Annotated in this window: 35 protein-coding genes (1 of these 35 running past the window's edge); 20 read left to right on the top strand and 15 right to left on the bottom strand. The window is 71.7% G+C overall.

The features are described 5' to 3' along the window. The 6 genes in view from ACZ4UU_RS36915 to ACZ4UU_RS36890 are tightly spaced (at most 50 nt apart) and all read right to left on the bottom strand, a layout consistent with a single transcriptional unit that may run on beyond the window. Positions 1-688 carry the 5' portion of an amino acid adenylation domain-containing protein gene (locus ACZ4UU_RS36915; RefSeq protein WP_471907782.1) on the bottom strand. The gene continues 6,272 nt to the left of window position 1, outside the view, so the window shows 688 of its 6,960 coding nt (coding positions 1-688); the start codon lies at positions 686-688; its stop codon lies beyond the left edge, outside the window. Positions 689-701: 13 nt separating this feature from the next. Then, positions 702-3,965, bottom strand: a complete 3,264-nt coding sequence (locus tag ACZ4UU_RS36910; protein WP_471907781.1) for a non-ribosomal peptide synthetase — start codon at positions 3,963-3,965, stop codon at positions 702-704. A 50-nt stretch (positions 3,966-4,015) separates the two neighbouring features. After that, positions 4,016-4,267 (bottom strand): MbtH family protein, encoded by a 252-nt coding sequence (locus ACZ4UU_RS36905; protein WP_471907780.1) that lies wholly within the window; start codon positions 4,265-4,267, stop codon positions 4,016-4,018. Next, positions 4,264-5,562: an MFS transporter gene (locus tag ACZ4UU_RS36900; RefSeq protein WP_471907779.1), complete on the bottom strand. Its 1,299-nt coding sequence runs from the start codon at positions 5,560-5,562 to the stop codon at positions 4,264-4,266. Before ACZ4UU_RS36900 ends, ACZ4UU_RS36905 begins: the two co-directional genes overlap by 4 nt. A 23-nt stretch (positions 5,563-5,585) precedes the next feature. Next, entirely contained in the window at positions 5,586-6,527 is a 942-nt protein-coding gene (locus ACZ4UU_RS36895; RefSeq protein WP_471907778.1) for a TauD/TfdA family dioxygenase, read from the bottom strand. Then, positions 6,524-8,443 carry a RiPP maturation radical SAM C-methyltransferase gene (locus ACZ4UU_RS36890; RefSeq protein ID WP_471907894.1) on the bottom strand — a complete coding sequence of 640 codons (1,920 nt, stop codon included), beginning with the start codon at positions 8,441-8,443 and terminating at the stop codon, positions 6,524-6,526. Before ACZ4UU_RS36890 ends, ACZ4UU_RS36895 begins: the two co-directional genes overlap by 4 nt. A 699-nt stretch (positions 8,444-9,142) precedes the next feature. Here ACZ4UU_RS36890 and ACZ4UU_RS36885 point away from each other — a divergent pair. The 3 genes from ACZ4UU_RS36885 to ACZ4UU_RS36875 all read left to right on the top strand — a co-directional run bounded on the left by ACZ4UU_RS36885 (position 9,143) and on the right by ACZ4UU_RS36875 (position 13,142). After that, on the top strand, positions 9,143-10,477 hold the full coding sequence (locus tag ACZ4UU_RS36885; protein ID WP_471907777.1) for a cation:proton antiporter: 1,335 nt from the start codon (positions 9,143-9,145) through the stop codon (positions 10,475-10,477). Between the two features lie 65 nt (positions 10,478-10,542). After that, a complete protein-coding gene (gene rfbH, locus ACZ4UU_RS36880) occupies positions 10,543-11,877 on the top strand; it encodes a lipopolysaccharide biosynthesis protein RfbH (RefSeq protein ID WP_471907776.1) in 1,335 nt (444 codons plus the stop codon). Positions 11,878-11,915: 38 nt separating this feature from the next. Then, on the top strand, positions 11,916-13,142 hold the full coding sequence (locus ACZ4UU_RS36875; protein ID WP_471907775.1) for a cytochrome P450 family protein: 1,227 nt from the start codon (positions 11,916-11,918) through the stop codon (positions 13,140-13,142). Positions 13,143-13,223: 81 nt separating this feature from the next. Here ACZ4UU_RS36875 and ACZ4UU_RS36870 read toward each other — a convergent pair whose 3' ends face one another. The 3 genes from ACZ4UU_RS36870 to ACZ4UU_RS36860 all read right to left on the bottom strand — a co-directional run bounded on the left by ACZ4UU_RS36870 (position 13,224) and on the right by ACZ4UU_RS36860 (position 17,578). Next, entirely contained in the window at positions 13,224-16,088 is a 2,865-nt protein-coding gene (locus ACZ4UU_RS36870) for a helix-turn-helix transcriptional regulator (protein ID WP_471907774.1), read from the bottom strand. A gap of 165 nt (positions 16,089-16,253) precedes the next feature. Continuing rightward, the gene (locus ACZ4UU_RS36865) at positions 16,254-16,577 is read right to left on the bottom strand and encodes a hypothetical protein (RefSeq protein WP_471907773.1); all 324 of its coding nucleotides are present in this window, start codon (positions 16,575-16,577) and stop codon (positions 16,254-16,256) included. 179 nt (positions 16,578-16,756) lie between these two features. After that, entirely contained in the window at positions 16,757-17,578 is an 822-nt protein-coding gene (locus ACZ4UU_RS36860; RefSeq protein ID WP_471907772.1) for a hypothetical protein, read from the bottom strand. Between the two features lie 260 nt (positions 17,579-17,838). Here ACZ4UU_RS36860 and ACZ4UU_RS36855 point away from each other — a divergent pair, with 260 nt between their 5' ends. Further along, positions 17,839-20,961, top strand: a complete 3,123-nt coding sequence (locus ACZ4UU_RS36855) for a non-ribosomal peptide synthetase (RefSeq protein WP_471907771.1) — start codon at positions 17,839-17,841, stop codon at positions 20,959-20,961. 112 nt (positions 20,962-21,073) lie between these two features. On the opposite strand, the gene ACZ4UU_RS36850 is transcribed toward ACZ4UU_RS36855, so the two are convergent. Together ACZ4UU_RS36850 and ccrA are read right to left on the bottom strand one after the other, a co-directional pair. Then, positions 21,074-21,844 (bottom strand): thioesterase II family protein, encoded by a 771-nt coding sequence (locus tag ACZ4UU_RS36850; RefSeq protein ID WP_471907770.1) that lies wholly within the window; start codon positions 21,842-21,844, stop codon positions 21,074-21,076. Then, on the bottom strand, positions 21,841-23,217 hold the full coding sequence (ccrA, locus tag ACZ4UU_RS36845) for a crotonyl-CoA carboxylase/reductase (protein WP_471907769.1): 1,377 nt from the start codon (positions 23,215-23,217) through the stop codon (positions 21,841-21,843). Before ccrA ends, ACZ4UU_RS36850 begins: the two co-directional genes overlap by 4 nt. 197 nt (positions 23,218-23,414) lie before the next feature. On the opposite strand from ccrA, the gene ACZ4UU_RS36840 reads away from it, so the two are divergent. Beyond that, complete coding sequence (locus tag ACZ4UU_RS36840) at positions 23,415-24,242, top strand: NAD-dependent epimerase/dehydratase family protein (protein ID WP_471907768.1); 828 nt, start codon at positions 23,415-23,417, stop codon at positions 24,240-24,242. Here ACZ4UU_RS36840 and ACZ4UU_RS36835 read toward each other — a convergent pair. Beyond that, positions 24,162-25,283 (bottom strand): DegT/DnrJ/EryC1/StrS family aminotransferase, encoded by a 1,122-nt coding sequence (locus tag ACZ4UU_RS36835; protein ID WP_471907767.1) that lies wholly within the window; start codon positions 25,281-25,283, stop codon positions 24,162-24,164. The genes ACZ4UU_RS36840 and ACZ4UU_RS36835 overlap by 81 nt on opposite strands. A 240-nt stretch (positions 25,284-25,523) precedes the next feature. Between ACZ4UU_RS36835 and ACZ4UU_RS36830 the strand changes: the two genes are divergently transcribed. Both ACZ4UU_RS36830 and rffA read left to right on the top strand, forming a co-directional pair. Beyond that, positions 25,524-26,735, top strand: a complete 1,212-nt coding sequence (locus ACZ4UU_RS36830) for a nucleotide disphospho-sugar-binding domain-containing protein (protein WP_471907893.1) — start codon at positions 25,524-25,526, stop codon at positions 26,733-26,735. After that, the gene (rffA, locus tag ACZ4UU_RS36825; RefSeq protein ID WP_471907766.1) at positions 26,732-27,925 is read left to right on the top strand and encodes a dTDP-4-amino-4,6-dideoxygalactose transaminase; all 1,194 of its coding nucleotides are present in this window, start codon (positions 26,732-26,734) and stop codon (positions 27,923-27,925) included. Before ACZ4UU_RS36830 ends, rffA begins: the two co-directional genes overlap by 4 nt. Before the next feature lie 41 nt (positions 27,926-27,966). Here rffA and ACZ4UU_RS36820 read toward each other — a convergent pair whose 3' ends face one another. Further along, positions 27,967-28,623 carry a TetR/AcrR family transcriptional regulator gene (locus ACZ4UU_RS36820; protein WP_471907765.1) on the bottom strand — a complete coding sequence of 219 codons (657 nt, stop codon included), beginning with the start codon at positions 28,621-28,623 and terminating at the stop codon, positions 27,967-27,969. A gap of 78 nt (positions 28,624-28,701) precedes the next feature. On the opposite strand from ACZ4UU_RS36820, the gene ACZ4UU_RS36815 reads away from it, so the two are divergent. From ACZ4UU_RS36815 to ACZ4UU_RS36775, 9 genes are all read left to right on the top strand, one after another. Beyond that, positions 28,702-30,255: an MFS transporter gene (locus ACZ4UU_RS36815; RefSeq protein WP_471907764.1), complete on the top strand. Its 1,554-nt coding sequence runs from the start codon at positions 28,702-28,704 to the stop codon at positions 30,253-30,255. Positions 30,256-30,394: 139 nt separating this feature from the next. Further along, the gene (locus tag ACZ4UU_RS36810; protein WP_471907763.1) at positions 30,395-31,024 is read left to right on the top strand and encodes a hypothetical protein; all 630 of its coding nucleotides are present in this window, start codon (positions 30,395-30,397) and stop codon (positions 31,022-31,024) included. Beyond that, positions 31,021-32,703, top strand: a complete 1,683-nt coding sequence (locus ACZ4UU_RS36805; protein ID WP_471907762.1) for a GH3 family acyl-acid amido synthetase — start codon at positions 31,021-31,023, stop codon at positions 32,701-32,703. Before ACZ4UU_RS36810 ends, ACZ4UU_RS36805 begins: the two co-directional genes overlap by 4 nt. Before the next feature lie 38 nt (positions 32,704-32,741). After that, entirely contained in the window at positions 32,742-33,599 is an 858-nt protein-coding gene (locus ACZ4UU_RS36800) for an SAM-dependent methyltransferase (RefSeq protein ID WP_471907761.1), read from the top strand. After that, complete coding sequence (locus ACZ4UU_RS36795; RefSeq protein WP_471907760.1) at positions 33,596-35,044, top strand: FAD-dependent monooxygenase; 1,449 nt, start codon at positions 33,596-33,598, stop codon at positions 35,042-35,044. Before ACZ4UU_RS36800 ends, ACZ4UU_RS36795 begins: the two co-directional genes overlap by 4 nt. Continuing rightward, on the top strand, positions 35,044-36,174 hold the full coding sequence (locus ACZ4UU_RS36790) for a hypothetical protein (protein WP_471907759.1): 1,131 nt from the start codon (positions 35,044-35,046) through the stop codon (positions 36,172-36,174). The genes ACZ4UU_RS36795 and ACZ4UU_RS36790 overlap by 1 nt, the downstream gene beginning before the upstream one ends. After that, a complete protein-coding gene (locus tag ACZ4UU_RS36785) occupies positions 36,171-36,908 on the top strand; it encodes a DUF6182 family protein (RefSeq protein WP_471907758.1) in 738 nt (245 codons plus the stop codon). Before ACZ4UU_RS36790 ends, ACZ4UU_RS36785 begins: the two co-directional genes overlap by 4 nt. A gap of 1 nt (position 36,909) precedes the next feature. Continuing rightward, on the top strand, positions 36,910-37,554 hold the full coding sequence (locus ACZ4UU_RS36780) for a LysR family transcriptional regulator substrate-binding protein (protein ID WP_471907757.1): 645 nt from the start codon (positions 36,910-36,912) through the stop codon (positions 37,552-37,554). A 48-nt stretch (positions 37,555-37,602) separates the two neighbouring features. After that, a complete protein-coding gene (locus tag ACZ4UU_RS36775) occupies positions 37,603-38,382 on the top strand; it encodes an alpha/beta fold hydrolase (RefSeq protein ID WP_471907756.1) in 780 nt (259 codons plus the stop codon). 2 nt (positions 38,383-38,384) lie between these two features. Here ACZ4UU_RS36775 and ACZ4UU_RS36770 read toward each other — a convergent pair whose 3' ends face one another. Then, the gene (locus tag ACZ4UU_RS36770; protein WP_471907755.1) at positions 38,385-40,139 is read right to left on the bottom strand and encodes a 3-hydroxyacyl-CoA dehydrogenase family protein; all 1,755 of its coding nucleotides are present in this window, start codon (positions 40,137-40,139) and stop codon (positions 38,385-38,387) included. A gap of 104 nt (positions 40,140-40,243) precedes the next feature. Continuing rightward, entirely contained in the window at positions 40,244-41,260 is a 1,017-nt protein-coding gene (locus ACZ4UU_RS36765; RefSeq protein WP_471907754.1) for a threonine ammonia-lyase, read from the bottom strand. 315 nt (positions 41,261-41,575) lie between these two features. Between ACZ4UU_RS36765 and ACZ4UU_RS36760 the strand changes: the two genes are divergently transcribed. The 4 genes from ACZ4UU_RS36760 to ACZ4UU_RS36745 form a co-directional block, all read left to right on the top strand. Beyond that, complete coding sequence (locus tag ACZ4UU_RS36760) at positions 41,576-42,718, top strand: acyl-CoA dehydrogenase family protein (protein ID WP_471907753.1); 1,143 nt, start codon at positions 41,576-41,578, stop codon at positions 42,716-42,718. Further along, entirely contained in the window at positions 42,715-44,241 is a 1,527-nt protein-coding gene (locus ACZ4UU_RS36755; RefSeq protein WP_471907752.1) for an amino acid adenylation domain-containing protein, read from the top strand. Before ACZ4UU_RS36760 ends, ACZ4UU_RS36755 begins: the two co-directional genes overlap by 4 nt. Next, positions 44,238-44,510, top strand: coding sequence for an acyl carrier protein (locus ACZ4UU_RS36750; RefSeq protein WP_471907751.1), 273 nt, complete (start codon positions 44,238-44,240; stop codon positions 44,508-44,510). Before ACZ4UU_RS36755 ends, ACZ4UU_RS36750 begins: the two co-directional genes overlap by 4 nt. Positions 44,511-44,586: 76 nt before the next feature. After that, positions 44,587-57,671 (top strand): type I polyketide synthase (locus ACZ4UU_RS36745; RefSeq protein ID WP_471907750.1); only part of this gene is annotated, 13,085 nt, incomplete at its 3' end.

Genomic DNA, 57,671 nt, shown 5'->3' with positions numbered 1-57,671 from the left:
GCTGCCAGCGGGCGTATTCGGCGTACTCGACCGTGGGGGCGGGCAGTTCGGGCGCCCGGCCGTCGAGGCGGGCGCCGTAGGCGGTGCCCAGGTCGCTCAGGAAGACGCCGAGCGACCAGCCGTCGATGACCGCATGGTGGAAGACGAGCACCAGGATCGCGTCGTCCGCGGCGAGGCGCAGCAGGGAGAACCGCACCAGTGGCCCCGTTGCCAGGTCGAACCGTTTCCCGGCGTCCGCCAGGGCGAGGCGTTCGGCCTCCGGGAGGCGGTCCCCCTCGGGAAGTGCGGTCAGGTCGACGACGGGCAGTGCCCGGTGCCGGTGCGGCAGGACCCGCTGGACGGTGCGGTCCTTGCTGACCGGGAGGACCGTGCGCAGGATCGCGTGGTGTCGCAGGAGGTCGTTGAGGGCGTCTTCGAGGGCCGTGTCGTCCAGCGGTCCGGTGAGCCGGTGGACGACGGGGCTGTGGTAGGCGGGACTGTCCGGGTCCAGCCCGGACAGGAACGCCATCCGGCGCTGGGTGAAGGACGCGGGGGCCTCGCCGTTCTCGTCCAGGGCCGGCAGGCCGGTGGCGGCGCCCTTCTCCCACATGCGCTGGCGCAGCAGGGCACGCTGGTCGGCGGGGAGTCGTTCGATCCTGTCCCGCAGGTCGGTGTCTGTCGTGCCGGCCGTCTTCGTCGTGTACGTCATGCGGCTCCCCCGCTCATCCCTCGGCGCGCCGGGTCTCGGCGAGCCGCTCCAGTTCGGCCACCAGGCCGTCGAGTCGATCCGAGTCGTCGGCCGCTGCGGCCCGGGTCCGTACGGCCGCCGCCTCGCCGCCGACGCGTTCGACCTCGGTGGCCAGTGCCGCGATGGTGGGCAGGTCGAACAGGGTCGGCAGCGGCAGGGCGACGCCGAGCCGCTCGCGGACCGCGGTGCGCACCACGGAGGCGAGCAGCGAGTGACCGCCGATCAGGAAGAAGCTGTCGTGCACCCCGAAGCCCCGTACGTTCAGGGAATCGGCCCAGATGTCCCACAGGGCGCGTTCCGTCGCGGTTCTGGGTGGCGCGGTGTCCGCGTCCGGCGGGTCGGCGCCGTCCTCGGTGATGCCGGGCAGGGCCCGCGTGTCGGTCTTTCCGCTGGCCGTCGTGGGCAGGGCGTCGAGCAGGACGGCATGGCCGGGCACCATGTGGGACGGCAGCCGGTCCCGCAGCCCGCCCAGCAGTCCGGCCGGGGTCGGCAGGCGCCCGGGCGCCGGTACGACGTAGGCGACGAGCCGCCGGTCCCCGGCGACGTCGACCGCTCGAACCACACATTCGCGCACGTCACCGCGGTCCAGCAGCGCCGCCTCGATCTCGCCCGGCTCGATCCGGTAGCCGCGGATCTTCACCTGCTGGTCGGCCCGGCCGAGGAAGTCCAGCACCCCGTCCGGCAGCCACCGCACCAGGTCGCCGGTGCGGTACATCAACGCCCCCGGCCGGGAGGCGAAGGGGTCGGGCAGGAAACGTTCCGCCGTGAGGTCCGGGCGGCGCAGATAGCCGCGGGCGACTCCCAGTCCGCCGACGTGGAGTTCGCCGGCCACCCCGAGCGGCACAGGGCGCAGATCCTGGTCCAGCACGTGCAGGGTGGTGTTGGTGACGGCGGTGCCGATGGGCACGCTCACCGCGTCGTCGGGCAGCCGGTCCACGAGGTGGGTCGTGGAGAACGTGGCGTTCTCGCTGGGGCCGTAGCCGTTGTGGAGGTGCGCGGGCGGTGCGCCACCGCGCAGCACCGCGCGGGTGCGGCGGACGTCCATCACCTCTCCGACGACGAACAGGTGGCGCAGCCCGCCGAAGGCCCGTGGGTCGATGTCGGCGACGCGGTTGAAGAGAGTGCCGGTGAGGGAGACGATCGTGGGCCGCAGTTCGCGCAGTGCGGCCAGCACCTCGTCGGGTCCGAGCGGCTCGTCGCCGGGCAGTACGGCGACCCGGGCGCCGTTGCAGAGCGCGCCCCATACCTCGAAGGCGGTGATGTCGAAGGCGGGATCGCCCAGGTGCAGCAGGACGTCGTCGGGGCCGATGGTCACGTAGTCGGTCGCGGTGATCAGCCGGACGACGGCGCGGTGGGGTATCCCGAGGCCCTTGGGGCGACCGGTCGAGCCGGAGGTGTGGACGACGGTGGCGAGGCTGTCGGGGTGGCTGCGCGCCGGCGGCAGGGTCTTGTCCGGACCGTTCTCGGCGTCGGCCAGCCGGAGCACGGGCACGCCCAGGTCGCGCAGCCAGGCGGGCGGGTCGGCGCTGCTCAGCACGGCCGAGACCCCGGCGTCGTCGGCCATGAACCGCAACCGCTCGACAGGGTGGCCGGGGTCGAGTACGAGATGGGCGCCGCCGGCCAGAAGGGCTCCCAGCATGCCCGCGACGAGGTCGGCGGAGCGCACCATGTGCAGGGCGACGGGGCTGTCGGTGGTGACGCCCGCCTCGATGAGTGAGCGTGCGATGCCGGCGGCCCGACGGGCGAGCGCGGCGTACGTCCAGCTGCCGGTGGGGTCCGTGAGGGCGACGGCCCGCGGGTCGTGGGCCGCGCACGCCCGGAAGAGCCCGTCCACGGTGGCGGGTTCGGGCAGGGGCCGGTCGGTGGCGTTCCTGGCGTCGAGCAGGGCCCGGTCCTCGGGTGGCAGCAGGGGGATGTCGCCGATTCGGCGGTCCGGGGTGTCGGCCAGGGCCCTCAGCAGCGTGCGGAAGGCCGACGCCATGCGGTCCGCCGATCGCGGCAGCCACAGGTCGGACGAAAAGCGCAGTTCCACACCGAGGCCGCCGCGCCCTTCGGCATCCTCGGCGACCGTGCAGAGCACGTCGTACGGGGCGGTGTCGTCGTCCAGTTCGAGCGGGGAGGTGGTGCATCCCGCCGCGGTGAAGCCCGTTCGAGGCGGCCCGGTGGTGCGGAAGACGGCCTGGCAGAGCGGATGACGGCTCAGGTCCCGCTCCGGGTCGAGGAGGGTGACGAGTCGTCCGAAGGGTATGTCGGCGTGCTGGTGCGCCTGGTCCCGCGTCCGTCCTACGCGGCGCACCGCCTCCCGGAGGGAGGGGCGGCCGGTCAGATCGGTTCGCAGGACGATCAGGTCCTCGTACGGACCGAACGCGGTCCGCGCGTCCGTCGGCGTGCGGCGGTCCACGGGGCTGCCGAAGGTCACGTCGGACCGGCCCGTCCAGCACGCGAGCAGGAGGGCGAAGGCGGCCGCCGGCACGGTGTCGGCGGCGACTCCTTCCTCATGGGCCAGTCGTCGCAGGCGCTGTGCGTGCCGGGCCTCGACCCGCAGTCGGCGGCCGGTGCCCCGGTGGGTCGCGGTCCTCGGCCGGGGCCGGTCGGTCGGCAGGTCGAGCGGCTGGAGTTCCCGCAGCCGCCGCTGCCAGTACGGCAGGCAGTCGTCCCCGTCCTTCCGCTCCCGGGCCGCTCGGTCCGCGTACACGGGCGGAGTCTTCGCCCGTGCCGCACCCGGCTCGGCGTAAAGGTGAGCGAGTTCGCTCTCCAGCAGGGTGAGCGAGGTCCGGTCGGCGATGATCCGGTGTGCCGTGAGCAGCAGGACGGACCGCTCCTCGCCGGCGCGCACCAGGACGGCGCGCAGCGCGGGTGCGGCGTCCAGAGCGAAGGGGCGGGCGCTCTCCTCGGTGAGGGCGCGGCGCAGCACCGCCTCCGGCACGGGTCCGGGACCCAGGTCCACCTGGCGCAGCGGCAGTTCGGGGCTGGGGTGGACGATGCCGTACGGGCCGTCCTCCCGGGTGCCGAAGGTGCTGCGGAGGAGGTCGTGGCGGGCTGCGCAGATCCGCAGGGCCGATGCCAGGCGCTCGGCGTCGAGGGCGCCTTCGACGAGGGTGGCGGAGGAGAGGAGGTGGACGGGGTGGCCGACGGTGATCTGCTCCAGGTACCACAGTCGTTCCTGTCCGTGGGAGAGCTGCTGGTGGGCCCTTTCCCCCGGCAGAGCCACCGGTTGTGTTTCCGGGTCGTCGTGCACGAGTGCCTTCCCTGGTTCGCGGTGCGGCGATGCGGTGACGGACCGAGGACTCAGCCCGGGCGGTCGGTGTCCCGGGCCGTCCGTCCGGCCTGTTCGCCCGCGTCCAGGCGGCGGCGCAGGCTCAGTGGGCGCATGTCGGTCCACACGTCCTTGATGTGGGCGAGGCAGTCACTCTTCGGGCCGGTCCTGCCCGCGTCCGACCAACCGGCCGGGTTGTCCCGGTCGGCGGGCCAGATGGAGTACTGCTCCTCGTGGTTGACCACGACCTTGTACAGCCGGTCGTCGTCGGGCTTCGGCGTCATCCCCGTGACTCCTCTCTCGGTGGTGTCGGCTCGGTTCGTGGCGGGTGCGCGGGCTGTGCGGCGGTGCGCTCGGGGCTGCGCTGCCGGATGGGCGTGAAGGCGGCTACGACGGCCACGGCCAGGAAGACCAGGGCCACGCCGGTCAGCGGGCCGCGCGTGCCCAGCCACCCGACCAGGGCGGTCAGCAGGGCCGCGCCGAGGGGCGCCAGGCTGCCGTGGATCGTCCAGAACGCGGAGGTGACGCGCCCGAGCAGGTGGTCGGGGGTGACCTCCTGCCGCAAGGACATCGAGCAGACGCCGGCCAGCGCCATGCCGAAGGAGTACAGGAAGATCGTCACGGCTGCCACGGACACCTGCCCGAAGGTGCCGAGGGCCAGGGTCGCCACCGAGCACAGGGCCATCGAGCCGAGCCAGCAGCGGCCGAACCCCCAGGAACGGCGCAGCCGGGCGGTGGCGGCGGCGGCCACGCAGGTGCCCACGCCGGCCAGGGCCAGGACGTAGCCGACCGTGCGTTCGTCCTGCCCCAGGCCGTGCCGCAGGTGGTAGATGAACACGTCGGTCATGCCCAGGCTGAGGAACGTGGTGATCGTCAGCAGCACGGTCAGCGCCCGCAGCACCGGTGTGCGCCACAGGAAGGCGGCGCCGGTGCGAAAGCCGGTGCGCAGATCGTGGGCGGGCTTCGTGACACCGGCCGGATCGTCGTCCGAGGGCCGCTCGGTGGGCCTGAGCCTGATGAGGACCAGCCCGAGGAGGGAGATCCCGAAGCTGCCCGCGTTGATCGACACCGCGGCCGTGGGCCCGAAGAACCCGGACACCACGCCGGCCAGGGCGGGCCCGGCGATGTACGCGATCGCGTTGGTGGCCTCCAGGCGGCCGTTCGCCGCGACGATCTGGTCCTTGTCGACGAGATTCGCCACTGCGGTGACGTACGTGATCTTGAACAGCATCTCGAAGACCGAGGCCAGGCCCATGACCACGTACAGCAGCCAGATCTGCGGGCTCAGCGCCCAGCAGACCGGGATCGCCCCGTAGAGCACCAGACGGGCCGCGTCGCACAGCATCAGCAGCCGCCGCCGGTCGAAACGGTCGGCCCAGGCGCCGCCCACGAGACCGGTGAGCAGCGCCGCGGCGCCGGCCACGGCGGTCAGCAGCCCCATCTGCGCCGCCGAGCCGGTGGTGTGCAGCACCAGGAGCGGAACGGCCACCAACGAGAAGGCGTTGCCGACCTCGGACAACGCCTGTACCGCCCAGAAGACGGAGAAGTCCCGGTTGGACCGGAGCGAACGCGCGGGCATGGGAGGGTCTTCCGGCCGGGGGTTCATCGATGTGCTGTGTACGGCTCCGCCATGGCGACCGCTATCCGGCGGGGCCCGGTGAACGGCTCGCGGCCGTGGGAGACCAGCATGTTGTCGATCACCAGGACGTCGTCCGCACGGTAGTCGAAGCGGGTCGAGGCAGCTCGGTAGCACGCCCGCAGATGGTCCATGACGTCGGCCGGGACCGCCTCGCCGTCGCCGTAGTACGTCTGGCTGGGCAGGTTCTCCTCGCCCAGCATCTCCAGCAGTCCCAGTCTGGCGCTCTCCGGCAGGGTGCTGACGTGGAAGACGGTCGCGTGGTTGAACCACACGGGCTCGCCCGTCATCGGATGCCGGTGCACGACGTCCCGCACCGCCCGGGTGCGCAGCCCTCCGCCGGGCAGCCACTGCGCCTCGATGCCCTGCTCACGGCAGTATCGCTCGACCTCGGCGGGGTCGGTGGTGTTGAACGCTTCCTGCCAGGGCAGGCCGACCATGTCGCCGTAGTTGCGGACGACCATCCAGCCGCGCCGCGTGAACTCCCGGCGCACCTCCTCGTCGATGCCGTCGAGTACCCGACGGGTGTCGGCCAGCGGGGTGGCGCCCCCGGTCAGCGGCGGCCGGACACAGTGGAAGAACAGCGTCAGCGGCCAACTCGCCTGGTACGAGTTCTCGTTGTGCAGGAAGATCTCCTCGCCGGGCGGATAGTCGGTGGACGTGTAGACGTTTCCCTTGATCACACTGCGCGGTGAGGAGCGCTCGGTGTACGGCAGCGGCTCGCCGGACAGCGCGCGGACGATGTCGGCGAAGCCGTCGGGGCCCTTGACGTCGAACCCGCGCAGCAGCAGCGCGCCCCGTTCGCGCAGCGCTGTGCGCAGTTCCTCCCGGTCGGCACGCAGCCGTTCGGCGGCCGGAACACCGTCCGACTCGACGAGGAGCGGGAGCAGCGGGGTTTCTGCGGTCATCGCGGCGCCTCCGACAGCAGCGGAAGCAGGGGCCGTGCCCCGGCCGCGGTGGGCTCCTGCCGGGGCGGCTCCTCCGGTTCGCCGTCAGCTCCGGTCAGCACCAGGCTCAGCACGCGGCCGTTCTCCTTGAACAGGAACCGCTGTTCGGTGAGGCGGTCGAGGCGCCGCCGCAGGTCGTCCGGGCCTTCCGGCCAGTCCCGGGCCAGTTGGTCGGGTTTGGCCGGGGACGACAGGCGGCGCAGCAGCCGAGCGGTCGCGGCGTCGACCGGATGCGTCTGGAGGGCACCGGAGCGGGAGTCGCGGACGGCGAGGCCGCCGTCATCGGTGGTGACCAGGCGCAGCTCGCGACGGGGCACCTCGGGCTCGCCGTACCAGGCGGCGCGCCACTCGGCGACCAGTCGGCTCAGCTCGTCGTGCCACTCGACCGCGTTGAGCGTGTAAGGGGCGAGGTTCTGGTCGGCGAAGAAGTACGCGAGGTCGGCCAACGCGTCCACGTCGAAGGGATAGGTGAGCGCGTAGTAGTCCACCGGTGTGAGGTCGAGGCCGAAATCCTCGCTCCGCTTGAAGTAGGGGCTGAAGCGGTCGAAGCGCACCATGTACACGCCGTGTGGTGGTTCCAGATGGACGAAATCACGTAGTTCCTCTACGTACTTGCGGTAGACGGCCGGGTCTTCACCGGGGAAACCGATCAGCAGGTTCCACTCGGGCTTGATGCCGAACTCGTCGCAGTGCTTGAGGAACTGCAGGTTCTGGAAGGCGGTGGTGCCCTTGCCCATGAGCTTGAGCGTGGAGGACGCCAGCGCCTCGATGCCGGGCTGGACGACGGTCACACCGGCGTCCGTCATCGCCTGCAGGACCTGGCGGCTCAGGGGCAGCTTGACCTCGTAGAAGATGGAGGTGCCGGCCGGCGGGTCGAGCCGTGGAAAGACCTCGCGCGGGTAATTGCGCGGCATGACATTGTCGGTGCAGAACAACGAGGTGTATTCGGGCGCGAACTCGAAAAGCCAGTTGAACTGCCGGACGGCGAGGTCGGGCGCCATGGCACGGAAGGCCATGCTTTCGCCGTTCAGCCCGCAGAAGGTGCAGTGCGAACGCTGCCCCCACCAACAGCCACGGGATGTCTCGAAGAAGAGCATCGGCTCGCTGGTGCCGGTGCGGCGCAGTTCCGGATGGTTGTCCAGGGCGGCGAAGAAGCTGGCGTAGTCGGGCAGGATGAAATCGTCGATGTCCCGCTCCGTGCCGATTGCCTTGCGGAATCGGGGATCCCGGCAGTTGCGGCGGGAGAGGATTCCGGGGATGGTGTCGCCGCGTTCCGGTTCGCCGTCCAGCACGCACTGGATGAATTCCCCGAAGGTGTTCAGCGCGGGCCCGGAGAAGACGAAGTCGACCACCGGGACGTGCTCGGCGACCACCGCGCCCATGGGCGCCTCGCAGTTCGCGCCGCCGAGTACGACGAGGGTCTGCGGGCTGCGCTCCTTGATCAGCCGGGCCAGCGCCATGCTGGGCACATGTTGGGCGAACATGGAGCTGAAGCCCACGATGTCGGCCTCGTCGAGCCGGTACCGGTCGATCAGCTCCTCGCAGAACCGCCGCAGCCCGTCGCGGGCCCGCAGGATCTCGGCACGGAAGTCCTCCCAGCGGGCGCCCCGGTAATATCGCTGAAAGTATTCCGTGGCGGTGTCGGGCGCGCCCGGAAAGGCGATGTGCCGGAACAGCCAGTCCCCGATGCCCGTGTCAACGTGGTCGTGGCTCACCGACAGGGATTCATAGAGACGTGTTCCGAAGTACTCGGCCATGTCCTGGTTGAGATAGCACACGTGCGCTCTCGCCCGGCCGTTGAACTCTCGGTGTACGAGAGTCGACAACTGCCCCAAGGCGAATGATGGACGGTTCCAGTCGGCAAAAGGCATGTTCACCAGTGCGACACGCAACAACAACGACCTCCCGCGATCATTCACTGAAGCCTAAACCGAAATCCGCGCGGTCGGCAGAGGAGTTCTGGCCAACGGGAAATCATGGCTCGGCATGCATGAGGTCTGGTCCCGTCGGCGTTCCCGCTCGCTCCCGCGGCAGGCGTTCGCCGTGGTCGGCCGAGCCTTCACGGGAGATTCCGGGCCCCTCCTCCGGGCCGCGCGGCCGGCGTCGGCCCACTCGGCCCGGCCCACCGGGCCACGCTTCCCAGCCACACCGGTTGCCGTGACCACGGGGTCCGCACAGCCGCGCGGACCGTAGGGGTGACGACCCCTATCTGGTCGGTTCCGGGCGGTCACCCGAGGCGACGGCGATGTCGGCGTCATGGGGGTCCGGCAGGGGCCGGACAGGGGTTGTTCGGCCAATTTGCCGCTGCCACTCTCGATCCGCTCGCGCAGGTCTCACCGGAAGGGAACGCTGTTCTGCCTCGTGCGACCCGCATGTCCACCGCGCGGAGTCACGACGCGCCGTCGAACGGATCCGGCCGCGGCACGCAGGCCTGGCCCGCCTCGGCCGAACCACCGGACGCGGAACCCGGGCGGTGGTGAGCGCTTGGCGGACATCACGTCGGCTGGGCGGCCCTTCTTCCGCTGCCGGACGTGCCATGCCCGCACACGCCACCCGACCCAGGGAGTTCATCCGCGATGGAACCGCACGTCGTACTGAGCGCCGGATCTGCCGCATCGGTCACCGCGAGTGTGCTGATCGCCCTGGCGGTTCTCATCCCGACGGCCGGCCTGTTCGCCTGGGCCTCCCGGAAGGTGGGCCAGCCGAGCGTGATGGGCGAGATCGTCGCCGGGATCGCGCTCGGCCCCAGTCTTCTCGGGCTGCTCCCGGGGGATCTTCCCGCTGTGCTGTTCCCGGCGGAGGTCAGACCGTATCTACAGGTGCTGGCCCAACTGGGCCTGGTGCTGTTCATGTTCGGCGTCGGATATCACCTGGACATCGGTCAGCTGCGCAGGAGCGGCCGGCAGGTGACCGTGGTCTCCCTCGGCTCGGTGGCACTGCCCTTCGCCATGGGCACCGCGCTCGCCATGGCGCTCCAGCCCTGGGTCGACCGGTCGGAGCTGAAGACCGCGGAGGGGCTCGGTCCCGCGTTGTTCCTGGGCGCGGCCATGTCCATCACCGCGTTTCCGGTGCTGGCGCGCATCATCACCGAACGAGGTCTGGCGAAAAGACGTGTCGGCACGCTGGCACTCGCCTGCGCGGCGCTGGAGGACCTCCTCGCCTGGTGCATCCTGGCGGGTGTCGTGGTCGTCGTGCACTCCAACGGCTCCGGCTATCTGGTGCGGATGGCGCTGGAGTCCGTGGTGTTCCTCCTGGTCCTGGTGTTCGTCGTACGGCCGGGGCTGCACAGGCTGCTGGCGCCTGAGCGGCACTGGGGCGGGAGCGCGCATCTGACCCATGTGGTGCTGATCACGGGTCTGCTGCTGAGCGCGTGGGCGACGCACGCCATTGGCCTGCACACGGTCTTCGGTGCCTTCGCGTTCGGTCTCGCCGTGCCGCGCCGGCACATCGACGCGCAGACGCCGGAGGTGCCCGAGCGCATCGAACAGGCCAGCCTGCTGCTGCTCCCGGTGTTCTTCACGGTGACGGGGTTGTCGGTGCACATCCAGGGGCTGGGCACCCAGGGTGTGCTGATGGTGATCGCGGTGCTCCTGGTGGCGTGCGTGAGCAAGTTCGCCGGGGCGGCAGGCGCGGCCCGGCTGACGGGGGCGCCCGGGCGGGAGGCGGCGACTCTCGGTGTGCTGATCAACACTCGGGGGCTGACGGAGCTGGTGATCCTCAACGTGGGTCTCGCGTTGGGAGTCATCGACACCAGGCTGTTCACCGCCATGGTGATCATGGCGCTGGTCACCACGCTGATGACGGGGCCGCTGCTCTCCCGTATCGAGCGGGGCCAGGACGCCGCGACCGGCCCCAAGCGGCGGGACGCCGGGAGCCGGGAGCCCGCCCACGACCGGGTTACGCGCCCTTAAGAGGGCCTTGAGCCGACGTGGTTAGCGTGGCGCGCGGACTTGCACAGGCCGGTGAAAGGACGACTGTGAGCGAACTGAAGAACCTGGTGCTGGACCAGATCCGCAAGTACCACCAGGAACAATCGGCCGTCCAGCCCTTCGTTCCAGGCGTCACGCCGCTGCTGTCGGCCGGGGCCGTGCTCGACGAGGACGACCGGGTGGCCGTGGTCGAGGCGGCCATGGATCTGAACCTGACGGCGGGCGCGGCGTCCCGCAGGTTCGAGAGCGCCATGGCCCGCTACCTCGGGCTGCGCAAGGCGCATCTGACGAATTCGGGTTCCTCGGCGAACCTGCTCGCGTTGAGCTCGCTCACCTCCGGCCTGCTGCAGGACCGGAGGCTGCGCCCGGGCGACGAGGTCATCACCGTGGCGGCCGGTTTCCCGACGACGGTCAATCCGATCCTGCAGAACGGCCTGGTTCCCGTCTTCGTCGACATCGAACTCGGTACCTACAACACGACCGTCGAGCGGATCGAGTCGGCGATCGGGCCGAAGACCAAAGCCATCATGATCGCGCACGCGCTGGGCAACCCGTACCCGGTCGAGGAGGTCGCCCGGCTGGCCGAGGAGCGCGAGCTGTTCCACGTCGAGGACAACTGCGACGCGGTGGGGTCGACGTACAACGGACAGCTCACCGGCACGTTCGGGGATCTGAGCACCATCAGCTTCTATCCCGCGCATCACATCACGACGGGTGAGGGTGGCTGCGTCCTCACCAACAACCTCGCACTGGCCCGCATCGTGGAATCGCTGCGCGACTGGGGCCGGGACTGCTGGTGCGAGCCGGGCGAGGACAACAAGTGCCGTAAGCGCTTCGGGTACCAGATGGGGACACTGCCGTACGGCTACGACCACAAGTACATCTTCTCCCACGTCGGCTACAACCTGAAGTCGACCGACCTGCAGGCCTCGCTGGGGCTGACGCAGCTGACCAAGGTGGACGACTTCGGCCGGGCCCGGCGGCGGAACTGGCGGCAGCTGCGCGACGCGATCGAGGACCTGCCGGGTCTGCTCATGCCGCGTCCGACCGCGCACAGCGACCCCAGCTGGTTCGGTTTCGTCCTGACCGTCGCACACGACGCCCCGTTCACCCGCGACGAGCTGGTGGCATTCCTGGAGGGGCGGAACATCGGGACCCGTCGCCTCTTCGGCGGCAACCTCACGCGCCATCCGGCCTTCCAGGACCGGCCGCACCGCATCGCGGGCGATCTGACGAACAGCGACATCATCACCGACCGGACCTTCTGGATCGGCGTCCACCCCCGGCTCACCGCCGAAATGGTCGACTACATGGCCGACTCGGTCCGCGAGTTCGTCACGGCCGCCCATCGGCGCCGCGGGAGCGGCGCCGTACCGGCCTGACCCGCGCGCCATCCACTTCACCGAGGAGAGACGCTGTCATGACTGAACGGGATCCACGACACGACGCCGCCGGGGACGCGGGTGGCGACCCCTACCCGTACTACGCGGGCCTGCGGCGGGAGTGCCCGGTGGCCAAGGTCCGCCAGGGCAACGGGATGGAGATGTACCTCGTCACGCGGTACGAGGACGCCAGGGCGGCGCTGAACGACGCCCGGCTCGGGAAGAATCCCAAGCACGGGGCGGCGATGCTGGCCGCCAGCGGCGCTCCGCTGCCCAAGGAGAGCGGCTCCAACCTGGCCGGTCACATGCTCGCCAGCGATCCACCCGAGCACACCCGGCTCCGCGGGTTGCTCGCCCGGGAGTTCACCGCAAGGCGGGTCGAGGTGATGCGTGAGCGCGTTCAGCGGACGGCGGACGAACTCGTCGACGGCATCGCGGACCGGCTGTCCGACGGGCAGGGCGTGGTGGACCTGCTCACGGAGTTCGCCTTCCCGCTGCCCATGACCGTCATCGCCGATCTGCTGGGCATTCCGCTGGCCGACAAGGACAAGTTCCGGGCGTGGTCGCAGGCCGTGCTACTGCCGCTGGGTACGCCGGGCAAGGCGGAGGGGGTACAGGAGTTCAGCGCCTATCTGGCCGACTTGATGCAGGCCAAGAAGGCCGCCCCCGGTGACGACCTGTTCAGCGCGCTGGCCGCGGCCGAGGGCGACGACAAGCTGTCCCCGCAGGAACTGATCGGCACCGCGATCCTTATGATCATCGCCGGTCACGACACCACGGTGAACCTCATCGCCAACGGGACGCTTGCTCTGCTGCGTCACCCCGAACAGCTGAAGCTGCTGCGGGACTCCCCCGAGCTGCTGCCGGACGCGATCGAGGAGTTCCTGAGGTACGACGCCCCGCTGGAGCGCGCCACCGCCCGCTGGGCCGTGGAGGACATGGAGATCGCCGGCACGCCCGTGCCGAAGGGGAGTTTCGTCAACGTCGTCCTCGGTTCCGCCAACCGGGACGAGGCTGCGTTCCCCGACGCCGACCGGTTGGACATCACACGCCGCGGCGGCAACCGCCACATCGCGTTCGGCCGGGGCATCCACCACTGCATCGGCGCTCCACTGGCGCGGCTGGAGGGCGAGCTGGCCATCGGCACGCTGCTGCGCCGCTTCGGCACCCTCGAACTGGACGTGGCTCCGGAGGAGTTGCGCTATCGGCAGAGCATCGTCATGCGGAGTCTGACGGCCCTTCCGGTGCGGGTCGCCCTCGGCTGAGCGACGCCCGCGACGCATTCGCGCCTCGCGCCGCAGGCCCCGCAGCCCGGTGTGGAACCGGGTGCCGGGCCTGCGGAGCTGTCACGCCGTGGCCGTGTCCGGGCCCGTGGGAGGCAGCTCATTCCCGCCCGTGACGAGGACGCTTTGGAGCTCGGCGGACAGATCGGTGCGCCGCTTGGCATTGAGCTTGCGGTACACACTGGTCAGATGCTGTTCGACCGTGCTGATGGTGATGAACAGCTTTGCGGCGATCTGCCGGTTCGACTTCCCCCGCGCGGCCAGCACGGCGACCCTCAGCTCCGCGTCGGTCAGCTGCGAACGCCGGTCGGTACCCACGGGCAGCCCATCGGGAGGGCCCGAACGTCGTGGTTCGGTCTCTCCGGGCGTCCTCCGGCGACAGGGAACGCCGACCAGCTCGACGCCCGTCTCCTCGGTCAGGCCGCGGGCCATCCGGGTCAGCTCGCGGGCCTCGTCGCCGTGTCCACGGGCGTCGTGCGCGCGGGCGAGCTCCACCAGGCCCAGGGCCAGTTCGAAGAGGTCGCCGGATTCGCGGAGGTTCTCCACGGCCTCGCTGAGGAACGCCGTGGAGTCCTCCGCCCCGTCGACCGACCCGAGGATGCGCAGCGATACGCCACGGGTGCGGTAGTCGTCGGCCGACGCCCTGGCCAGTTGTTCGGTGAGCAGATCCCGCACCTGGTTGGTGTGGCCGAGCGCCGCCGACGCCTGTGCGGCGTCCGTCCGCCACGCGACGAGGCGGGGGTCGTCGAGGTCCCACTTCATCATCAGGTCGCCACAGGCCTGGAAGTCCGACAGTGCGGCGTGCGGACAGTCCATGGCGAGGTGGTAGCGGCCGCGGGCCTGCAGGTAGTGCAGTGCGCCCATGGTGTCGAACATGGCCTCCGGCACCGGGATGCTCAGATAGGCCGCGGCGCTGTCGAGCTTGCCCAGGGCCGTGGCCGCGAGCACCATGTTGGCGATCGGCGATCCCACGGCGACGCCCCAGCTCTTGGGCGAGACGAGGGTCAGTGCGTCCCGGGCGAACCGCTCGGCCGTGGCCATCCGCCCCCGGCGTATGTCGATGAACGCGCGCAGGTTGGCCAGGAGGGCCTGCCACATCGAGGCCCGCCGCTGCGCCGCCTGCCGCAGCAGGGAGTCGCCCCAGTGCACGGCCCGGTCGAGCTGGTTGAGGTGGATGAGCGACACCAGGGCCGCGGAGAGCGTCGGCAGGCTGTGGTCGTCCAGCCTGGCCCCGAGCAGGGTCTGCTCGGCGGCGCCCAGCGCGTCGTCCCCGGCGCTCTGCGGGAGCACGGGGCTCACGTACAACGCGTTGCCGGTGGAGATCCGGGCCGCCGGGGCGTGCGCCTCGACGAGCCCGGAGCTGACGTGGCCCACCTGGTGGCGGGGGAAGAGGCCGGGAAACGCCCAGCCGAGCCCCATGCGGATCGGGTCGAGTTCCTTGGTGGGACCGCTGCCGTGCCGCTGCATGGCCTGGAGGACGTCGAGGACCTGCTCGGTATGGCCGAACCAGAGCAGGTGCCCGACCAGCGCGACGGCGTCACGGAACTCCAGCCGGTTGTCGAGTGCGGCGGCGCTCAGGCCCGGCATGTAGGGCAGGGCCGCCTCCGGGCTGCCGCGCCACTTGGCGCGGACGAGTGCCGCGGTGATGGCGGCGTGCTCGCGTTCGTCGGTCGAGGCACGGCCGGCCATCCGCAACCAGGCGATGGCGGAGTCGGCGTCGTTCGCGGCGAGCGCCTCGTCGGCGGCCTCCCGCAGCACGGATATGGTCCAGTCGCCGTCGGCTCGTCCGGCGCTGGCCAGGTGCTGCGCCACCACGGTGGCCGACGCCCCGTGCTCGTGGAGTACGCGGGCGGCCTCGCCGTGCAGGTCGGAACGGTCCGCGCCGTCCGGGGACCACAGAACCGCTTCGCGGGCGGCGTCTTGGCGGAACCGCCCGCCACGCAGCAGTCCGAGGCCGTGCAGGGCGCTGATGGCCCGGGCGAGCGACTCGGGGTCGGAGCCCAGGATGTCGGTGAGCACGGGCAGGGTCGCGTGCTTGCCCATGACCGCGATCGCCCGCGCCACGTTCAGGGTCAGCGGAGCCCCGCGGTAGAGGCAGGCCGAAACCGCGCGCGAGAAGGCGTCACCGGGCGTCAGCTCGGCTCCCGCCGCCCGAGCCTCGGCATGGTGGTCCTCCAGCATGGCGTGGACCAGGAGGGGGTTGCCGCCGGTCACGTCGTGGCACGAGGCCGCGACACGGCGCGAGGCGCGTATGCCCAGATCCTCGGCGAGGATCTCCGCGACACCGTCCCTGGACAGCAGTTTGAGCCGGATCTGGTGACAGTGCCGGTGACGCAGGAGCTCCGCGTCGAACCGGGGATGACTGAATTCCGGCTCGTCACACTGGTTGAGGATCAGAAGCACCCGTGCGGGGCGCAGACTGGCCCGCCGTATGAGATAGAGGAGTGCCTCGAGCGACGGCACGTCCGCATAGTGGACGTCGTCGACTCCTATCACCACCGGTGCGCGACTACTGAGGGCGTAGAGCGCCTGGCTCACCACGGACGGCGCACGGACATCGAATTCACCGGTCACATCCGTTTGCGATTCCCACAGCGACCGAGGCCCTTTTACCTCTGCGGTGGAAATGCTGTGTGCCGCGTCCTCCATGAGACGCCGGACGTTGTCATCATTTTCCGTATAAGGCGCGGAACTCGCTATGATCTGGCCGATCACTCCGAGCGGTAAGGCCCGTTCCGTCCGCGAGCCGGTCGCCTGAAGAAATACAGCGCCCTCACCGACGACTTCTCGGGCAAAGGCGTGCAGTAGAGCGGACTTGCCGCTGGCCACGGCCCCCGATACGACCGCCAGCTGAACAGTTCCCTTCTTCCCTTCGGTGAACAACCGCCGTAGGGTTTTGAGTTCTCTTTCCCTTCCAGCTAAGTGCATACTTCCCCCGCATCTCACAACGACGCGTACAGCCCGGGGCCGGACACCCCTGACGACTTGACCAAGACTTTGCGAGTCTGCCATACGGGTAGGACCGCGGCAGCGAGTGATCCGCTGTTGGCGCGAGTTTTCCCGCCGGCCGAATAAGCGGGGGACGGGATTCCGTTACTCGGGGATCACCGTGGGCGCGGGGCTCACCCGCCTGCCGCCGAACGAGCGGGTGCCGAACGCACCCATGCGGAACTCGCCCGCGATCCTGTCACCGTCGACGGTCGCCCGGCCGGAGAACCTCAGGACCTGCGGCTTGCGCAGCGTGGACTTCCACGTCAGCTGGTTTCCGTCGACCGCGCCCTCTTCGAGGGCGACCTTGCTCTCGACCATGTCGAGCGTTCCGGTGAAAGCGTCGGCCGTCTCGACGATGGACAGCACCCACTCGAAGTCGCCCTTCGGCGTGTGCGCCGTGATCTGCCAGTCCCCCGCGATGCTCATCGTGCCCCCTGCCCGCGCCACATGACACTCATGCGGCGCTCGTCCGTACGAGTAGTGGTGTGCTCGATCGACTTCAGGCTAGGAAGCGGGCATTGTCTCCCTCTAAAGCCGCAAGGGGCGCCCACGGCCGTCAAGGCCCCGGGCGCCCCTGCCCCCAGGGGGGCCGGACGGCGTACCGCCTACTCGCTCAGCAACTCGGAGACGGTGGCTGCCAGCGCCTGATCGGCGAGCATGCCGCCGTGGTCCACGTCGCACCTGATCTCGCGGGCCACCGCCACCTCCGTACCCGCCGATCGCATCGCGTTCAGGCCACTCAGCGGCGTGTTGGAACTGAACGCGACGGCGGAGCGCCAGCGCTCGCGCGGGTCGATGTCGCCGGCTGCGGCAAGGTAGTTCAGGAAGGTGCCGAAGACCTCGAAGAGCTCCGCCCGGCGCCGTTCGTCCAGCCCGGCTTTGGCGAGCGCCGGTTCACCGAAGTCCCACATCAGGGAGATCAGCGCGTCTTTCAGGTCACCGAGATCCTCGGTCTCCTCGTAGGCACGCCGGCCGATCTCCCTGGCCTCGGCGATGTCCTGCGCCGGCAGAACGGAGTTCATGAACCCGGTGACCTTCTGGAACTGCCACATCAGCGTCTGCGCCGTTGACAGTTCGGGGTCGAACAACACGAGGAGTGGCTCGGTCGTCTGCCACTGGGCGATGCGCTCCGCCAACGCGGCGGCATACACGGACCCGGCACAGAACCCCAACAGCGCCTTCACATGCGGACGTTCCTCCGCCGGCTTGCGCGCCCACCGATCGATGTAACCGGCGCCCGTGGCGGCGAACGGGCTGCCCGCGACCGGCGGAACGGTCTCCCAGACGGTCGCGGCGACCTTGAGATGGGCCACCAGGTCGGTGAACCGCGCCTCGGGCCGCCCGGTGGTGTCGAAGTCCACCGCCAGGACCACGGACCCCGACGGGTCGCTGTCGGTCAAAATCTTCCACGCCGCTGTTTCCGTCATCGTCATCCCTTGTTCGCAGACGGCTGGAGCGACGACGAGTGTAGAACCCACCGGATAACTCCGGACAGCCCCTACTGCCCCTATACGGATTCCCGCAACAGGTAGGGGTATCCGTGCTTAGCGCGACTCTCCTATCTTGCTTTTGAAAGGCTACGCCTGACAGCACCCCGCGCGCCGCGCCGACCGTGCGACCCCGCAGGAGAGGACCCCACGTGGAACCCGCAGCGAAGCCCACCGCCCGATCCGCCAGCGCATTTTCCGTGGCCACGCGCAAGGAAGAGGCCATGTGGCTGCTGGAGCGGCTCGTTCCCGAAAGCGCGGCGAACAATCTGGCGCTGGCATTCCAGGTCGACGGCAAGCTGGACGCTCCGGCTCTGCACAATGCCGTCACGATCCTGTGCAACCGCTATGAGGTTCTCCGTACCGTCTATTTCGCGACCGGTGCCGAGCTGGTGAAGAGCGTCGTGGCGGCCGACGAGTTCTCCGTCGGAATATCCGAGTTCGACGATTTCTCCGCGGCGCCCGAGGAGATGGACCGGGCGCTGCGGCCGTTCGTCACCCGGCGTTTCGTCCTCGACGGGCGCCCGCTGGTCCGCGCGGGCCTCTTCCACCACCCCGACGGCGATGTCGTCTGCCTGGCGTTCCACCATCTCGTCTACGACATCATCTCCGGGACCGTGCTCCTGGAGGAACTGCTGGCGGCATACGAGTCGGCCGTGGCCGGCCGGCCCCCGACCGGGGAACTGCTGACCGAGGTCCCGGCCTTCCACGAGCCGGAGCCTTCGTCGGCGAGCCTCGACTTCTGGCGCGGCCGGATGGCGGACTTCGACCCGTCCTCCCTCGACCTGTGGTGCACCGCGCCGGACTCGGCGGACCCGACGCTGAAGGGCGATCAGGTCACCCACTCCCTGTCCCCCGAGGCGGTGGCCGTCGTCAAACGGCTGCCCCTGGAGGTGCGGGCGCCGGAGGCCGTCGTGCTGCTCGCCGCGTTCGATCTGCTCCTGGCGGCACACGGGGCCGGACCCGACATCACCGTCGGCTCTCCGGTGAGCGTGCGCCCCAGGGAGGCGCCCCGCACCGTCGGTCACCACACCAACGTCCTGCCCCTGCGGGTCCTCGTCGACCCAGCGGACAGCTTCCGGACGCTCGTGCGCAAGGCCCGCGACACCTACTTCGCCGCGCTGTCCCACGCGGACGTGCCGGTCGACAGCGTTTCCGAGCTGGTCCCGCGAGCCGGGGCGTCCTGGCGGAACAGGCTCTGCCGTCATCTGTTCAACTACTTCCCGCAGCTGACCGAGGCGGAGTTCGAGGTGTCCGGCCAACGGGTGCGGCCGGTGGTCGTCGAGAGTGGCTACAGCAAGTTCGACCTGGAGTTCTTCGTCGCCTCCTCGGCCGACGCCATCCGGATCACCGCCCGCTACGCCACGGAGAAACTGGACGAGGACGGCGTACGGGCGCTGCTGCTGCGCTACGAGGCACTGCTGCTGTCCTTCGGCGAGGACGTGGACCGGCCGACCGGTGGACTGCGGATCTGGAACGACCAGGACCGGGCGGTCATCGAGGCCGCGAACGACACCGCCCGCGCCTTCGATCCTCCGAACGTCGTGGAGGCCGTACGCCGACACGCCCTCGACACCCCGGACGCGGTGGCCGTTCGGCAGGGCGACGCCTCCGTGACGTACGCCGGGTTGTGGCGCTCGGCCGTGCGCGTGCGCGACCTGCTGGTCACCTCCGAAGTCGGCCCGGGGGACGTCGTCGCACTCGCCGCCGCACGGAGCGCGTCGCTGACCGCCGCCGTGCTCGGCACCTGGCTGGCGGGGGCCGCGTATCTGCCGGTGGACCCGGAGCATCCCGCGCACCGCGTGGCGTACCTGCTCTCGGATTCCGGGGCGAAGGTCGTGCTGACCGACCGCGACCTGTCGTGGCCGGTCGACGAGGACGTGGTGGCACTGACGCTGCCGCCGGTCGCCGAGGCCGCCGCAGACCTGCCCGAGATCGACGTGCCGAGCCGGATCGACCCCGGCTCCCCGGCCTATCTCATCTACACCTCCGGGTCGACCGGGCGGCCCAAGGGCGCCGTCATCCCGCATCGCGCCGTCTCCAACATCGCGGCGGACTACACCGTGCGGCTGCGTGCCACTGCGCGGGACGCGACGCTGTGGATGACGACGTTCGCCTTCGACATGGCCAACCTCGAGCACTACGTCCCGCTCTACTCGGGCGGTCACATCGTGGTCGCGCCGGACGAAGCACGCACCGACGGCGCCGTGCTGCGGGACCTGCTCGAACGCCATGACCCGGGGATCGTCCAGGCCACTCCGACGACCGTGCGGCTCGTCCTGGACCAGGTGGCTGACCGCCTGGCGGGGCGCCGGGTGGTCATCGGGGCGGAGCCCGTGCCCGTTCCGCTCGCCGAGCGGCTGCTCGCCACGGGCTGCGAGGTGCACCACGCCTACGGTCCGACCGAGACCACGACCTGGTGCACCTGGGGGCTGCTGCCCGCTCGGCTGGGCGGTCGGCTGGACATCGGCGTACCCATCTGGAACACCCGCGTCATGGTCCTGGGCCCGGACGGCCGGGAACTGCCCATCGGTGTCAGCGGCGAGGTGTGCATCGCGGGGGACGGTGTCGCTCTCGGCTACCACGGCCGACCCGACCTCAACGCCGAACGGTTCGGGGAGCACCCCGTGTACGGGCGCTACTACCGCTCCGGCGACCTGGGCCGATGGCGCCCGGACGGCACCCTGGAGCTGTTCGGGCGGGCGGACCGACAGGTCAAGCTGCGCGGCAACCGCATCGAACTGGGCGAGATCGAGGCGACGTTGCTCGCACACGCCGGCGTCAGGGCGGCCGCCGCCGTCGTCGTCGGGGACCGCAGCGCCGATGGCCGTCTCGTCGCGTTCGTCGAGGCGGCCACCGACGGCCGGGACCTCACCGACGAGCTGTGGGAACACGCGCGCTCGGAGCTGCCGCGCTCGGCGATCCCGCAGGACTTCGTCGTCCTGGAGTCACTGCCGACCAATGCCAACGAGAAGGTCGACTACCCCGCGCTCGAGGCGCTGGCCACCGGGCGGGCGGGCACCCCAGCGGTACCCGGCCACGGTGTTGAGCAGGGCGCGGAGCGGGCGGCGGGCGCGGAGCCCGGCGAGGAAGCCGACGAGCTGGTACGGACGCTGATGGGGCTCTGGCAGCAGTTGCTCGGCCGTGACGAGGTGACACCCGAGTCCAACTTCTTCACCAGCGGAGGCCATTCGCTGCTCGGCGCCCAGTTGGTGCAGCGGATCGAGGAGGCGGTCGGTGTGCCGCTGAAACTCGGCGATCTGTTCGCCGCGCCGACCCCGGTGGCGCTCGCGGCTCACATCCGCTCCGCCGGGGGCAGCTGATCGCGTAGGCAGGGTAGGGGTGAGCTCGTAGGAATACGTACGAGACATATATGAGGAAAACCGCTCGGGACGGTCACGGGACCGTCCCGAGCGGCGTCGCGCACCGGTCATCTCATGCGGAGCCGGTGCGGGTCAGGGTCCGCAGCGAGGTCGCCAGGGTGTCCGCCAGCTCCGGCCCGTACTGGTCCAGGTAGAAGTGACCGCCGGGGAAGACCCGGAGGTCGAACTCCCGGGAAGTGTGGTCTCCCCAGGCCGCGGCCTCCTCGACCGTGGTGTGCGGATCGGTGTCGCCGACCAGCATCGTGACGGGACAGTCGAGCCGCACTCCGTGGGTGCGGGGGTGGGTCTCGACGGCCTGGTAGTCGCCGCGGACGGCGGGGAGGATCGAGGCGAGCAGATGCTCGTCGTCGAGCCAGGCCGGATCGGTGCCGCCGGCCTCGGTCAGCTCCCGTACGAGACCGGCGTCGTCCCTCAGGTGCACGGTGCCGCCGCGCAGCCGTGACGGGGCCGGGTACCCGGACGCGAACAGCTTCACCGGGGGGTTGCCCCGGTCCTGGAACCGGCGAGCCACCTCGAAGGCGACGATCGAGCCCATGCTGTGCCCGAAGAAGGCCAAGGGGCGGTCGTCCCATCCGGTCAGCGCGGCGAAGGCGCGGTCGGCGAGTTCGGCGAGAGTCTCGACGCAGCCCTCCGCGAACCGGTCCTGCCGACCCGGATACTGCAGGGCGACCGTGTCCACGGCGGGGCCGAGCGTCTCGGAGAGCGGGTAGAAGTAGCTGGCGGCGCCGCCCGCGTGCGGGAAGCAGACCAGCCTCACCGCCGCGCTGCCGGACGGGTGGAAGCGGCGGACCCACTCCCCCGCGGGGTTCCCTGAGACCGTCATGCGCTGAACTCCTCCTCCTGTGCCGGTGTCGTGCCGTGGTCGGTCCGGAAGCGGTTGATCGCCTCGACGTGCTCGGCGCGCATCTCCTCGTCACGCACGCCCAGGCCTTCCTCGGGGGCGAGGCACAGCACACCGACCTTGCCCTGATGGAGGTTGCGGTGCACGTCGTACGCCGCCTGGCCGGTCTCCTCCAGCGGGTAGACCTTCGACAGCGTCGGGTGGATCTTCCCCTTGACGATGAGGCGGTTGGCCTCCCAGGCCTCCCGGTAGTTGGCGAAGTGCGAGCCGATGATCCGCTTCAGGGACATCCACAGGTAGCGGTTGTCGTACTCGTGCGAGTAGCCCGAGGTCGAGGCGCAGGTGGTGATGGTGCCGCCCTTGCGCGTGACGTACACGGACGCACCGAAGGTCTCACGGCCGGGGTGCTCGAAGACGATGTCGACGTCCTCACCACCCGTCAGTTCGCGGATGCGCTTGCCGAAGCGCTTCCATTCCCTGGGGTCCTGGGTGTTCTCGTCCTTCCAGAACCTGTACCCCTCGGCGCCACGGTCGATGACCGCCTCGGCGCCCATCGAGCGACAGATCCGCGCCTTGCGCTCACTGGACACCACACAGATGGGGTTGGCGCCGCCCGCCAGCACCAACTGGGTGGCGTAGCTGCCGAGTCCGCCGCTCGCGCCCCAGACGAGGACGTTGTCGCCCTGCTTCATCCCGGCACCGTTGCGCGAGACCAGCTGGCGGTACGCCGTGGAGTTCACCAGACCGGGCGCCGCCGCCTCCTCCCAGCTCAGGTGCGCGGGCTTCGGCATCAGCTGGTTCGACTTCACCAGCGCGATCTGCGCCAGGCCGCCGAAGTTGGTCTCGAAGCCCCAGATGCGCTGCTCGGGGTCGAGCATCGTGTCGCCGTGGCCGTCCGACGCCTCCAGTTCGACCGACAGACAGTGCGCGACGACCTCGTCGCCCGGCTTCCAGGCGTTCACCCCGGGGCCGGTGCGCAGGACCACACCCGCCAGATCGGAGCCGAGGACGTGGTAGGGCAGGTCGTGCCGCGCGGCCAGCGGCGACAGCCTGCCGTACCGCTCGAGGAAGCCGAACGTCGGCAGCGGCTCGAAGATCGACGACCAGACCGTGTTGTAGTTGACGGAGCTCGCCATGACCGCGATGAGCGCCTCGCCCATTCCGGGCTCGGGCGTGGGCACGTCCTGAACGTGGAGCGACTTGCGCGGGTCCTTGTCGCGGGACGGCGTCCCCTCGAACATCCCGACGTCCTCCTTCAGGACGACGTTCGCGCGGTAGGACTCGGGCAGTGGCAGCGCGGTGAAGTCGTCCGAGACCGCGTCACCGGAGAGGACGGCGCTGATGATCTCTTGCATTTCGGTTCCCCAACGTTGGGTCGTGGCGTCGCTGCGTCGGACGCCGGTGAGTAGGTGGACCACGCGAGAACCCCTACGTTCGCCTGGGGTTCTTCGGGCTCGGGGGACTGGGGGATCTAGGGGTGTTCGCCCACGGAGCGGGGCTGAGACCCTGCTGTGACGATGCGCAACCCTGCTCGGTGCGAGGAGATCCACTGATGGAAGTTGTCGGGAAAGGCTTCCTGGCCCACAACCTGGAGCCGGTCATCGACCGCCATCCTCGCGCCACGGTGCTGGCGGCGGGTGTGTCCACCACGGTGGCCGACTCCCCGATGCAGTTCCGGCGTGAGGCGGAGCTGCTGCGCGAGCAGGCCGAACGGTGCCGCCGGGCGGGCCGGCTGCTGGTGTTCCTGTCGAGCGCGTCGCACGCCATGTACGGCAGCCCCGACACGGCCGCGGACGAGACCTACGCGGTGACCCCCTCGTCCCCTTACGGACGGCACAAGCTGGCCATGGAGCAGGAACTCCGCGAGAGCGGTACGCACTGGCTGACGCTGCGGCTGAGCCACACGGTCGGTCCAGGCCAGCGGGGGCACCAGTTGCTGACGTCGCTCATGCGGCAGATCCGCTCCGGCCGGGTCAAGCTGTTCCGCGGTGTGCACCGCGACCTGATCGACGTCCGTGACGTGGTGGCTGCCCTGGACGGCCTGTTGGCGGCGGGGATTCGCAACGAGATCGTCAACGTCGCCTCCGGGACCGCGTATCGGATCGAGGACATCGTCGACGGCGTGGAGGCCAGGCTCGGTTGTGCCGCCACCCGGGAGATCGTCGAGGTGCCGTCCAACCGCACCGTGGTCTCGGTGGAGAAGCTGCGCCGGCTGGTGCCTGCGGCGTGCCCGCCCGGCGGTCTGCCGTACCTGAACGTGCTGCTCGACCGGTACGTCGCGGAACGGCAGACGCCGCCGTCAGAACCTGGACAGCACGTCGCGCAGGGCGTCGATGACCCGGTCCTGAGCCGCCTCGGACAGGGTCGGATACATCGGTAGGGAGAAGATCTCGTCCGCGAGCCGCTCGGTGACGGGCAGGTCCCCCTTGGCGTAGCCGAGGTGCTCGAAGCCCGTCATGGTGTGCACGGGCCACGGGTAGCTGATGTTCAGCGCGATGTCATGCTTCTTCAGCTCCTCGATGATCGTGTCCCGCCGGGGGTGGCGGACCACGTAGAGGTAGTAGACGTGTTCGTTGCCCTCGGTCACCTCGGGCAGGAGCAGCCCGCCCGGCCCGGCGAGGTCCGCGAGGCCCTCGGCGTAGCGCCCGGCCACCCGGCGGCGGCCTTCGATGTAGCGGTCGAGCCGGCCGAGTTTGCGGTTCAGGATCTCGGCCTGGACCTCGTCCAGGCGGGCGTTGTGGCCCGGCGTGCGGACGACGTAGTACACCTCCTCCATGCCGTAGTAGCGCAACTGCCGCATGGCCTGGTCGGTTTCGGCGTCGGAGGTGATGACGGCACCGCCGTCCCCGTAGGCGCCGAGGACCTTGGTCGGATAGAAGGAGAACGCGGCGGCGTCGCCCATGGAGCCGGCGATCCGGCCGTCGCGGCGGGCGCCGTGGGCCTGGGCGCAGTCCTCCAGGAGCTTCAGGCCGTGTTCGTCAGCGAGCCGCCGCAGCGGCGCCATGTCGACGCACTGGCCGTACAGGTGCACCGGCAGCAGCGCCTTGGTCCGGGCCGTGATCGCCTCGGCGACGCACTCGGTGTCCATGAGGAAGTCCTCCTCACGGACATCGACGAAGACCGGTTTCGCCCCGGTGCCGCTGATGGCGACCACGGTCGGCGCCGCGGTGTTGGAGACCGTGACGACTTCGTCGCCCGGTCCGACGCCGAGGGCCTCCAGGCCCAGCTTGAGTGCGTTGGTGCCGTTGTCCACGCCTGTGCAGTACGGGACGCCATGGTAGGCGGCGAATTCCCGTTCGAATCCTTCGACGCTCTGACCGAGAATGAGCTGACCGGAGGAGAACACCGTTTCCACGGCGTCGATAATATCGCTCCGCTCTTCGTCGTATTCAGCCAGGTAATCCCATATGCGAATGGCCACGGAGGCTCCTCACGATTCGAGTCCCGGATGGGTGTCGCACGGTTCTTCGGCACCATACCGTTGAAAGAGACGTAAGTGCCAGATACCGCGGGAATGAGCCACGCGGCAGCGGGCCCCGCCGACAGTACACGCTCGGACCTGCCAGGTCTCGCCCTACGAATGCGGGTTTAGCCGCGCTTCGTCCGCCTTTTAGCGACCGCTGGTGCCGTGGTGTACGACACCGGCGAATTTGGAGCGGCGATGCGCGTACTTTTTATTCCAGCTGCCGTACCCAGCCATCTCTTTCCGATGGTTCCGCTTGCCTGGGCCTTTCGCAGCGCCGGCCACGAGGTGTACATAGCGGGTCAGCCACCCGTGGTGGATTCCATTGTGGGGGCGGGATTGAACGCCATTCCGGTGGGCGCTTCCTACGACCTGATGGCAAATATCACCGCGGCCGGGGAAGCGGTGCGGCGAGAGACCGGGGAGGGACCCACCGCTTCCGGTGACGTCTCGGCGATGTCCCCGGAGGCGTTCCGCCGGTATGCCGAGCTACGGGTCGAGCCCCATGTCCGGACGGCGTTCGCGATGGTCGACGAGCTCGTCACGTTCGTCCGCGCCTGGCGTCCGGACCTGGTGGTGTCGGATCCGATCACCATGGTGGCCCCCCTGGTGGCGGCGGTGGCGGGCGCACCCCTGGTCCACCACCTGTGGGGACCGCAGCCGGCCACGCTGACCGATTTCCCCGGCTACGGCGCGGACCCGGAGAGCTGGCCGGGACAACTGCGCGAGCTGTACGGCCGGTTCGGAGTGGAACCGGCCGCCCACCACGGTGTCGGCACGGTCGACCCCGGTCCCCCGAGCCTCCAGCCGGCCCGGGTGCCCCGTCGTCTCGCAGCCCGGTATCTGCCGTTCAACGGCTCGGCCCCGGTGCCGGACTGGCTACGGGTGCCGGCCGACCGGCCGCGGGTGTGCCTGTCGTGGCTGACGCTGAACACGGTGTCCCATGAGTCGGGCGCCGCCCATCCGCTCACCGCGCTGATCGGCTCGCTGTCCACGCTGGGCGTGGAGACGGTGGTGGCCGTGCGCGCCGCCGATCGCGAGAGAATCGGGCCCGTGCCCGACGGCGTGCGGGTGGTGGTGGACCTGCCGTTGAACGCGGTTCTGCCGACCTGCGCGGCCGCGGTGAACCACGGCGGGACGGGCACCACGCTGACGGCGGCCTACTACGGCGTCCCGCAGGTCGTCGTCCCCTACAACCCCGGTCTGACGTTCAACGCGCGGCTCCTGACCGGGGCGGGTGCCGCGTTGACGCTGCCGGCCGATCCGATCGACGCCGACGACGTGGCGGCCGCCGTCTCGTCACTGCTCGGCGACTCGCCCGTCCGCAAGGCCGCGGCGGAGCTGCAGGCGGAGAACCTCGCCCAGCCCGCTCCCTCCCAGGTCCTGAAGAGCATCGAGGAGCTTGTGTGAACAACGAGGTCAGCGCCCGAGGGAAGCTCCTGCTGGAGGACCCGGACAGCACCGCCATCCCCTTCAACCGGGCGTATGTGACGGGTGCCGAGACGACGCACATGGAGGCCGCCCTGGCGAGCGGGACGCTGGAGGGTGACGGGCCCTTCACCGCACGTGCCACCGCGGTGCTCACCAGGATGATCGGCTCCGCCGCCACCTTGCTGACCACCTCGTGCTCGCACGCGCTGGACATGACGGCGCTGCTGCTCGACCTGCGGGCCGGCGACGAGGTCGTCATGCCGTCGTTCACCTTTCCCTCGACGGCCAACGCGTACGCGCTGCGCGGTGCGGTGCCGGTCTTCGTCGACTGCCGCCCGGACACGCTCAATATCGACGAGCGGCTCGTGGAGGCGGCGATCACGGAGCGGACCAAGGCGATCGTGATCGTCCATTACGCGGGGGTCGCCTGCGAGATGGACGCCATCATGAAGATCGCGGAGCGTCATGGTCTGATGGTGATCGAGGACAACGCCCACGGTCTGGGCGGGAGTTACCGCGGCACTCCGCTCGGTGCGATCGGGGCGCTGGCGACGCAGAGCTTCCACTCGACGAAGAACGCTCACTGCGGCGAGGGCGGCGCCCTCGTGATCAACCAGGTGGACCTGGTCGAGCAGGCGGAGATCATCCGCGAGAAGGGCACCAACCGCACCCAGTACTACCGGGGCACGGTCGACAAGTACCACTGGGTGGAGCTGGGTTCGAGCTATCTGCCGTCCGAACTGCTCGCCGCCTTCCTCACCGCGCAGCTGGAGAACTTCGACACGATCCAGGCGCGTCGGCTCCAGGTGTGGGACGCCTACCAGGAGCGGCTGGCGGAGTGGGCCGCCGCAACCGGTTTCAGCCGGCCCGTCGTGCCGGAGGGGTGCGTGCATCCGGCTCATCTGTACTACCTGCTGGCGCCAAACCCGGTGGTGCGTGGTGCGTTCCAGCGGCATCTGACGGAGCGTGGGGTGCAGGCGACCCCGCATTACCAGCCGCTGCACAGCGCGCCCGCCGGGCTGCGGTACGGGCGTACGGCGCCGGGAGGGTGCCCGGTCACCGAGCGGGTGGCCGATCAGGTGATCCGGCTTCCGCTCTACACCGGGCTGAGCGAGGCCGACGTGGACCGGATCGTCGCGGCGGTCACGTCGTTCCGTACCGAGGCCTGAGACGGCTGGGCGCCGGCCCGCGCCGTCCCGGCGGTACGGGGTCAGCGCACGGCGTAGTCCCCGAGCCCGGCTTCGAGGATCGCGAAGGCCCGTTCGGCGTTGGCGACGGCGTCGGCGTGGATGGCGTCGGGGGACTCCCCGGCGACCAGCCGACGCCAGTTCTCCCCGACGACGGCGTGGATGGCGCCCATGACCGCGGCCGCCACCACATGGGGGGTCATGTCGTCCGGTTCGGCGCCGGTTTCGGCGGCCAGGGTCTCGGCGAGGTCCAGCTCGTTCTTGCGGTCGAGGAGCATGGTCCGGCCGGTCAGGGCGGCGCTGCCGCGGACGACCCGCATGAAGTCGAGACCCTCCGGGCTGAGGCCGACGTGCGACTCGCGGCGGTCCAGTTCGGCGATGAACTCCCGGCGCAGGGCCGAGAGCGCGGACTCCCCCGGGGCGCGCTCGCGCACGGGCCGACCCGGGTCTCTCATCCGTTCCGCCATCGGCACCATGACGAGGTCTTCCTTGGTCGGGAAGTAGTTGAAGACGGTGACCTTGGAGACATTGGCGGCCTCGGCGACCTGGGCGACGGAGACCTGGTCGAACCCCTTGGCCACGAAGAGCTCCATGGCCGCCCGGAAGATCGCGAACCGCGTCTCCTGCTTCTTCCTCTCGCGCAGCCCCGCGGCGGGGGTGGGCGCAGCACCCTCAGTCATGGCCACAGCTTACCACTGACTTGACCCGAGTAAATCTTTGTACTTGATAAATAGATTTTCCACGGTTAAGTTTTCTCCATGACGCTGACGCAGATGAGACTGGCGACGATCGGCGCGGTCATCGCGATGATCCTGGGAATCGTCGACACCAACGTGGTGGCGACGGCCGTGTGGCCGATCGCCAAGAGCCTCGACCCCGACCACGGCCTCGAGTCCTTCCCCTGGGTGATCACCGCGTACGGACTGGCCGCCACGGTCACCCAGCCGCTCTACGGGAAGCTGTGCGACATGTACGGCCCCAAGCGGATCTACCTCTTCTCGCTGGCCACGTTCCTGACCGGGTCCGCCCTGTGCGGACTGGCCCAGAGCATGGGCGAGTTGGTGGCGTACCGGGCTGTCCAGGGCATCGGCGGCGGCGGCCTGATGGGCGTCACGCTCATCATGGTGATGAGCATCTGGCCACCGAAGGAGACGGCCGAGGGCGGGTCCACCGGAGGCGCCGGCGTCGGCATGGGCGGAGTGATGGTCGGCGTCGGCGTGGTCGTCGGACCGCTGACCGGTGGATTCATCGCCGACCAGTTCTCCTGGCGCTGGATCTTCTACATCAATGTGCCGCTGGGCCTGATCTCCTGGGTGCTGGTCGCCACTTGTCTGCGGCTGCCGGAGCGGCGCGGCGCGGAACGCATCGACTTCCTCGGCGCGGGCCTGATCGCCGGCGCGGCCGGTGCGCTGCTGCTGCTGACGGAGTGGGGTGGGCACGAGTACGCCTGGGGGTCGCCCGTGATCCTGCTGCTCGGTGCCACCGGGCTGGCGCTGCTGGTCGCGTTCCTCCTGCGGCAGGGGCTCGTGCGGCGGGGAGTGTGGTCCCGGTTCGTCGCGCCCGAGCCGATCTTCCCCCTCACCCTGTTCCGCAACCGGGTCTTCCGGGTGGCGAGTCCGCAGGAGTTCTTCGCCGGCATGGTCATCATCGGCGCCGTCGTCTATGTGTCGCTCTACCTCCAGACGGCGCGTGACGTGCGCGCCGCCGAGGCAGGGCTCTATCTGCTGCCGATGGCCGTCGGCATGACGGTGTCCGGGATCGTCTCCGGTCGCGTGGTGCAAAAGCCCGGCCGGTTCCGAAAGGTCATGGTCAGCGGCATGACCATGGTGACGGTGTCCATGGCACTGCTGAGCCTGCTGCGGGCCGACACCTCCGCGTGGCTGCTCAACGGCTCCCTGCTGCTCCTGGGCGCGGGCCTCGGACAGGTGCTGGGCCTGGCCCTGGTGGCCGTGCAACTGACCGCGCCCGAGGAGCAGATGGGCGTGGCGATCACCTCGGTTCGGTTCAGCCAGATGCTGGGCGGCGCCATCGGCACCGCCATCCTCGGTACGGTCCTCGCCCGCTCGTACGCGTCGCACCTGCCCGACTCCCTCAAGGACGCGCAGGGCGGCGAGCCGAGCGCCGCACGCATCCAGGAGCTGCCCGCGGACGTCCAGCCCCAGGTGGTCGACGCACTGGTGGGGGCCACCAACACGGTGTTCCTGGTCGGGGCGGGGATCGCGGCGCTCACGCTCGCCATCACGTACTTCTTCCTGCCCGAGCCCACACCCAGCGAGCGGACCCCGGCGGCCGACCCCGCCCCGGCCACCTGAGACGGCGAGGCCACCGCGTTCCGCTCGACGCCGCCTGAACGGCCTTAGCGGCCCCCAAGCCCCGATGCCTACGCTCGCTGCCCACGCGACCACGGCCGGGTCAGCCCGGCCACGGGCTCGACGAGAGGAAGGTGCAAGAGTGAACGAACGGCGTTTCTGCGTTCTGCTGGGCCCGGACGCCGCGGGCAAGTCCTCGGTCATGGCGGAGATCCGTGCCAGGCGGCCCGAGTGGCGGCTGCTCTCCACTGACGACGCGCTCGTCCCGCCGCAGCACGCGCTCATCGGCCGGCTGCGGCGGAACGTCGTCGACGACGTCCTGCCGGCGCTGGAGACCTCGTACTCCGCCGACTTCCTGGCCAGTCTGCTGCAGACCGCCGTCGTGTACCTGAGGGACGAGGTGCGGCGCCAGGACGGCGCGGCCCCGATACTCGTGGATTCCTACTACTACAAGATCCTCGCGAAGTGCCGGCTGGCCGGTGTCGCGGGGAACCCCATGTACACCTGGTGGCGCTCCTTCCAGCAGCCGCAGGCCGTGGTCTACCTCGACGTGTCGCCCGAGTCCGCCTGGCGGCGCTCGGCGGACGGCGCCCGGCTCAACCCGCTGGAGCACCACGGGGCCCGCCCGGAGTGGCCGGGTTTCGAGAGCTATCAGAAGAACCTCCGCAAGCTGCTCCTGGAAGAGGTGCGTGATCTGCCAGTGACGATCATCGAGGAACAGCCCAGCGTGGGGCGGGCGGCGGACGCCGTACTGGAAGCGCTCGCGTCGTGAACGCGGTCAAGGGGTGGGCGGCCCCGGGACACGCCGACCGGTACCGGGAGCGGGTCTTCGCCGAACGCGACACCCTGCGAACGGCGTTGGCCGACATGCGGGAACGACAGCGGCGCGTCCTCGCCGACCTCCTCGACCACAACGCGGAGACGGAGTTCGGCCGTGAGCACGGATTCGGCCGCATCCGCGACATCGACGAGTTCCGCAGGGCCGTGCCCGTCCAGGACTACGCGGCTCACGCGCCCCTGATCGAGCGCACGGCGGCAGGCGAGCAGAACCTGCTGTCCGCGGACCCGCCCGTGGTGTACTTCACCAGCAGCGGCAGCACCGGCGCGCACAAGAAGATCCCGATCACACGGCACTTCATGCGCACCACCTTCTTCCCCTTCTACTACGCGGCGTGGGCGCCCCTGATCGAGAACTTCCCCGAGGTCGCGAGCCGGCCCGACGCCGTGCTCAACCTCAAGCACGACCCGCTCGCCGCGCCCCCCACCACGGCCGACGGCCGCCCCCATGTCGGCGCCAGCCAGGTGGACTTCGGCGCGAAGTTCGGTGAGGAGCTCGCGGCCGAGCTGGGCACCGCCGCCCCCTGGGCCGCCCTTCCCGTGGACGTCGCCCCCGACGACCACCTGGAGAAGGCGTACCTGCGGCTGCGCCTCGCGGTGCAGAGCGACGTGCGGTGCTTCATCGGCATCAACCCGGCGATGATCGCGGCCGTGCCCTACCAGCTGAACCTGTGGTGGGACCGCATCGTCAAGGAGGTCCACGACGGCACCCTGGGCGGCCTGCCGTACGGCTCCCCCGCCCCCCGGCGCGCCCTCGAACTGCAGCGGCTCGCCGACTACTTCGGCACCGTGGCCCCCGCGCACGTCTGGCCCCGGGTCCGGGCCCTGTTCTGCTGGACGACCGGCGTGGCCTCCCTCTATCTGCCCGCGCTGCGCGAGGAGTTCGGCATCGGGGTCGCCGCGCTCCCGGCGCCTGTCGCGGCGTCGGAGGGACCGGTCGGGGTACCGCTGGACCGGCACGGCGACGCGGGGAGCCTCGTCGTGTCCGCGTCCGCGTACGAGTTCGTGGACGCCGACGCGGACCTCACCCCCGACGTGGCGACCCTGCTGCCGCACGAGCTGGAGGCGGGCCGCGAGTACCACGTGGTCTTCAGCCACGTGGGCGGCCTGTACCGGTACGCCGTCGGCGACGTCGTCCGGGTCGTGGACCTGCCCGGCGGTGTACCGCGCGTCGCGTACGCAGGCCGCGCCACCCGGTCCGACGCCGCCGGTGAGCGGCTGCGCGAGGGGCAGGTGGTGCGAGCCCTGCACGCCGCGCTCGCCGGCACCGGACTCACGCTCGTCAACGTCGCCTGCCGGGTGGCGACAGCTCCGGGAGCACCCCCGCGCTACGTCTTCGCGGTCGCCCCCGGCACCCGCTGGCAGGACGCGGAGGCCGAGCACTTCACCGACCTGCTCGACGCGGGCCTCGAACGGGAGTCCGCCGGCTACCGGCGGGCGCGGACCGAACGCCGGCTCGTCCGTCCCGAACTGGTCCTGCTCGACCGCGACGCGTTCCAACGGGACTGGCACGCGGCCGTCGGCGACGGTGTCCGCCCCACCCAGGTCAAGGACCGGCTGTTCCGGCAGGACGAAGCGCTGTGGCAGCGCCTGACCGGCACGACACCGGTGTGACGCACTCCCCCGCATCCAGCACACAGGAGAGCCCCCAGATGACCGACCTGCTGTCCGCCGTCGAGCGGACCGCCCTGCTGACCGCGGCCCTGCGCGCCGCCGAGACCGCGCGCGAGGACCGCCTCTACAGCGACCCGTACGCCGCCCGGCTCGCCGGCGGCATCGGCCCCGAGCTGCTGGCCGAGGTACGGGCCGCGACCTTCCCGCCGGACCGGCCGCGCTCGCTGCCCAGCACCCCGGACTACAACGCTATCCGCACCAGGTTCTTCGACGACTTCCTGCACGGTGCCGCCCAGGACCCGCAGATGACGCAGATCGTGCTGGCACCCGCCGGCATGGACTCGCGGGCCTACCGGATGGAGTGGCCGGATCACGTCCGCTACTTCGAGGCCGACCGTCCGGCCGTGCTGGCGTTCAAGGCGGACCGGCTGGAGGGCGTCGCCCCCCGGGTGGCCCACCGCACCGTCGCCGTCGACTTCACCGTCGAAGGCTGGGAGGGTGAGCTGATCGCCGCCGGGTACGACCCGGAACTGCCCTCCACCTGGCTGCTGGAGGGCCTTCTCTACTACATCCGCGAACCGGACGCGCACCGGATGCTGGAACGCGTGGCAGCGCTGTCCGCGCCCGGCAGCCGCATCGCCGCCGACCTCGTCAACGCCGCCGCCCTCACCCGGCCGGACATGCGCGGGCTGCTGGACGTCTTCGCCCGCTGGGGCTGTCCCTGGCTGTTCGGCAGCGATGAGCCGGAGGCACTCTTCGACCGGTACGGGTTCGACGTCCGCGCCGTCCAGCCCGGTGAGCCGGAGGCGGACTTCGGCCGCTGGCCGGACCCGGTACCGCCGCGCGACGTCAAGGACGTACGGCGGGTCTTCTTCATCCACGGGCGGCGCCGGTGACCGGGCCCGCGGCCGTCGTCGTCGGCGGGAGCGTCTCCGGCCTCGCCACCGCGCTCGCCCTGGCCGGGCGGGGCGTTCCGGTGCGGGTCCTGGAGCGGGGCGCGCCACCTCCGCAGGGCCCGGCCGCCAAGGCCGCCGACGCCTGGCACCGGCCGGCCCTCCCCCAGTGCGGCCACTCCCACATCCTCACCTCGCTCGGCGTACGCGAGCTGCGCGACCACGCTCCTCGCGTGCTGGAGGCCGCCGTCGAGGAGGGTGCGCGGCTGCTCGACCTCACCGTCGCGGCGCCTCCCGCCGGCGGCCCGCGCGAGGTCACCGACCCCGAGCTGATCGCGCTCGCCGTCCGACGCACGGTGTTCGAGCTGGTGCTGCACCGCGCCGTGCGGAGTCTTCCGCAGGTCACCATCAGCCACGGTACGGCGGTCCGAGGGCTGCTCCTGGATCCGTCCGCGACCCGGGCCTCGGGCGTCGTCACCGACCGGGGCGAGCGGGTGCCCGCCCGGTTCGTCGTGGACGCCACCGGACGCGGATCCGCCTCGCGGTCCTGGCTGACGGACGCCGGCCTGCCCGTGCCGGACGACCTGACCGCGCCCAGCCGACTGCGCGCGTTCACCCGCTTCTACCGGCAGCACGCCCCTGACGACGGCCTGCTCGGGCCGCTGAACCGAGGCAACGCCGCAGGAGGGGTCTGGGACCACTACGCGGCGGTCGTGCACCCGGCCGACAACGGCGTCTTCGTGATCACCCTCGGCGTGCCGACCTCCGACCCGGCCACGAACCTCCTGCGCGGTCCGGCGGCCTTCACCGCCGCCGCCCGCCTCTCCCCCTTCGTGGCGGCGTGGGCGGACGACCGGGCCGCGACGCCGCTGACACCCGTACGCGCCATGACCCTGCCGCCGAACATCCTGCGCGGCACCGCGCAAGCCGGCGGCTCGCCGGTGGCCGGGCTGTTCCCGGTCGGCGACGCCGCCTGCGTCACCGACCCGCTGTACGGCCGCGGCATGTCGCTCGCCCTGCACCACGCCTTCCGGTTGGCCGCGCTGCTCGACGGACACCCGGAGGTGGACGAGCGGCAGAGCGAGCTGGCCGCCCGCCTCGCCGACGGGTTGTACCGCCCGTGGTACGAGCAGTCCGTCCACGACGACCTGGTCCGCGACCGCCTGTGGCGCGCCCGGATCCATGGCGTCGCGCCGCCCCCGACGCCGCCCGCCGCCCCGGGCCGCCCCGGTGTCGCCGAGGTGGCGCGGGCAGCCGCCGTCGACGCCACCGTGTGGCGCGGTCTGACGCGCGTGCTGATGGGCCTGGACACGCCCGCCGGGATCTTCGACGACGCCGCGTTCCGGGCCCGGGTTGGCGGTGCCCGCACCGACGGCGCCGGCCCCGCCCACCGGCCGCCGACCCGGGAAGAACTGCTGGAGGCCCTCGCTGCCGGGGAGGCGGCCTGATGGGCGGCGGCACCACCCGGAAGGTGCTGCTCGCGCCGATCACCGTCACGCCGTCCAAGCCGCTGACGCCCAGCCACCTCAAGGGGCTGTTGTGGACGGACGTGATGTTCCGCGCCACCGCACCGCTCGCGGACGTCACGTACCGGTACAGCCACACGACGTACCACCCGACCGAGCAGACCCTGGGATTCTGGGAGTTCCTCGACCGCACCCTGGGCGACACCGACTACGCCTCGCTGTCCGAGGACGAGATCGGCGAGCTGTACGTCCGCTTCCGCGCCGAGGAGACGGCGCCCGCCGCCGAGCACCTGCGCCCGTACGCGGAGGCCGTCGAGCGCACCGGCTTCGTGCACCCGGCCAGCGCGCGGGTGCTGCAACTGTGGGCCGGGCACTACGAACGACTCGGCCTGCACGACCCCGGGCTGCTGGCGCACCAGCCCCCCGGCTACGGGCTTGAGGAGATGGTGGAGGACCTGGTGGCGGCCGGCGTCGGTCTGGACCAGCGCGGCTGGGGCGGACCCGTGTACCTCGACGCCACCCGGTTCGGCCTGCCGCTGCGCCGGATCATCACGTCCGACGGACGCCCCAACTACGTCGCCTGCGCCCTGCGCGAGCTCCTGCCCCTCGCCCCCCGCTACGACGAGGTGGTGGTGCTGTACGACCGTGAACTCGACCCCGACTACCAGCTCCTGCAGCGTGTGCTGGGCGAAAGGGGGTGCGTGGTGCACCGCGTGCCGGTCGGCCGGGTGCCCATCGAGGGGAAGATCGCCTCCGCCCGGCACGGCGGCTGGCGGGGCCACACCGTCGATGCCCTGCTGCGGTCCGTCGGCGAGGAGTACGGCCCCGCGGCCTGCCGGCTCGGCATGCGCCTGTACTTCATCGCCGTCCTCGGGCCAGGGCAGCAGCAGTCCTTCCGGTACGACCTGCTCCGCAAGAGCCTGGGCCGCGCCGAGCAGTTGCTGGCCCGTTCGCAGACGACGCCTGGGCCGGGCGGCGACGGTGTCGTCAGCACCCTGGCCCGGCATCGCGGCGACCACCTGCACATCGATCCCTACCGGCTCACCTCGTCCCTGCTGGGTCGAAGACGCCGGGCCCCCGACCACGACCTGCTCACCACGGTGTTCTTATGACGCTCACCCGAGAACTCCTGCTCACCACCGCCGCGGAGCGGCTCCGGCTGGCACGCCCCGAGCTGACCGCACGCCTGGATCTCTCCGACACCGAAGCCCTCGTGCGGGCCAAGGCCGCCGTCGCCGGGCAGGACGGCCCGGCCGACGCGGCGTCGGTCGTCGCCGTCATCGGCCGCTTCTCACTGCCGCAGTGGGTGCGCGAAACCTGTCGCTTCGCACTGTCCCTGCCGCCCGACCGTGCCGATTCCTGGCGCCGGTCGTTCACCCGGACCGTCTGTCTGGCCGGGCAGCCCGCCAACCTCCGTGAGCGGTTCGCCTTCGACCACATCGCCGACGACGGCTCGGCGGCCTGGCTGGGACCCACCACCGACGCGGCCGCCCTCCCGTTGCGCCGTCTGCTCAAGACGTTCGACGGGGCCCGCCCCGCCGGCGCGTGGGCACCGGTCACGGTCGAGACACCGGCGCGGGACGGTTCGGGCACCCGCCGCCCCGTCCACCGCGACGTGTACGTCGCCACCGCACGGACCACCGTCTCCGACCTGCTCGTCCAGGTGAACCACCTGCTGGCCGAGGCCGTCATGGACGGCCTGATACGCCCGGGAGACCGGCTGACCCTCCGATCCGTACCGCGCCTGGCCGGCCTGGCCGTGCCGTTCGCGGCGCTGCGCGTCGACATCGACACCCACCGTCCGCGCGAACTCATGGCGTACGCCGGGCTGACAGAGGAGACCTGAGGTGCCGCTTTCCCGTCCCGCCCCGTCCCCCCGTCCCATCCGCCTCGGGGTCCACGGCTCCGCACACCTGGCCGAGCGCATCGTGGCGGCCGCACAACGCCCGCAGGAGTGGGAGTTCGTCCCGTACGACGCCGCCGACCCGTTTGGTCCCCTGCGGGACCGTTCGCTGGACCTCATGATCGTCAAGTACGGGCTGCGGGAACCGGACATCGCCGTCAGCAGACCCGTGGCCCACGACGGCCGAGCGCTGATCGTCGGGGCCCACCACCCCTTCGCGGACCGCGCCACGGTGTCGGTCGAGGAGGCCGCTCGCTACGACGCCTTCGACCGCCCGGGCGACTTCCCGCCGTACGTCTGGGACGAGGTGGTGCCGCCGAGGACCCCCGCCGGCACGTCGATCCGCCGGGTCCACGCGCTGACCACGGTGGAGGCGATGGTCGCGGTGCTCGTCTCCACGCAGGCCGTCCACCTGTCGTTCCGGTCGCTGGACGCGATCGTACCGCCCCAGGTCAGGGTCATACCGATCCATGACCTGCCGCCCGCCCCCGTGAGGCTCGCCTGGCTGCGCGACGCGGAACTGCCCCCGGGTGCGGCCGACTTCGTCGCCGACGCCGAACACGGTGCCGCCCGACAGCCGCTCGCCTGAGCCCGCGCTCCGCCTCCCGACCCTTCCCACCCGAGAGGACTCACCGCCATGCCCACCGTCTCCGTACACGGATCACCCGTCCACTACACGGCAAAGGGCGACGGGCCAGGTCTCCTCCTGGTCCACGCCGCCGGCACGGACTCCGAGACCACCTTCGGACATCTCGTCGACGACTTCACCGGCCGGCGGACGGTCATCTCGCCCGACTTCGCCGGCAGTGGCGGGACTCCCCTGGGAGAACTCCCCCTGACGGTGGACCTGTTGGCCGACCAGGTCGTCGGAGCTGCGGAGGCGGTGACGGACGAGCCGTTCGACCTGGTGGGCTTCTCCCTCGGATCGGTCGTGGCGGCGGCCGCCGCCGCCGCGTACCCGGAGCGCGTGCGCCGTCTGGTCCTGATCTGCGGCTGGTCCCACAACGACGACCCGCGGCAGCGGTTCCTGATGGATCTGGTGCAACGTCTCGCCCGGGTGGACCCGCGGTCCTTCCAGCAGTTCACCCTGCTCTCCGTCTTCTCCGCGCCCTACCTGACCGGTATCGGTTCCGACGGCATCAAGGCGGGCGTCGAGCTGATCACGGCGGAGACGAGCGTGCTCCGGCAGATGGAGCTCGGGGCCGCGGTGGACATCCGTGACAGGCTCACCCGGATCAAGGCCCCCACCCTGGTGGTCGGCGCGTCGCACGACCACTGGGTCCCCGTCCGGCACGCCCGCGAGACCCGACGCGGCATCAGCGGCAGCCAGTACGCCGAACTCGACTGCGGGCACATGGCGGTCTTCGAACGCGGACCCGAAGTGGTGCGTCTCGTGCGGGACTTCATCGACCGGTGACGTCAGCCGAGCGCGCGCCGCCGCGACGCCCGCCACAGGGAGGTCCGGAAGCCGTGCCCGTTCTTGCGCCCGAGCACGCCGCTGCGGACGAGGCTCTCCAGCAGCCGCGGCGGCGTGAAGTCGGGCTGCCGGAACTCCCCGTGGAGCCGCCGCATGATCAGGAGGGACACGTCGAGCCCGATGGTGTCCAGCAGGGCGAACGGGCCCAGAGGATAGCCGTACCCCTGTTCCAGCGCGGCGTCCGTCTCCTCGATGTCCGCTTCGGCGCTCTCCACCAGGCGTATGGCATCCCCGAGGTAGGGGAACAGCAGGAAGTTCACGATGAAGCCCGCCCGGTCGGCGCAGCCCACAACCGTCTTGCGCAGGGATCGGCAGAAGCCGTGCACCGTGGCGAGGGTCTCCGCGGTCGTCTCCTCGGTGCGGACGACCTCGACCAGTCTCATGGCCGGAGCGGGATTGAAGAAGTGCATCCCCACGACTTGGGACGCGCGTCCCGAGGCCTGTGCGCAGGGGGTGACGGGCAGGCTGGAGGTCACCGTGGCAAGGACGGCGTCGGGCTTGCAGGCCTCCCCCAGCCGGCGGAACAGGCCGAGCTTGACGTCCAGGTCCTCCACCACCGCCTCGATCACGAGGTCGCAGTCCGAGAGCGCCGCGATCTCCTCGGCGGGCTCAAGACGCGCCAGCGCCGCCGCCCTGTCGTCCGGGGACACCCGTCCCCGCCGTACCTTCCGGGTCAGCGCGTCCGCCACCGAGGACACCACCCGGTCGGCTCCGGACCGGTCGCGCGCCACGACGATCGTCGGATACCCGGCGACAGCCGTCACCTCCGCGATGCCCGTCGCCATCGTGCCGGAACCCAGGATCCCGACGCGCCCCACGGTCCGCGCGTCGCCGACCGTGCCGTCCTCACCGTGCCCGGCCGCGAGGTCGCCCTGCTCGTCGTACCTGTGGAAGCCCTGCCCCGACTTCCGGCCCAGACGGCCGGAGGCCACGAAGTCGGACAGGACGGCCGCCGGCGCGAAGCAGGCACGGCCCGAACGCTGATGCTCAGCTGTCAGCACGGCGTGCGCCGTGTCGATCCCGACCCGGTCCAGGAACTCCAGAGGCCCCGACGGAAGTCCGCAGCCCAGCCGCATGGCCGTATCGATGCTGTGTGCCGTGGCGTAGCCGCTCTCGTACAGCATCGCCGCCCGGTTGAGGAAGGCGTACACCAGTTGGTCCGCGTGCACACCCGGGCGGGTGCCGACCGCCACACGTCGCAGTCCCGTCTCGTCCAGCAGCTCCTCGACGGTGGACACGGCATCGTCGGAGACCACCGCGGTACGGACGACTTCGACCGTGCCGCCGGGCGGGAGGGGGGCTGTCAGGCGCAGTCCCAGTGTTCTGCCCGGACGGCCGCAGTCGGCCGCCAGGGCGAGCACGGTGGGTGCCGTCGCCATGGTCACCAGAATCGTGTCCGCAGCGCACACCGTGTGCAGTGCGCGGAGCACGGCACTCTTGGTGCCGGCGCTGTCGGGAACGGCTTCGATGACCAGGTCCGCGTGTGCGAGGACGGCCATGTCATGGCTCAGGGTGACGTCGGCCGCGTTCCCTTCTTCGTTCCGGAGCCGTCCTGCGACCCGGTGCAGGACGTCGCCGTCCGTGTCGACCCCGACCACGCGCCGGCCGGCCCCGGCCAGCAGCTGCAGGAGGGATTCGCCGACGCTGCCCAGGCCGACGACCCCCACGGTGGAGGCGGACCCTGTCTGCTCGGTCATGAGCGGCGCCTTCCCACCGGGTACCTTCTCTCCGTCAGGTCCGCCGGACGCGGCGGGGCCGGATGCGGGGGCCTTGTCATGGTGTTGCCTCCAGCAGTGGTGGGTCAGGTCTCCTGCCGCCCGGACAACAGCGACGCCACCAGGCTCAGATCGACGTTGCCGCCGGTGAGCAGGACTCCGATGTCGGTGGTCGGCCGGTCTGCCGCGATGCGCAGTGCGGCCGCGAGCGCGGTCGCGGCCGCGGGCTCGATGAGCAGGCGGGTGTGGGACAGCGCCAGACACACGGCGTCCGCGATGGCCGGTTCGGCCACCGTGATCACCTCGGAGACCGCCGTGCGGGCGAGGTCGAAGGGCAGTTGCCCGATCCGGTCGGGACGCAGGCCGTCGGCGATCGTCGCCTCGGCGGGGACCGTGACCGGGTGTCCGACGCGCAGAGCCTGCGTCAGGGCGGGCACCGATGCCGGTTCGGCCGCGATCACTTCGACGCCCAGGCCGTCCACTGCGAGACAGGCGCCCGCCACGGCGCTCCCGCCGCCGACCGGCAGCACCACCGTGTCCAGGCGCCCGCCCCGAGCCGCCACCTGGGCGAGGAACTCGGCGGTGGCCGTGCCCTGTCCCGCCACGACGTGCGGATTCTGGTACGGGTCGATGATGTCGAGGCCGCGGGCACCGCTCAGTTCACCGACCACGGCCACGCGCTCGGCCAGGGTCGTGCCCGCCTGGATCACCGTGGCGCCGGCCTCCCGGATGGCGCGCACCTTGGCGGGGGCGGCGTCCCGCGGCAGCACGAGCACGGCCGGCAGGCCGTGATCGTGGGCCGCCAGCGCGACCGCGATCGCGTGATTGCCGGTGGACTGGGCCACCACGCCGCGGCTTTTGGAGCGGACCAGCTCGTCGAGGGCCACCAGCGCGCCGCGCATCTTGAACGAGCCGCCGCGCTGCAGGTTCTCCGCCTTCAACCACAGCCGTGCCCCCGCCCGCCGGTCGAGCTGTTCGCTGCGTACGACGGGGGTCGTCGTGAGCCGGGAGACGAGCCGCCGCTTGGCCTCGTGGACACCGGCGTGGCTCAGCAGGGGCCGGTCGCCGGATATCGACGCACCGCTCGTCGCGATCCCGGACATGGCTCTCTCCTTCTCACCGCTTGGTGGCGGGGGTGCCCTCGGGCAGTGGTCTCCTGGATGGTCTGTACGGCGCCTAAACTCCGGCTAACCCTGGACTTTCGGCCCGGGAGCCCTCCTGGACAGCCCCGTTCACCGGGCTGAGCCGCGCCGGTCCGGCGAGCTGATCCCCGCCGGGACGGTCCTTAGAGGCGCTTTAGCCGCGGCACGGACACTGGTCACATTCTGGTGGACAGCCCTTTCGACGGGGAAAAGCGCCCTCGCTCCGGCCCGCCTCACCGGCCATTCCTGGCAGCGAGAGAAACGGTGGCGGAGGCGATGGAATTCGATGTCACAGCGGCGCAGCTAAAGCGCCGAGAAATCATCATGGAAGGTGTGCGGGAGCTGCTTCCCGGGCGGCCGCGCACCGCGGCCGACGAGCACTTCACCCGCGAGGAGTGGCGCACGGCGGCCGGACTGGGGCTCACCGGTCTGTGCCTGCCCGAGGAGTACGGCGGCGGCGGACTCGGCGCCTTGGACACCGCTCTGGCGCTGGAGGCGTTCGGCGAGGCCTGCACCGACACCGGGTTGGTGTTCGGGGTCGCGGCGCACCTGCTGGCCTGCGCCGTCCCGGTCCGGGACTTCGCGGGTCAGGACGTGCGCGCAGGTCTGCTGCCGGGTCTGGCCGACGGCCGGCTGATCGCGGCGAACGCGATGACGGAGGCCGAGGCCGGCTCGGACGTGGGCACGCTGTCCGTGTCCGCAGTGCGCGACGGCGACGACTACGTGTTGCGGGGTGTGAAGAGCTTCGCCAGCAACGCCCCTGTGGCCGATGTGCTGGTGACGTACGCGACGACCGACCCGAAGGCGGGCTTCCTCGGTGTGAGCGCCTTCGCCGTGCCCCGCGAGGCGCCCGGGATCACCGTGAGCGGTCCGCTGACGAAGATGGGCCTGTGGGGCTGCCCGGCCGGCGAAGTCCGCTTCGATGACTGCCGGGTGCCCGCGCGGTACCTGCTCGGTGAGGAGGGCCAGGGCAGCGGCGTCTTCCAGCACTCGATGGCATGGGAGCGGGCCTGTCTGTTCGCCCTCTACCTGGGCGGTATGGAGCGCCAGTTGGGGCAGTGCGTCGCCCATGCGCGCACCCGGCGCCAGTTCGGGCGACCGATCGGCGAGTTCCAGGCGGTCTCCCACCGGATCGCCGATATGCGGCAGCGGCTGGAGGCGGCTCGGTTGCTGCTGTACCGGGCGTGCTGGCTGATGGACGGGGACCGCTACGACGCGGCGGCGGTGGCGATGTCGAAGGTGGCGGTGTCCGAGGCCGCCGTGGCCAACAGCCTCGACGCGGTGCGGCTCTTCGGCGGCGCGGGCTATCTGGCCGGGGCCGGGATCGAGGCGCAGCTGCGCGACAGCGTCCCCGCGACGATCTTCTCGGGCACGACGGAGATCCAGAAGGTGCTCATCGCGAGAGAGACCGGACTGTGAGCGTGACCGCGAGCCTGCACGACCTCGTCATCGACAGCGCCGCCCGCCACCCCGGCCGCACCGCGGTCTCGGGCCCCGACGGCACCATGACCTACGCCGAACTGGACCGCCGGGCCGACGCCCTGGCCCGCCTGCTCGCCCGGCAGGGAGTGGGGCCGGGCGACCGAGTGGTCCTGTGGGCGGCCAAGTCGGCGGCCGTGGTGGCCGCGATGCAGGCGGTGCTGCGGCTCGGCGCGGCGTACGTGCCGGTCGACGGGAGCACACCGGTGCGACGGGCGATGTCCGTCGTACGCGACTGCTCCGCCCGGGTCATCTGCACGACGGCGGAGGGCGCCGCCCGCCTGGACGGTGAACTCGCCCCCGGGGAAGGGCGCGTGGTCCTGGTCGACGGGCTCGACGCGAAGGCCCCCTCCGGGGGAGCGCCGCCGCCGCGGCGGACGACGGGCGCCGGGGACCTCGCGTACATCCTCTACACCTCCGGTTCGACCGGTGCCCCGAAGGGTGTCTGCGTCAGTCATGGCGCCGCCCGTGCCTTCGTGGACTGGGCGGTGGCCGAGCTGGCTGCGTCACCGGCCGACCGCTTCTCCAGCCATGCGCCCTTCACCTTCGACCTGTCGGTGCTCGACGTCTACGCGGCCCTCGCCGTCGGCGCCTCGGTCCACCTGATCCCCGCGGAACTGGCCTACACACCGACCCAGTTGGTCGAATTCGTCCATCACCGCCAGATCAGCGTCTGGTATTCCGTACCGTCCGCCCTCTCACTGATGATGCGCGGCGGCGGGCTGCTGGACCGGCCCGCGCCGCCGTCGTTGCGCGCCGTGCTGTTCGCCGGGGAGCCGTTCCCCATCGCCGGCGTGCGGCAGCTGGCGGGCTGGACCGGGGCTCGGCTGCTCAATCTGTACGGTCCCACGGAGACGAACGTGTGCACCTTCCACGAGGTCGGCCCCGCCGATCTGGACCGTGGCCGGCCGGCGCCGATCGGTACCGCCTGCTGTGGCGACGCGGTCTGGGCGGTCACCACCGAAGGACGCCGGGCGGGCCCCGGTGAGGAGGGCGAGCTGCTGGTGTCCGGGCCGACCGTGATGTCGGGCTACTGGGGCCGGGAGCCGCAGGAGGGCCCGTACGCCACCGGCGACATCGTGCGGGTGCGGCAGGACGGGTCCTTCGACTACCTGGGCCGCCGCGACCACATGGTCAAGGTGCGCGGTCACCGGGTGGACCTCGGCGACGTGGAGGCCACGCTCACCGCGCACCCGGACGTCGACGAGGCCGTGGCGCTGGTCGCCGGCACGGGGCTGGACGCCCGTCTGGAGGTCTTCGTCGTACCACGGGGCGGCCGGCCGGCGCCGGGCGTGCTGTCCCTCAAGCGGCACGCGGCCGAGCGGCTCCCGCCCTACATGGTCGCCGACGCCTTCCACTTCGTCGCCTGCCTGCCCCGCACCCGCAACGGCAAGGTCGACCGGGCCGCGCTGGCCGGCGACGCGCACACCCCAGCGGAAACCAACCAGGAGAGGGTCCCATGAGTTCCAGCACACGGTCCGAGGTCGACGTCACCGCGCGGCTGATCGCCTTCATCAGGGAGAGGTTCCTGTCCGGCGACCCGAACGGTGAACTGGACGAGGAGACGCCGCTCCTCGAATACGGCGTCCTCGATTCGCTGAAGGTTGCCATTCTGCTGAACTTCATCCGGGAAGAACTGGCCGCCGATATTCCGCTGGCGAAAATCAGCGGCGGCAACTTCAAGAACGTACGCAGTATTTCGGCGCTGGTGTGCAGCACTTCCCCGCTTTAGGTCGCTCCAAGTAGACCCTTAGCCCCGCTGGTGAACATCGAGGGGAATTCACCCGGTCGGAGAAGGGCGAGCACAGATGTCCCTCGGGCGCAGTCCTGAATCCTCCCCTCTGGACACCACCGACGCTTCGTCGATCGCGGTGGTCGGAATCGCCTGCCGGCTGCCGGGGGCAGACGGGCCCGAGGCCTTCTGGCGGCTGCTCCGGGACGGCCGCAGCACCGTGTCGGAGTCGCTGGCCGACCGGTGGGAGCAGACGTCGGACGCCGGTACGGACGTCCCCGCCGCCGCGCGGGACGTCCGCCACGCGGGACTGCTGGACCGGGTGGACGGCTTCGACGCCGGCTTCTTCGGGATCTCGCCGCGCGAGGCGGTGGAGACGGACCCGCAGCAGCGGCTGATGCTGGAGCTCGGCTGGGAGGCGCTGGAGGACGCCGGTGTCGTCCCTGGGCGCCTGGCGGGCAGCCGTACCGGTGTGTTCGTCGGGGCCATGGCAGACGACTACGCGGCCCTGCTGAGCCGGCGCGGCGCCGACGCCTACGGCTCGCACTCGCTGCCGGGCACCGGTCGCGGCATCATCGCCAACCGGGTCTCGTACACGCTGGGGCTGCGCGGCCCGAGCGTGACGATCGACGCGGCCCAGGCATCGTCCCTGGTCGCCGTGCACCTGGCGTGCGAGAGCCTGCGGACCGGCGAGTCCACGCTGGCCCTCGCGGGCGGGGTGAACCTCATCATCGGGCCGGAGAGCACCGCCCGGACCGCCCGGTTCGGGGCGCTGTCCCCGGACGGGCGCTGCTACACCTTCGACGCCCGGGCCAACGGCTTCGTCCGGGGCGAGGGGGGCGCGTTCGTCGTCCTCAAGCCCCTGGCCGCCGCGCTCGCGGACGGGGACACCGTCCTCGGTGTGATCCGGGGCAGCGCCGTCAACAACGACGGCACCACCGACGGGCTGACGGTGCCCGGTCGGGAGGCCCAGGAGGACGTGATCCGGCAGGCGTGTCTGCGCGCCGCGGTCGACCCGGCCCAGGTGCAGTACGTGGAGCTGCACGGCACCGGCACCAAGGTCGGCGACCCGATCGAGGCCGCGGCCCTGAGCGGTGCCTACTCCCCGGGGCGGGACACCGGGAGCCCTCTGCTGGTGGGCTCGGTCAAGACCAACATCGGCCATCTGGAAGGGGCTTGCGGGGTCGCGGGGCTGGTCAAGGCCGTGCTCAGCATCAGACACCGAGAGATCCCCGCCAGTTTGAACTTCTCGTCGCCGAACCCGCGCATCGACCAGGAGGCGCTGAAGCTGCGGGTGGTGACGGACCGTGGGCCGTGGCCCGCGCCGGACCGGCCGCTCCTCGCGGGCGTCAGCTCCTTCGGCATGGGCGGCACGAACTGCCATGTGGTGCTCGGTGAGGCCCCGGCCGCCGCGTCGGGCGGGCCCGGCACCGACGAGCGACGCGGCGCGGCGGACGGACACCCGGAGGACGGCTTGGCCGGCCGGGCGGTGGACGGTGACCGGGGCGGCGCGGGGCCCGTGCCGTGGGTGCTCTCGGCGCGGGAGCCGGCGGCGCTGGCCGCCCAGGCCGAGCGTCTGCGCGCGCACCTCGACGCCCACCCCCCTCTCGCCGTCCGGGATGTCGGCTGGTCGCTGGCCGCCACCCGCACCGCCTTCGCCCACCGTGCCGTCGTACTGGGCGGCGACCGGGAGACGCTCCTCGCCGGACTGACGGCCCTCGCCTCCGACGACCCGGCGGCCGGCGCCGCAATTGTGCGCGGCCGGGTCCGTCCCGACGCGCGGCTCGCCGTGCTCTTCACCGGGCAGGGCAGCCAGTACGCGGGCATGGGCCGGGGGCTGTACGACACGTACCCGGTGTTCGCCGAGGCCTTCGACGCGGTGTGCGAGCGGCTCGACCGCCACCTCGGACGGCCGTTGCGCGAGGTGGTCTTCGCCGAGCCCGGCTCGGCCGGGGCGGAACAGCTCGACGAGACCGCGTACACCCAGGCGGCGCTCTTCGCCGTCGAGGTCGCGCTGTTCCGGCTGGTCCAGAGCTGGGGAGTTCGGCCGGACTTCGTCATCGGGCATTCGGTCGGCGAGCTGACCGCGGCCCATGTGGCGGGAGTGCTCTCGCTCGACGATGCCTGCACCCTCGTCGCGGCCCGGGGCCGGCTGATGCAGGCCCTGCCGCGCGGTGGCGGGATGGTCTCGGTGGCGGCGTCGGAGGACGAAGTCCTCGCCGTGCTCCCGGACTTCGGCCGTGTCTCGGTCGCCGCGGTCAATGCCCCGGGCGCGGTCGTGCTCTCGGGCGACGAGGAGGCCGTGGCCGAAGCGGCCGCCCACTGGGCGGGCCTGGGACGCAAGGTCAAGCCGCTCCGGGTCAGCCATGCCTTCCACTCGCCCCGGATGGATCCGATGCTGGCCGAGTTCGAGGAGGTCGCCCGCTCGCTGTCGTACGCGCCACCGCGGATCCCCGTCGTGTCCAACGTCACCGGCCGGCTCGCCGGCGCCGACGAGCTGTGCACGCCCGGCTACTGGGCCCGCCATGTGCGGCGAACCGTCCGGTTCCGCGACGGCATGGCGGCCCTGAGGTCCCAGGGTGCGACGGCCTATCTCGAACTGGGGCCCGGCGGGGTGCTCACGGGCATCGCCGAGCACTGCCTCGACGACCTGGCCGGACCGGCCGCAGCCGCCGTCCCACCGGACGTCCTGGCGGCCACGCTGGCGTCGGACCGCGTGGAGCCGGAGAGCCTGCTGGAGGCCCTCGCCCGAGTCCACGTGCACGGCATCCCGGTGCGCTGGGACACGGTCGCCGCGCCCTGCGACGGGCCGCGCGTCTCCAGGGTGCCGCTGCCCACGTACGCCTTCCAGCGGCGGAGCCACTGGCCGCGGCTCGGCGCGGTTCGCGGTGCCGTCACGGTAGGGGGAGCGGCCGCGGAGACAGCCGAGGGGATGCCCGCCGCGGACACGGACACGGACACGGACTCCGGCCCGGACACACGGGTCTCCTGGGCACGGCGCTTGGCGACGCTGGCCGACGGCGAGCGGGAACGTGCGCTGCTCGACGTGGTGCGCGCGGCGGTCGCCGCAGTCCTGGGGCACAGCTCACCGCAGGACGTGGACAACCGGCTCGCGTTCAAGGAGCTCGGCTTCGACTCGCTGTCGTCGGTGGCACTGCGCAACCGGCTGACCGAGGTCACCGGCCTGCGCCTGCCGGCCGCCCTGACCTACAACTGCCCCACCCCCGCCGCCGTCGTGGACCATCTGCGCACCCAGGTCGTCGGCGCCGCCGAGGCGGCCGAAGGCCCCGGTGCGATGACCGCCGCGCCCGGCGACGAGCCGATCGCCGTGGTCGCCATGGCGTGCCGCTACCCGGGCGGCGTGCAGTCGCCGGAGGATCTGTGGCGGCTGGTGGCCGAGGGCAGGGACGCCATCGGCGCCTTCCCCGAGAACCGTGGCTGGGACCTGGAGGGACTGTACGACCCGGACCCTGAGGCACCGGGAGCCTCGTACGCGCGGTCCGGCGGGTTCCTGTACGACGCCGATCTCTTCGACGCGGCCTTCTTCGGGATCAGCCCGCGCGAGGCGCTGGCGATGGACCCGCAGCAGCGGCTGCTGTTGGAGACGTCGTGGGAGGCGCTGGAGCGGACCGGGATTCCGTCCGCTTCCTGGCACGGCGAGCGGGTGGGGGTGTTCGTCGGCGCGATGGCGCAGGACTACGGGCCGCGTCTGCACGAGGCGCCCGAGGGACTCGACGGCTATCTGCTCACCGGCGGCACGACGAGTGTCGCCTCCGGCCGCATCGCCTACACGCTGGGCCTGCGCGGTCCGGCGGTCACCGTGGACACGGCCTGCTCCTCGTCGTTGGTCGCTCTGCATCTGGCGAGCCAGGCGCTGCGGCAGGGCGAGTGCACGATGGCCCTCGCGGGCGGCGCGGCCGTGATGGCCTCGCCCGGCATGTTCGTGGAGTTCAGCCGGCAGCGGGGCCTGGCGCCGGACGGGCGGGCCAAGGCGTTCGCCGCCGCAGCGGACGGCACGTCATGGGCCGAGGGCGCCGGAATCGTCGTCCTGGAGCGGCTCTCGGACGCCCGGCGCAATGGCCACCCCGTCCTCGCCGTGCTGCGCGGCTCGGCCGTCAACCAGGACGGTGCGAGCAACGGGCTGGCGGCGCCCAGCGGTCCCGCCCAGCGTGACGTGCTCGAACAGGCCCTGGCGGCCGCCGAGTTGACCGCCGATCAGATCGACGCCGTGGAGGCGCACGGCACCGGCACGGTGCTCGGCGACCCGATCGAGGCCGAGGCCCTGGGCACCGTGTACGGCCGGGGCCGGCCGGCGCAACGGCCGCTGCTGCTGGGCTCGCTCAAGTCCAACATCGGCCATGCGCAGGCCGCTGCCGGTGTCGGCGGTGTGATCAAGATGGTCGAGGCCCTGCGGCACCGGATGCTTCCGCGCACGCTGCACGTCGACGCGCCGTCCCCGCACATCGACTGGGACGGCAGCGGTCTGCGGCTGCTCACCGAGGCCATGGAGTGGCCCGACACCGGGCGTCCCCGTCGCGCGGGCGTCTCCTCGTTCGGGATCAGCGGTACCAACGCCCATGTCGTCCTGGAGCAAGCTCCCGCCGACTTCGACGGCGGCGGCAACGACCCGTCCGCTGCCGCCGCGGCCGCCGACCGCACGGCGCCCACGGCGGTCCCCCTGCTGGTCTCGGCCAAAACCGCCAAGGCGCTGCGCGGTCAGGCGCAACGGCTGCTGAAGTGGCTGCCGGCAGCCACCGGTGGCGAGCCGGGCCCGGACCCCGTGCCCGCCCTGGGCGCGGCGCTCGCCACGGCCCGCTCGTCGTTCGACCACCGGACGGTGGTCGTGGCCGCCGACCTGGACGAGACCGTTCGGGGCCTGAGCGCCCTGGCGGCGGGCGAGAGCGCGCCGCACGTCGTATCGGGCGCCGTCGGCGCCGCCCCGGGCGGGACCGTGTTCGTCTTCCCCGGCCAGGGCTCGCAGTGGACGGGCATGGCACGGGAACTGCTGGACGCGTCACCGGTGTTCCGCGGCCGTGTAGAGGCGTGCGAACGGGCCATGGCGGACCTCGTCGACTGGTCCCTGACGGAGGTGCTGCGTGGCGTACCGGGCGCGCCGTCCTTCGACCGGGTGGACGTCGTGCAGCCCGCGTTGTTCGCGATGATGGTGTCCCTGGCCGAGCTGTGGCGCTCCTTCGGGGTGGTGCCGGACGCGGTCGTCGGGCACTCGCAGGGCGAGATCGCCGCCGCCTGCGTCGCCGGTGCGCTGTCCCTGGAGGACGCGGCGCGGATCGTGGTGCTGCGCAGCCGCGCGCTGGTGCGGCTGGCCGGCAGTGGCGGGCTGGTGTCGGTTCCGCTGCCCGCCGCCCGGGTGGCGGAGGATCTGGCCCGCTGGGAGGGCCGGCTGAACGTCGCCACCGTGAACGGACCCTCCTCGACGGTGGTCGCCGGCGACCCCGAGGCGCTGGACGCGCTGGTGTCGGAGTACCGGACCGACGGAGTACGGGCCCGCAGGATCCCGGTCGACTACGCGTCGCATTCACCGCAGGTGGAGGCGATCCGCGAGGAGTTGGCGGAGGTCCTCGACGGCATCACGCCCCGGTCCGCCACGACGGCTTTCTACTCGACGGTCACCGGCGGCCGTGTCGACACGGCCGGACTCGACAGCGCGTACTGGTACCGGAACCTGCGTCAGACCGTACGGTTCGAGGAGGCGGTCCGGTCGCTGTGTGCCGACGGCTTCACCACCTTCGTCGAGTCGAGCCCCCACCCGGTGCTCACCGTCGGCGTCCGCGAGACCCTCGACGACGTCGCGGCCACGGCCGGTGACGGCGCCGCCCGTGCGGCGGCGGGGGCGGTGGTGGTCGGGTCGCTGCGCCGCGACGACGGCGGGTGGCGGCGCTTCCACACCAGTCTGGCCGAGGTCCATGTGCACGGTGTGCCGGTGGACTGGGCGGCCGCCTTCACAAGCTCGCGGCGCCTGCCCGTCGATCTGCCCACGTACGCCTTCGACCGCGGCCGGTTCTGGCTGGAGGCGCCCGTCGGCGGCGGCACGACCAGACACCTCGGGCTGAGCACGGCCGATCATCCGCTGCTCGGCGCGGCCGTCGAACTGGCCGACGGGGGCGGGCTCGTGCTCACCGGGAGCCTGTCGGCGCAGAGCCATCCCTGGCTGGCCGACCACGCGGTCGCCGGAATCGTGCTCCTGCCCGGGACGGCGCTCGTCGAACTGGCGCTGCACGCCGCGGGCCACACCGAGTGCGACCGGCTCGACGACCTGACGCTTCGGGCCCCGCTGCCGGTGCCCGAGTCGGACCGGGTCCGGCTGCAGGTCACCGTGGGCGCGGCTGCCGACGACGGCCGACGCGCCGTCAGCGTCCACTCCCGCCCGGACGCCGCGGACGACGTGCCCTGGACCTGCCACGCCACAGGTGTGCTCGCGGCGAGCCGCCCCGGGGAACGGCCCGGGGATCGATTCGCGGACGTCCGGCCGCCGGAAGGGGCCGAGCCGGTCCCCGTCGAGGAGCTCTACTCCCGCCTCGCCGAGCAGGGGTACGAGTACGGACCCGCCTTCCAACGGGTGCGCGCGGTGTGGCGTACGGCGACCGCGATCCACGCCGAGGTGCGTCTCGCCGAGACCGAGCACGCGGACGCCGCCCGCTTCGGCATCCATCCGGCCCTGCTGGACGCTGCCCTGCACCCGCTGGCCCTGGAACCGGCCGGCCTTCTGGGGGCGGACGACGAGGGGCGGATCGGGCTCCCGTTCTCCTGGAGCGGTGTGGCCCTGCACACCGCCGGGGCCACGACGGTACGGGTGCGCTGGTCGCTGACCGGCGAGGGCACTGCCGAGGCGGTCGTCGCCGGTCCGGACGGCGTTCCGGTGGCCACCGTACGGTCGCTGGTGACGCGGCCCGCCGCGCCGGAGCAGCTCACCGCGGGCCGGTCCACGCACGGCGGCGACCTCTTCCGGCCGGTGTGGGTGCAGGCCGCGCCGCCGGCGGCCGCCCCGGCAGCGGAGGCCGGCGCGTGGGCTGCGCTGGCCGTCCCCGGCGGCGGCGAGGCCGTCGCCGCGGCGACGGGCGCGCGACTGTACACCGACCTGGCCGCGCTCAAGGCCGCGGTCGCGGCCGGCGCGCCGGTACCGGCGACGGTACTGGCCGCCGTGCCCGGGGACGTGGGGGCCGGTGCAGCGGTCGCGGCGGACGACGTGCCGCTCGCCGTGCGCACGGTGAGCTCGGCCGTGCTGGCCCTGCTGCGCGAGTGGCTCGCCGACCCGGCGTTCGCCTCCTCGCGGCTGGTGCTGCTCACGCACCGCGCGATGGTCACCGACACGGATCAGGAGCCGGCCGGCGGCGCGGCACCCGACCTGGTGACCGCACCGCTGTGGGGTCTGGTCCGCACGGCCCAGGCCGAGCACCCCGGCAGGTTCGTCCTCGTCGACCTCGGCGGGGACGAGCCGGCCCCCGGCGCCCTCGCGGAGGCACTGGCGCTCGACGAGCCGCAGGTGGCGCTGCGCGGCGGCGTCCCGTACCTGCCGCGTCTCGTCGGCGACGTAACCCACCCGGCGCCGGACGCGACACCGCCGGTCGAGGACGGCACCGCTCGGGTCGAGGAGGGCACGGTGCTGATCACGGGAGCCACCGGCGCGCTCGGCCGTCTGCTGGCGCGTCACCTGGTCACGGCGCACGGTGCCCGCCATCTGCTGCTGGTCGGCCGCCGGGGCTCCGCCGCACCCGGCGCGGACGCCCTGGAAGCGGACCTGTCCGCGCTCGGCGCCGAGGTGAGGTGGGGCGCCTGTGACCTGGGCGACCGGAATGCCGTGGCGGAACTGCTGGCGTCCGTGCCGGCCGCGCGTCCGCTGACGACGGTCGTCCACGCCGCCGGTGTGCTGTCCGACGGTGTTCTGGAGCAGTTCGCTCCGGAGCGCCTCGACGCCGTGCTGCGGCCCAAGGTCGACGGTGCCTGGCACCTCCATGAGCTCACCAAGGACATGAGCCTCTCCCGCTTCGTCCTCCTGTCGTCGGTCACGGGTCTGCTCGGCAGCGCGGGACAGGCCGCGTACACGGCTGCGAACACCTTCCTCGACGCGCTGGCCCACCACCGCCGGGCCGCAGGGCTGCCCGCGGCGTCCCACGCGTGGGGGCTGTGGGCAGACGCCAGTGGCATGACCGGTCATCTGTCGGAGTCCGACCTGGCGCGACTCGCACGTGGCGGCCTTTTGCCGCTGGACACGGACGAGGGGCTGGCACTGTTCGACCGGGCGCTCACGGCCGATGGGCCGGTGCTGGTCCCTGCCCGGTTCGACCTGGCGGGGCTGCGCCGCCGTGCCGCGGACGCGGACGCCGTTCCCGCCGTCCTGCGCGGGCTGGTCCGGACACCGGTGCGCCGGGCGGCCGCCACAGCCGAGGACGAGGTGTCCCTGCGCGATCGTCTGGCCGCGCTCCCCGCCGAACGGCAGCTCGCCGAGGTACGGGAACTGGTCCGCGCGCAGGTGTCGACGGTGCTCGGACACGGCTCGCCGTCGGGGATCGAGGACGAGCGCGCGTTCAAGGAGCTCGGGTTCGATTCGCTCACGGCGGTCGATCTGCGCAACCGCCTGAACGCGGCGACGGGTCTGCGGCTGAGCGCGACGCTGGTCTTCGACCATCCGACGCCCGCCGCGCTCACGCGCCTGCTCCACGCGGAGCTCACCGATCGCCGACCGGACCCCGGGGCGGAGCAGGACGCGCCGGTGAGCACCACGGCCGGGACGGCGGACGAGCCCATCGCGATCGTGGGAACCGGCTGCCGGTTCCCCGGTGGTGTGCGCTCGGCGGCCGATCTGTGGCGATTGCTGGCCGACGGCCGTGGCGCCGTGGGCGACTTCCCGGAGGACCGCGGCTGGAACGTGGCCGAGTTGTTCGACCCGGACCCCGAGGCCGTCGGGAAGAGCTACACCCGGCACGGCGGGTTCCTGGACGACGCGGGCGGTTTCGACGCGGACTTCTTCGGCATGAGCCCACGTGAGGCGCTGGCCACCGACCCGCAGCAGCGGCAGCTGCTGGAGACGGCCTGGGAGACGATCGAGGGCGCGGGTCTGGAGCCGTCGTCGCTGCGCGGCAGCAGCACGGGCGTCTTCGCCGGGGTGATGTACGGGGACTACGGCGGCCGGCTCCGCCAGGCGCCGGAGGAACTGGAGGGCTTCCTGCGCAACGGCAGCCACGCGAGCGTGGCGTCGGGGCGGATCTCGTACACGTTCGGGTTCCAGGGTCCGGCGGTCACCGTCGACACCGCCTGCTCGTCGTCACTGGTCGCCGTGCACCTGGCCGCGCAGGCCCTGCGCAGCGGCGAGTGCGACATGGCGCTCGCCGGCGGCGTCACCGTCATGGCCACACCGGCCACCTTCGTCGAGTTCAGCCGCCAACGCGGCCTCGCCCCCGACGGACGCTGCAAGCCCTTCGCCGCCTCGGCCGACGGCACCGGTTTCTCGGAGGGCGTGGGCCTGGTCCTGCTGGAGCGGTTGTCGGACGCGGAGCGCAACGGCCACCCCGTGCTGGCCGTGATCCGCGGCAGCGCCGTCAACCAGGACGGCGCCAGCAACGGCCTCACCGCCCCCAACGGCCCCGCACAACAACGCGTCATCCACACCGCCCTCACCAACGCCCACCTCACCCCACACGACATCGACGCCGTCGAAGCACACGGCACCGGCACCACCCTCGGCGACCCCATCGAAGCCCAAGCACTCCTGGCCACCTACGGCCACAACCGCACCCCACAACAACCACTGTGGCTCGGCTCCATCAAATCCAACATCGGCCACACCCAAGCCGCCGCAGGCGTCGCAGGCATCATCAAAATGGTCCACGCCATGCAACACGGCGTCCTGCCCAAAACCCTCCACATCGACCAGCCCACACCCCACGTCGACTGGAACGCGGGCGCGGTTTCCCTGCTCACCGAAACCATCCCCTGGCCCGAAACCGGACGCCCCCGCCGAGCCGGCATCTCCTCCTTCGGCATCAGCGGCACCAACGCCCACCTCATCCTCGAACAAGCCCCGGACCAGCCCGAGGCCGCGCCGGACCCGGTCGCAGGCGAGCCGCGCCCCCTGCCGTGGCCGGTCTCCGCGCGCAGTGAGAAGGCGCTGCGGGCCCAGGCCGCACGGCTGCACTCCTTCGTCATGGACCACCCCGACGTGGACGTCCACGACATCGGGCACACCCTGGCCGCCACACGCGCCACCGGCTTCCACCACCGCGCGGCGATCGTCGGCGCCGACCACGACGGCTTCCTCGCGGGGCTCGAGGCGCTCGCACGCGGGGACGGGCACCCCGGGCTCGTGGGGGGCACGGTGGCCTCGCCTCCCGGCAGAACCGTGTTCGTCTTCCCGGGCCAGGGGTCGCAGTGGCTCGGCATGGCCGACGAACTGCTGGAGACGGCGCCGGTCTTCGCCGAGAAGATCCGTGCGTGCGCGCAGGCGCTGGACCCGCTGACGGGATGGTCTCTCGTGGACGCCCTGCGCGGCGCCGACGGTGCGCCGGAGCTGGACCGCGTGGACGTCGTCCAGCCTGCCCTGTTCGCGGTGATGGTGTCGTTGGCCGAGCTGTGGCGCTCCTTCGGCGTCGAGCCGGACGCGGTGATGGGCCACTCGCAGGGCGAGATCGCCGCGGCGCACGTGGCGGGCGCACTGTCCCTGGAGGATGCCGCGCGCGTCGTGGCACTGCGGAGCAAGGCCATCACCGCGCTCGCCGGAACCGGTGGCATGGCGTCCGTACCGCTGCCGGTGAACACCGTGCGCGAGCGGCTCGCCGCCTGGGGCGAACGGCTCGGCGTGGCCGCGGTCAACGGGCCCCGGTCGACCGTGATCGCAGGTGAGCACAGCGCGGTCGACGAGGCGGTGGCCGCGTACCGGGCCGACGGCGTGCGGGCCCGCCGTATCCCCGTCGACTACGCCTCGCACACCCCGCACGTGGAGGCGATCCGCGAGCAGGTCCTCGACGCGCTCGCGTCGCTCGCGCCGCGCGCCGCGCGGATCCCGTTCTACTCGACCGTCACCGCCGGCCCGGTGGACACCACGGATCTGGACGCCGGGTACTGGTACCGCAACCTGCGCCGGACGGTCCGCTTCGAGGAGACGACCCGGGCCCTGCTCGACGACGGTCACGGGCTCTTCATCGAGGCGAGCCCTCATCCAGTGCTCACGGTCGGCCTCCAGGAGACCGTCGACGCGTACGGCGCGGACGCCGTCGTACTGGAGTCGCTGCGGCGTTCCGAGGGAGGCGTGGGCCGGTTCACGGCCTCGCTCGCGCGGGCGTACGGCCACGGCGTGGACGTGAACTGGCCGGAGGCCTTCGCGCACCGGGCCGCGAGGACGGTGCCCCTTCCGACGTACGCCTTCCAGCACGCGACGTACTGGCTCGACGCTCCGGCGCCTTCCGCCGACGTCCGCGCGTCCGGAATGAACCGTGCGGACCATCCGCTGCTCGGCGCCGTCACCGAACTGCCCGACGGCGGGCACCTGTTCACCGGATCGGTGTCCTTGGACCACTTCCCCTGGCTGGGCGATCACCGGGTGTTCGGGAGCGTCCTGCTGCCGGGTGCGGCCTTCATGGAGGCCGCGCTGCACGTGGCTCGGCACATCGGCGCGGCGGCAGTGGAGGAGTTGACGCTGCACGCGCCGCTGGTGCTGGCCGAACAGGAGGGCGCCGACCTCCAGGTGATCACGAGCCGCATGGACGACGACGGTGAGGGTCCCGGCGACAGGGTCGGTGACGGCGCCCGGTACGGCATCACGATCCGCTCCCGGACGACCGTTTCGGCGACGGACGGCGGTACAGGTGCGGAGTGGATCGTGCACGCGACGGGGTTCCTCACGTCGGCCGAGCCGTCCGAGCCCGCCGGTCTGCGGGGTGCCTGGCCGCCCGCCGGTGCGCAGCCCGTCGGTCTCGACGACTTCTACGAGCGGCTCGGCGAGATGGGCGTCGGGTACGGGAACGCCTTCCGGGGTGTACTCGCCGCCTGGCGCAAGGGCGACGAACTGTTTGCCGAGCTGGCCGGGGATCCGGCGCCGGACGGGTCCTCCGGAGGGTCGGGGGGCGACGTCCGCAGCAAGCGGTTCGGCGTGCATCCCGCGCTGCTGGACGCCGCGTTGCAGCCCGTCTTCCTCCGCCCCGCGGAGCCGGACGCGACCATGGGGGTGGTCCTGCCGTTCAGCTGGTCCTCCGTGTCCCTGCGCTCCGTCGGCGCGGCGGCGGGACGGTTCCGCGCCCTGGTGGCGCCCGGCCCGAACGACGGTGTCCGGGTCGAGCTGGCCGACGAGCGGGGCCGACCGGTCGTCTCGATCGGCTCGCTGACGGTGCGTCCGGTGACGGCCGCTCAGCTGGAGCGTGCGGCGGGAGGGCCCCAGCGGCTCTTCCACGTCGCATGGGTACCGCTGCGGAGCCCGTCGGACGAGATCGTCGCTCCGCTCGGCCCGTGGGCACTCCTGGAACCGACAGATGGCACTGGTGACGGAGACCGAGACGGAGACGGAGGCCGCGGTGGCCCGATCGGCCGGTACGGCGATCTGTCCGCCTTGAGTGCGGCGGTCGACGCGGGCGAGCGGGTGCCCGCGCTGGTCGTGGCCCGGTTCGGGGCCGACACCGGCGCGTACGAGGACGGGGAGCCGGGCGAGCCCGTCGAGCGGGTGCACGAGGCGACGCGGGAGGCACTCGCGCTGCTGCAACAGTGGCTCACGGACGACCGTTTCACCGACACACGCCTCGTCGTGGCGACGCGTAACGCGGTGTCAGGCGGGCCCGCGACACCCGGGGGCGACGGCGGGGCCGTGGATCTGGTCGGGGCCTCGGTGTGGGGTCTGGTCCGGTCCGCCCAGGCGGAGAACCCGGGGCGGTTCGTCCTGCTGGACCTGGACGCGGAGCCGGGGGCCGCCCTGAGCCGCGCCGGCACGGGTCTGGCAGCGGCACTGGGGAGCGGGGAACCGCAACTCGCGCTGCGCGACGACAGCGTTCTGGTGCCCCGGCTGGCCCGGATCGCCGCCCCGGGGACACCCGCGCGGCCGGCACCGGATCACGACGTGGCCGCTGCGAGGGCGCTGGATCCGAACGGGACCGTCCTGATCACCGGCGGCACCGGAACCCTCGGCAGCCTCATCGCCCGCCACCTCGTCACCCACCACAACAT

It is taken from the genome of Streptomyces sp. NPDC028907, from assembly GCF_055564995.1.
This window is presented reverse-complemented; position numbering and strand designations above follow the sequence as displayed.

Bases quoted from the DNA above. Each gene is read 5' to 3' on its own strand.
- ACZ4UU_RS36900 (WP_471907779.1), bottom strand. From the start codon at position 5,562: ATGCCCGCGCGTTCGCTCCGGTCCAACCGGGACTTCTCCGTCTTCTGG.
- ACZ4UU_RS36870 (WP_471907774.1), bottom strand. From the start codon at position 16,088: ATGCACTTAGCTGGAAGGGAAAGAGAACTCAAAACCCTACGGCGGTTG.
- ACZ4UU_RS36875 (WP_471907775.1), top strand. From the start codon at position 11,916: ATGACTGAACGGGATCCACGACACGACGCCGCCGGGGACGCGGGTGGC.
- ACZ4UU_RS36830 (WP_471907893.1), top strand. From the start codon at position 25,524: ATGCGCGTACTTTTTATTCCAGCTGCCGTACCCAGCCATCTCTTTCCG.
- ACZ4UU_RS36840 (WP_471907768.1), top strand. From the start codon at position 23,415: ATGGAAGTTGTCGGGAAAGGCTTCCTGGCCCACAACCTGGAGCCGGTC.
- ccrA (WP_471907769.1), bottom strand. From the start codon at position 23,217: ATGCAAGAGATCATCAGCGCCGTCCTCTCCGGTGACGCGGTCTCGGAC.
- ACZ4UU_RS36865 (WP_471907773.1), bottom strand. From the start codon at position 16,577: ATGAGCATCGCGGGGGACTGGCAGATCACGGCGCACACGCCGAAGGGC.
- ACZ4UU_RS36885 (WP_471907777.1), top strand. From the start codon at position 9,143: ATGGAACCGCACGTCGTACTGAGCGCCGGATCTGCCGCATCGGTCACC.
- ACZ4UU_RS36785 (WP_471907758.1), top strand. From the start codon at position 36,171: ATGACGCTCACCCGAGAACTCCTGCTCACCACCGCCGCGGAGCGGCTC.
- ACZ4UU_RS36800 (WP_471907761.1), top strand. From the start codon at position 32,742: ATGACCGACCTGCTGTCCGCCGTCGAGCGGACCGCCCTGCTGACCGCG.
- ACZ4UU_RS36905 (WP_471907780.1), bottom strand. From the start codon at position 4,267: ATGACGCCGAAGCCCGACGACGACCGGCTGTACAAGGTCGTGGTCAAC.
- ACZ4UU_RS36815 (WP_471907764.1), top strand. From the start codon at position 28,702: ATGACGCTGACGCAGATGAGACTGGCGACGATCGGCGCGGTCATCGCG.
- ACZ4UU_RS36765 (WP_471907754.1), bottom strand. From the start codon at position 41,260: ATGTCCGGGATCGCGACGAGCGGTGCGTCGATATCCGGCGACCGGCCC.
- ACZ4UU_RS36775 (WP_471907756.1), top strand. From the start codon at position 37,603: ATGCCCACCGTCTCCGTACACGGATCACCCGTCCACTACACGGCAAAG.
- ACZ4UU_RS36850 (WP_471907770.1), bottom strand. From the start codon at position 21,844: ATGACGGTCTCAGGGAACCCCGCGGGGGAGTGGGTCCGCCGCTTCCAC.
- ACZ4UU_RS36820 (WP_471907765.1), bottom strand. From the start codon at position 28,623: ATGACTGAGGGTGCTGCGCCCACCCCCGCCGCGGGGCTGCGCGAGAGG.
- ACZ4UU_RS36860 (WP_471907772.1), bottom strand. From the start codon at position 17,578: ATGACGGAAACAGCGGCGTGGAAGATTTTGACCGACAGCGACCCGTCG.
- ACZ4UU_RS36760 (WP_471907753.1), top strand. From the start codon at position 41,576: ATGGAATTCGATGTCACAGCGGCGCAGCTAAAGCGCCGAGAAATCATC.
- ACZ4UU_RS36790 (WP_471907759.1), top strand. From the start codon at position 35,044: ATGGGCGGCGGCACCACCCGGAAGGTGCTGCTCGCGCCGATCACCGTC.
- ACZ4UU_RS36770 (WP_471907755.1), bottom strand. From the start codon at position 40,139: ATGACCGAGCAGACAGGGTCCGCCTCCACCGTGGGGGTCGTCGGCCTG.
- ACZ4UU_RS36895 (WP_471907778.1), bottom strand. From the start codon at position 6,527: ATGACCGCAGAAACCCCGCTGCTCCCGCTCCTCGTCGAGTCGGACGGT.
- ACZ4UU_RS36750 (WP_471907751.1), top strand. From the start codon at position 44,238: ATGAGTTCCAGCACACGGTCCGAGGTCGACGTCACCGCGCGGCTGATC.